We start from the raw sequence: 57,671 nt of genomic DNA, 5'->3' as shown, positions 1-57,671 counted from the left end.
ATATGTAAATTTAAGAAATAAATTAAAAGAAAAATACGATAATATAGATATAATGATAACAATTTCTCATAATAGAAAAGTTGCTATTGCAACTGCTATAGTAATAAGTAAAGAATAAATTTATAAAATATAATTAAAAAAGGGGGAAAAAATGAAAATATCAAAAAGAGTATTAAATGATATAGAATTTTATATAAAAGGCATAAAAGATAAAAGAAAAGGTCTTGAAGATATATTATATATGGCACAAATTGAGTATGGATATTTACCAAATGAAGTACAAAATTTTATATCAGAAAAAACAGAAATACCTTTAATTGAGATAAAAGAATGCATATCAAAAAGTGATTTATTAAAAGATGATACTAAAAATAGTGTATTAATTAGAGTATGTAAAGGAGCTAGATGTAGTGCAAATGGTAGTGAATTTATCTTAGAAGAATTTAAAAAACAATTAAAAATAGATGTAGGAGAAACTACCTCAGACGGAATAACTCTTCAAATACAAAATTGTTTTGCTAAATGTGCAATCGGACCAAATGTATATATAAATAATACCCATATACCAAAAGTAACAGTAGAAGAAGTAAAAAATATAATTAAAAGAGTAAAAATGTTTGATTATAAATAATTAAGCAGAGAGTATAAATAATTGAAAAAACTAAGCTGTTATGGTATAATCAATAGATGATTTTTTGAAAATATATAGAAAAATTCAAAAAATTAAGAGCTAAAAAAAAATTATTTTGATAAATAAAAAAACTCAAAAAAACTAAGGAGTTAATGTATGAAAAAAATTTTTCTTTTTTTTGTTATAGCTACAATTGCATTTGCAGAAAATTTTGGAGCAAATATTTTTCCAGAAAATAGTTATTTTTATTTTTATTCTAAAACAGAAAATATTTTTAATATTTTAGATAAGAATTTTGAAAATGAGATAGATATTTTGAAGAAAAATAAAAATTTTAAAAATATAGATATTGAAAAAGTAATAGAAAATAAAGAATATAGTGTAGTTTTTTTAAATGATGGAGAAAAATTAAAATTTATTATTTTAGTTAATATGATAGGATTAGACAAAAAACTTATAGAATCTAATGAATTTGAAACAGAGACGTTTAATGGGATGACTATAAAATATTCTTTAGGTGATAAACCATATATTTATGGATATGATGATAATTATTTGATTTTTTCTGATGATATGAACTTATTTTTTTGGATGATAGATACAAAAAATGAAAAATTTTTAAAAGATAAAAAGAGTTTTAAGAAACTTATGAATTATGAAGAAAAAGATACAAAATATAAATATTATATAGAAAAAGATGAAATAATAGAGGATAAAGTAAGTGTAGCAAAATCAAAATTTTTATTGGAAAACGGTGAAATAAATAGATATTATATTCCAGGTGAAAAAACAAATATATTAAAAGAATATAATTTAGAAAATATTATACCACCACAATTTGAATCTATTGAAATGGGAAGAAATACAAAATATATGCAAAATGAGATAGAAAAACAGTTATCAGAATTTTATGTTGAAAATGAATTATTTGATTTTGATTTAAATATGGCGGGAAAAATAAAATATTTAAATGGAACATATTTTTTCTTTAAAAAAGATAATTATTTAAATAGTGAACAAATCATAAAAAAAATATATGAAAAAATATTGTTTTTTAATAAAAAAATAGAATTTATAGACTTAAAAAAATATAAAATGTATGAAATCCCTCTTTTATATAAAAAAATATATTTAATAAATATAAATGATTTTGTAGTAGTAACAACTGAGAATAAAGTGCTACAAGATTTTTTAAATGGTTTTATAAAAAATACGAATTTTAATAGTGTAGAAAATTATGACAACATAAAACTTGAAAATGGTAAAATTTTTTTAAATTCATTAAATGATGAAGTATATACAATTGGTGAAACTGATTATTAAAGGAGTGCAGAATGGATATATTAGAGATAAAAAGAGAAATGGAAAATTTTAGCAAAATATTAGAAGAGCACAGGGGGCATCTTTGACTTAGATAATAAAAAAGCAAAAATATCAGAGTTGGAGCAACTTACATATTCTAATGATTTTTGGAATGATAAAAAGAAAAGTGAAGAGACAATAAAAAAGTTAAATAGTTTAAAACTTATAGTAAAAAAATTTGAAGATATAGTTAATTTATATGAAGAAATAGAGGTCCTTATAGAATTTTTTGAATCTGGAGAAGAAGAATTCGAAGAAGAACTAAATATTAAGTTTAAAAAATTATCTAAATACATAGAAGAATTTGGAACTTCACTTCTTCTTGATGGTGAGTACGATAATAGTAATGCTATTGTTACAATTCATTCGGGAGCAGGTGGAACAGAAGCTTGTGATTGGGTAGAAATGCTTTATAGACTGTATAGTAGATGGTGTAATAAAAAAAATTATAAGATAGAAATATTAGATTCTTTAGAAGGTGATGGCGCAGGATATAAATATATTACTTTTTCAGTAGAAGGAGCTCTTGCATACGGATATTTAAAATGTGAGAAAGGAATTCATAGACTTGTAAGAATTTCACCTTTTGATGCTAATAAAAAACGTCATACATCATTTGCATCTATTGAAGTAATTCCAGAAGTAGACGATAATATAGATGTAGAAATAAACCCAAGTGATTTAAAAATAGACACATATAGAGCAAGTGGAGCAGGTGGACAGCATGTAAATATGACGGATTCAGCTGTAAGAATAACCCATATACCAACTGGTGTTATAGTTACTTGTCAAAAAGAACGTTCCCAACTTAAAAATAGAGAAACAGCTATGAAAGTATTAAAATCAAAATTATTAGAGATAGAATTAAAAAAACAAGAAGAAAAAATGCGAAAAATACAAGGAGAACAAGCAGAGATAGGTTGGGGAAATCAAATTAGATCATATGTATTTCAACCATATACTATGGTAAAAGATCATAGAACTAATTTTGAAATAGGAAATATTCAAGCAGTAATGGATGGAGAAATAGACGGGTTTATTAATGCTTATTTAAAATGGATAAAAAAATAAGGAGTATGACTATGAAAAAATATTTAGTAATTTTTATTATTATGATATTTTCAATAAATACCTTTGCACGTACAGTAAACTTTAGTATTATTTCAATGGGAGCTTTGAATGGAGAGTATAAGAAATTAGATTCCTTAAAAATAGCAATAGATACTATTACAAAAGAAAAAGAGATGCAATATGATAATGTAATAAAAATTAATGTTGGAAATAATATGACAGAATATCTTGAAAAAAATGATATAATGCTAAATTTTTATAAAACAACAAATTTTAATTTTAATTTTTTAGGGAAACAAGAATTTTTATGGAGAGATAAAATAGATCCTACACAGATAAAAATGTCTACCTTAAATATAATAGCTAAAGATGTTCTTCCATATCAACTTATGAAAATGGAAGACTATATAGTATGTGTAGTAGGAATAACAAATATATATGAAGAAGATATAAAAGGAACTCTTAGTTATAAAAGAGAACTTCAAAATCTTATGTATATGCTAGAAGATAATGTAGATTTTTTATTTGTAGTTACAGATTTAGAAAGAGAAGAAAATGTAAGTATAATCCAAGATTTCCCTCAAATAACAGGATTATTTGAAAGCAGATTAAACCTTTATGATTTTGGAGTAGAAAAGATAAATAATACTTATTTAATACCAACTTATGGAATAAGTGTATTAGATTTTAAATATGATGAACAAGAAGATAATCAAAGTATAGATAAAATAGGCTTTAAACTAAAAACAGCTACTCTTTTAAAAAGAGAAAATATTTTAAAACCAGAAAAATTTGGTTATGACAGAGATTTTAGAAATTATATTAATTGGACAGATGTAAGGATAAAAAATGAAAATAGCTTAATAATAGGATATACAGATAATACATTTAATCCTTATGAAATATATTTAAGTGATGAAGTACCATTTTTAGATGATTTAGCAGATAAATTAATGAAATCCTACAAAACAGATGCAGTTATATTCCCTAAAAAATCATTATTAAAAGGTATAAAAAAAGGACTTTATACTGTAGCAGAAGTTAATGAAATGTTTACTAAAGAAAAATTTATAATTTTAAATTTAAATTATAAAGAATTAAATTCTTTAATGAATAAGGCAGCTGAAAATAGAGGTAATGAATCGTATTTTTATATATCAGGTTTAGGAAAGTCTCGATTAAAAGAAAATTATAAAATACTTAGTTTTGAAAATCTATTAGAAGATTATAAAATAGATAAAGAGAAATATGAAGTAGAAAACATAGGGATAAGAGAATATATGATAAAAAAATAATGTGAGGGAACTAATTATGAAAAAATTTGGTGTGATACTTTATCTAGCAATTTCATTTTCAACTTTTGCAGATCATAATATAGGGTATTATTTTGATAAAATTTTTAAATCTGAAAAAATAGAAAAAATAGAAGGTATATCAGATATAAAAGAAGGAATCGAAATTACAGGATTAGTATATGATAAAGTTAGATTTAATAAAATAATAATATATGATCATAAAGAAAAACAACAAAATAAATTAGAATTACTCACAAAAGATTTAGAAAAAGCATTTTTAGAAAGAAATAATGATATAAAAGAGATAAAAATACAAACACAAAATAATAATATTCTTATTGAAGGTAAAGCGAATGTACTAAGTGGAATATTTAAGATTACTCTTATAGGTACATTTTATATTCAAAATAATGAAATATATTTTGATATAAAAAAAGGAAAAGTTGGAGTAATAGCAGTACCAAAATTTATTGTTGAATCATTTAAAGAAAGATTAAATCCTTTTTTTAAAGCTGAGGATTTAAATTTAGATATAATAATAAACAAAATAAAATTTAAAAAAGATAAAATAATAATAGAATAGTTTTAATTATAGAGGAGGAAAAATGTCAAAAGAAGTTAGAGTAAGAATAGCACCGTCACCAACAGGAGATCCACATGTTGGAACAGCATATATAGCATTATTTAATTTAGCATTTGCTAGACATAATAATGGAAAATTTTTATTAAGAATAGAGGATACAGATCAAACTAGATCAACTAAAGAGTCGGAACAACAAATATTTGATTCATTAAAATGGCTAGGACTTAACTATGATGAGGGACCAGATGTAGGAGGAGAATTTGGACCATATAGACAATCAGAAAGATTTGAATTATATTCGAGATATGCAAAAGAATTAGTTGATAAAGGAATGGCATATTATTGTTTTTGTACTCCTGAAAGACTAGAGAATTTAAGAGAAAGACAAAAAGCTATGGGGAAAGCTCCAGGGTATGATGGACATTGTAGATCATTATCAAAAGAGGAGATAGAAACAAGATTAGCTAATGGAGAAAAATATGTAATAAGATTAAAGATGCCTTATGAAGGTGATACAATAGTTAAAGACGTACTTAGAGGAGAAGTAAAATTTGAAAATAATAAAATTGATGATCAAGTTTTATTAAAATCAGATGGATTTCCTACTTATCATTTAGCTAATGTAGTAGATGACCATTTAATGGGAATAACTCATGTAATAAGAGCAGAAGAATGGATAGCATCAACACCAAAACATATTCAATTATATAAAGCCTTTGGATGGGAAGAACCTGTATGGGTACATATGCCACTTCTTAGAAATCAAGATAAAACTAAAATATCGAAAAGAAAAAATCCTGTTTCATTGAATTATTATAAAGAAGAAGGATATTTAAAAGAAGCTATATTAAATTTCTTAGGTCTTATGGGATATAGTATAGGAAATAATAAAGAAATTTTTACTTTTGATGAAATGGTAGAAAGTTTTGATTTTGATAAAATATCTCTTGGTGGGCCTGTATTTGATCTAGTTAAGTTAGGTTGGGTAAATAATCAACATATGAAATTAAAAAATTTAGATGAATTAGTAGAACTTGCTAAACCATATTTTGAGGAAATAGGATATATTAATAAAGAATTAACAGATAAAGAATATAAAGCGTTAAGAAGAGTTATTGAAATACTTAGAGATGGAGCTACAACTCTAAAAGAGTTAGCTACAAAATCAAAAATATATTATGAAGATAATTTTGAATTACCAGTTGTAACAGAAGAAATGAACAGAAAAGAGAGAAAATCAGTAGAAAGAGTTCTTAAAGCACTAGAAGATGAGGTAGGAAAAAAAGCAATTAATTTATTTGTAGAAAAAATTAAAATGGAATCTGAAAATATCTCAGAAGATAGAGCAAAAGAAATTCTTAATGAAATAATGGAAGAATTAGGAGAAGGACCAGGTAAAGTTCTTATGCCTCTTAGAGCAATACTTACTGGAGAGGGTAGAGGACCAGAATTATATGGAATAATTGCTGTAATAGGTAAAGAAAGAACTTTAAAAAGAGTAGAAAATACAATAAAAAAAATATAAAATTTTAGCTATCGATTAATGTCGATAGCTTTTTTATTTTATTAAAAAAATATTGACAAATATAAGAAAAATTGATATTATTATTCTGTAATTATTACAAAAATGAAATAAAAACATAAAAGGAGGATGAAATTTATGAAAAAATTTAGATGTAGTGTATGTGGAGAAATATTAGAAGAAGGAGTAGAAGTATGTCCAGTTTGTAAAGCAACAAAAGATAAATTTGTTGAAATTAAAGAAGGCGAAGAATTAATATGGGCTACTGAACATAAATTAGGAGAAGGATTAGCTTGTGGTGATGAAGAGATTATATCTGGCTTAAGAGCTAATTTTGAAGGTGAATGTACAGAAGTAGGAATGTACCTTGCAATGGCAAGAGTAGCAGATAGAGAAGGATATCCAGAAATTGCAGAAGCATATAAAAGGATAGCTTTTGAAGAAGCAGAGCATGCAGCAAAATTTGCTGAATTATTAGGCGAGGTAGTTACTGATTCAAGTGAAGAAAATTTAAGAAGAAGAGTGGAAGCAGAATATGGAGCTACAAGTGGAAAATTTGATATTGCTAAAAGAGCAAAACAATTAGGATTTGACGCTATTCATGATACAGTGCATGAAATGGCTAAAGATGAAGCTAGACATGGAAAAGCATTTAAAGGGTTATTAGAAAGATATTTTGGAAACAAATAAATAAAAAGAGTTATTAGTTTTAACTAATAACTCTTTTTATTTTAAAGTTAAAAAAACTTCTTAAAAGATTAATATATTTCAAATTCTTTATTTTCCTTGATTTTTTTTAGAAAATCTATTAAAATTATATAGAATTCATTAAAAATAGGAGGAGAACAAATGGGTTTTATAAAGAAATACGAAGAATGGCTAAATTCATCATTTATTGACGATATAGATAAAAAAGAGCTAGAGTCAATAAAAGATAATAAAAAAGAGATTGAAGAGAGATTTTATACAGATTTAGCTTTTGGTACAGGTGGTATGAGAGGTATAAGAGGTATAGGAACTAACAGAATGAATAAATATATGATAAGAAAAGCTACTCAAGGATTAGCTAATTATATGCTTTCTGTAAATGAAAAAGAAGCAAAAGAAAAAGGTGTAGTTATAGCTTATGATTGTAGAATAGGTTCTGTAGAATATTCTTTAAATGCTGCTTTAGTCCTTGCAGCTAATGGAATAAAGTCATATTTATTTGAATCACTTAGATCAACACCTGAATTATCATTTGCAGTAAGAGAATTAGGAACACAGGCTGGAATTGTCGTAACAGCTTCTCATAATCCAGTAGAATATAATGGATATAAAGTGTATTGGAATGATGGTGCTCAAATAGTAGAACCTCATGCAAGTGGAGTAGTAGAAGCAGTAAAAAATGTAAAAGATTTTGGAGAAATAAAATTAATATCAGAAAAAGAAGCAAAAGAAAAAGGACTTTTAGTAATTGTAGGAAAAGAACTTGATGATAAGTATATCGAAACAATAAAAAAAGAAGTAATAAATATGGATATACCAGGAAAAGAAGAGTTTAAAATAGTATATTCTCCACTTCATGGAACAGGAAGAAGACCAGTTCAAAGAATATTAGATGAAGTGGGATTTAAAAATGTATATACAGTAAAAGAACAAGAAGAACCAGATGGAACTTTTCCTACAGTAGGATATGCAAATCCTGAAGATCCAGCGGTATTTAAGTTAGGAATAAAATTAGCAGAAGAAAAAGGTGCTGAAATAGTAATGGCAAATGACCCTGATGCAGATAGAATAGGAATTGCTGTAAAAGATGAAAATGGAAAATGGATATATCCTAATGGAAATCAAGTAGGACTTTTGCTAGTAGAATATATTTTAGCAAATAGAAAAAATATACCTACAAACGGAAAAATAATAACTACGGTAGTATCAACACCTATGGTTGATGTAGTAGCAAAAGCTCATAATATAGAAGTAATGAAAACTCTTACTGGATTTAAGTTTATAGGAGAAAAAATAAGACAATTTGAAACAAAAGAACTTGATGGAGAATATATATTTGGATTTGAAGAGAGCTATGGTTATCTTATAGGAACACATGCAAGAGACAAAGATGCAGTTGTAACAACTATGATAATAGCTGAAATGGCAGCATTTTATGCTGCTAAAGGAAGTAGTATAGCAAAAGAGCTTAAAAAACTTTATGAAAAATTTGGTTGGTATAAAGAAGGAATAAAAGCTATAACTATGAGTGGTAAAGAAGGAGCTGAAAAAATAACGTCTATAATGACTAAGTTAAGAGAAAATACTCCAACTGAAATAAATGGTAAAAAAGTAGTTATATTAAGAGATTTTGATAAACAAATTGAAATAAATAAAAAAGAGAAAACAGAAAAAGCTTTAGAACTTCCAAAATCAAATGTATTACAACTAGTATTAGAAGATAATACATATATTACAGCTAGACCATCGGGTACAGAACCTAAAATAAAATATTATTTTGGAGTAAATGCAGCTAGTGAAGAAGAAGTTAATAAAAAAATGGAAAAAGTAATGAATTCTTTTTTAGAATTATTAGATTAATATTTACTATAAATAAAAAAAGAGACTAAAAAACTGAAAATGCACCCCAAAATGAAGATACAAATGTTTTATATTGTGTCTACTTTTGGAGTGCATTACTATTTAGACTCTTTTTTTTGATTAAAAATTTTTTAAAATATTTCTAGCTAAAACAATTCCATTTACAGAAGCTTGCATAAGACCTCGTGTAATACCAGCTCCATCTCCGCCTAAATATAGATTATTTATAGAAATACTTTCAAAATTTTCTTTTACTTTTACAATATTTGAATAAAATTTTACTTCTACACCATAAAGTAATGTTTCATCACTTGCAATACCAGGGGTTACTTTGTCAAGTGCATATATCATTTCAATAAGATCTACTAATATTCTATGAGGCAATACTAAACTAAGATCCCCGGGTATAGCATCTTTTAGTGTAGGAATAATATTATTTCGATATAATCTATGTTCATAAGTTCTTCTACCTCGTATAAGATCTCCAAATCTTTGAACAAGAATTTTATTTTCAGTAAGCATATTAGCTAGTTTTGCAATATGTTTACCATATTCTATAGGCGATTTAAATGGCTCTGTAAAATTCTTTGAGACTAATAAAGCAAAATTAGTATTATTACTTTTAAGCTCTTTATAACTATGACCATTGACTACAGCTAATTTATCATCATAATATTCAGAAGAAACAAATCCCCCAGGATTTGAGCAGAAAGTTCTTACTTTATCATCAAAAGTTTTAGTATAGTGTATCATTTTTGCTTCGTAAAAATTTTCATTTATTTCTTTCATGATTTCATTTCTACATTCAACTCTTACACCAATATCAACAGTTCCAGGTTTTGTATTTATATTATGAGATTTACAAATATCCATTAACCAGTTTGAACCCTCTCTACCGACAGTAGCAACTGTATATTTTCCATAAATATTTTCTTCTTTTGTTTTTATACCAATTACATTATTATTATCAATAATAAGATCTTCAACCATAGTATTAAATTTTACAGTTACATTATTATCGATTAGATGTTCATATAATTTAGCATATAGTTCTTGAGCTTTTTCAGTACCAAGATGCCTTACAGGGCAATGTACAAGTTTTAAATTAGCTTTAATAGACTTTTTTCTTATTTTTTTCATAGCTTTATTTTCAACTTCTCCATGTATATCTTTTGAAGCGTTAAATTTTAAATAAATATTATCTACATATTTTATAAGTTCTTGAGTTTTTTCTACTCCAATATATTCAGGTAACTTTCCACCAACTTCATGAGATAATGAAAGTTTTCCATCAGAATAAGCTCCAGCTCCAGCCCATCCAGTAGTTATAGAACAAGGGCTACAGTATACACATGTTCCACCGTTATAATGTTTTGGACATTTTCTTTTGTAAATATTTTTTCCTTTTTCAATAATTAAAATACTTAAATCTTTTTTTTCTTTTACTAGTTCGTAAGCTGTAAATATTCCTGCAGGTCCCCCACCAATGATAATAACATCGTAATTCATGAAATCTCCTCCTTAAATAAAAAACCTGAGATATAGCTATAGCTATACCTCAGGTTATATTAATCTATATAATTTTGTATATAGTTGTTGTGATATTTTTTTTTGAAAAACATTATTTTTTTTAAAAAAAATAAAAATATTCATAACATCACCTATTATTATTTTTCACACCAAAAAATATTATAACAAAATTATAAATAATATGCAATAAAAAATAAAAAAACTGTTGAAAATTATTTCAACAGTTTTTAAGTTTATTAAAATTATTTTTTAATAAATTATAATGCAGCTTTAGCAGCTTCAACTAAGCTAGTGAATTCAGCAGGGTTGTTTAAAGCTAAGTCAGCTAATACTTTTCTATCTAATTCGATACCAGCTAATTTTAATCCATTCATGAATCTACTATATGATAATCCATTTGCTCTAGCTCCAGCATTTATTCTGATTATCCATAATTTTCTCATTTCTCTTTTCTTAACTTTTCTATCTCTAGTAGCATAAGCAGCTGCTCTCATAGTAGCTTGTTTAGCTTGTTTTACAGCTGTACCACTAGCACCTCTAAAACCTTTAGCTTGTTTTAAGATTTTTTTATGTCTTCTTCTTCTAACGATACCAGTCTTTACTCTCATTGACTAAATCCTCCTTATACAAAAATTTGATTTACAGGAATTATCTTCCTTCTTTAGATGGTAATAATTTTGATAATTTTCTTGCAGCTGCTTCAGGAACTACCATATCTTTTCCTAGATTATTTTTTCTTTTTTTATCTTTTTTAGTTAATATGTGACTTTTTCCTGAATGTTTTACAACGAATTTTCCTGTTCCAGTAACTTTAACTCTTTTTTTTGCTCCTCTGTGAGTTTTCATTTTAGGCATAAATATTTCCTCCTTCCAGAATTCTGCTATATACTAAATTTATTGCTTTTTAGGTGATAGCATTAAAAATTTTTGAGCTTCATTATATTTTTTATCTACAACTGCTTTATCAGCAAATATTTCAGCAACTTGGTCAAGTAAATTAATACCAATTTCAGAATGCATTCTTTCTCTACCGAAAAGCATTAAGCTAACTTTTACTTTGTATTCTTTTTCTAAAAATTTAGATATTTTAGATACTTTAGTATCAAAATCATGTTTGTCAATTCTTGATTTAAATTTAATTTCTTTTACAACAACAACTTTTTGATTTTTTTTAGCTTCTTTAGCTTTTTTTTCTTTGTCATATTTAAATTTTCCGTAATCCATTATTTTACAAACAATTGGATTAGCATTTGGAGCTACTTCAACTAAATCAAGTTTTTTTTCTGATGCTAAATCAAGTGCATCATTTAATTTCATTACTCCTAATTGTTCACCATTATCACCGATAACCATTACTTCTTTTGCTCGAATTTTGTCATTAATTCGCGTCTTTTGAGAAATAAAAAACACCTCCTAAAAAAATAACAGGGTATATAAATACCCTGTCTCTCTTAATAGTTATTTATTATATATATAAATAAACCTATAAATTACATTAACTATTAAATGACCTTATGTAAGCCTTTAGCCCGTAAGGTGAGAAACACAGGTTTCTTCTTTACAAAATATATTTGATTTTAAAATACAATATATTATATCACATAAAAAATATTTGTCAAATATTTTTTTTGGCGCACCCAAGAGGAGTTGAACCCCTAACCCCTTGATCCGTAGTCAAGTGCTCTATCCAATTGAGCTATGGGTGCACATAAAAAAATAAAGTGGATTATCCACTTTTTAATCATCTGGCGGAGAAAGAGGGATTCGAACCCTCGATACCCGGAGGTATACACCCTTAGCAGGGGTGCGCATTCGGCCAGCTCTGCCATTTCTCCATATTAAACTTGAGTGGCGGAGGAACTGGGACTCGAACCCAGATAGCTTGCGCCTTACCGGTTTTCAAGACCGGCCCCTTAGCCAATTCGGACATTCCTCCACGCTTTCGACGAAAATAATTCTATCATAAGATAAAGAGGATGTCAATAAAAAAAATAAAAAAAGTTTTTAAAAAATCAGTAAATATTGATTTTATTATATTTATTAATATAATTTTTTTTCGATAGCTTCTCTAGTTTTTTTTGTGTTACGAATAGCTTTATCTTTATTAATTCTAACAACTTGTGTATATATAAGATCAATAACAAAAAGTTGAGCAATCTTAGTTCCAACTCCTCCAACTTGTAAAGGTCCTTCTTTTGAACCATTTAATAGTGTAATGTCAGCATGTTTTGTAATAGGTGATTTTGCATGATGAGTAATGCATATGGTTTTTGCACCAACACTTCTAGCAATTTCAAGTCCTTTTACAGTTTCCAATGAACTTCCTGAATGAGATATCCCGATAACAACATCATTAGGATTAAGAAGAGAAGCTGCCATGGCCATAAAATGATTATCAGTATAAGCATCACAATTTATAGAAAGTCTCATAAATTTATATTTAGACTCCATTGCAGTAGTTCCGGAGAATCCCACTCCAAAAAAATAAACCCTTTCGGCTCTTGATACAAGTTCAGCAGATTTTTCTAAACTAGTATAGTCTAAAAGTGAGAGTGTTTCTTTTAATGCTTTATCATTAACTGTATAAAATTTTTTAGCTATAATTTCTAATGAATCAGTTTCTTCAATAGGCGTATTTATTGATAAATTTGTTGGTGTTTGTTTATTCATTGATAATTCTTGAGCTAAAGCCATTTTAAATCCTTGAAATCCTTTAAAGCCTAATTTTCTACAAAATCTTATAATAGTAGCTTCACCTACTTCAGCTAGATCTGCAAGGTCTGTAATAGAGCTATAAATTATTTTTTCTGTGTTATTAATTACAAGCTTTGCTACTTTTTTTTCAGATTTTGTAAATTCATAATCAAGACTAGTAATCATAGGTATTAGTCTACCGATATCTATATTATTTTGCATAAAATTTCCTCCTGAAATTTACAATTAAAATTATTTTTCTCTTTATAATTATATTTTTTTTGATAGAAATAGTCAATAAAAAAGAAATTTCTTAGTATAATTATTTATAAAAAATTTTATTAAATATCAAAAAAATATTTAAAATATATATAAATAAAAAATATCTAGATAAAATTAATTATCTAGATATTAAAAAATTAATTATTTTCTTCTATATATTTTTTAATTTTTTTAAAAAGATTATTAAAATCTTGTATTGTCAAAAGTCCAAGACATCCAAATCTTAATATTTTTCCATTATATTTTCCTTGACCACCAGCAATTGTTATATTATATTCATTATCAATATAATCTCTTAATTTAGTTAAATCTAAATTATCTTCTCTATAAACTGTAACAAGAGTATTTCCTCTAGCTTCAGGATTTTTTACAAATAGTTTAAATCCAAGTTTTTGAACTTCATCTTCTACATATTTTCTAAGTTTTGTATGTTTGATTTGTATATTTTCAATACCTTCTTTTAATAATAAATCACAAGCTACTTCAGCAGCACGAATAATAGGTATTGCAGGAGTCCAAGGCGTTTCTTTTTTTTCATTATAATATTTTATAGTAACTTTTAAATCAAAATAAAACTTTGGTAAATCGGATTTATAAAGAGCTTTTTTAGCTTTATCACTGATAGATACAAATGCTATTCCTGGTGGTAATAAAAATCCTTTTTGACTTCCAGCTACTGCACAATCTACATTCCATTCATCAAATCTAAACTCGTTAACTATCATACCACTAATTACATCTACTATTAATAAAATATCGCTATTTTTAGTTAATTCACCGATAGCTTTTATATTATTTAATACACCTGTAGATGTTTCACTATGAGTTACAAAAATTCCTTTTAGATCATTATTTTCAGAGATTACTTTTTTAATATCATTTATATTATAAGTTTCTCCCCAATTATATTCTAATTCAATTACATTTAATCCATAAACTTTGCATATTTGTACAAATCTTTTACCAAAATTACCTACATTTACAATAGCAACTTTTTCACCTTTAGAAAAAAGATTTACAACAGCGGTTTCCATAACACCTGTACCAGAACAAGTCATAGTATATACATCATTTTGTGTAAAAAATATTTTTTTTAGTTTTTCATTTAAATTTTCCATAATTTTATGAAAATCATCAAATCTATGATGAATCATATCTTGACCAAGTATATTTTGTACTTCAGTTGGAATATTAGTAGGACCTGGAGTCATAAGAAGTTTAGACATTTTTTATTCACCTCATTTAAATTTTTAATTATTAATGATACTATATTTTTTCAAAATTTTCAATGTTTTTATAAAAAAATAGTACAAAAATATCATTTTTTTAATACAGAATAATTGTAAATACATTTTTTTAAAATGTTTATAGCATCTAAAATTTTTTCTTTTTCAATTGAAGAATAGCTAACTCTTATATAATTTGAGAAAATATATTTATGATGAAAAATATTTCCTGGAATTATAGCTAAATTATGTTTTAAGCATATTTCATAAAGTTTCTTACTATCCATCCAATTAGGAAGTTTTATCCAAAAATAAAAACCCCCTTCAGAATTGTTTAAAATTTCTATTTGTTCTATTTGTTCTAGATTTTCTTTAAAAAATTTATATTTTTTTTCATAAAATATTTTTAATGAGTTTTTATAACGTTCAAAATCAATTTTTTTAAGAAATTTATAAAAAAATTTTTGGATAAATATAGAAGGAGAAGTTTCTATATTTAATGTGTTAATATTATTTGGAATAGTTACATAAGATAATCTTATGCCAGGTAAAAAAATTTTTGAAAAACTAAATAGATAAAAAACGTTAGTGTTATTAAAATCAAAACTTTTTAAAGTATTTAATTTTTTATTAAATGATATATCAGAAAGTACATCGTCTTCTATAATATAAAATTTATATTTTTTAGCTAAATTAATTAGTTCTTTTTTTTTGGTATCAGTAGTTATTATATTAGTAGGATTGTTAAAATTTGGAATAGTATAAAGAAATTTTATTTTTTCTTGTTTAAGCAATGATTTAAATTTTTCGATATTTATACCATTTTTTTCAAGTGAAATAGATATTATTTGTATGTTATATTTTTTAAATATAGATAATGCATTTGGATTAGTGTATCCTTCAACTACTATTTTATCTCCAGGTTTTAATAATTTTTTACAAATAATATCAAGTGCATGAGTACTACTAGAAAGAATTTTAATTTTATCAATATTATTTATTCTATGTTTTGAATAAAATTTTTCGACTATAAGTTTTTTTAGAGTTTTGTCACCGTCAATTTCACTATAAAAAAACATATCTATACCATATTTATTAAATGAATCATTTATTGAATTTTTTAAAATATGAAGTTTAAAAAATGAGCGATCAGGATAACTATTAGCAAGGTCATAATATCTTTTAATATTTTTATTAAAATTCATATTTACTATATCAATTTCTACATTTTTATCAATATTTTCAAATTCATTACTTACATAACAGCCACTACCAGTAATTTTATAAATATAATTTTTTTCTTCTAATAAATCATATGCTTTCATAACAGTAGCAGGATTTACATTTAACTGTTTTGCTAAAGTTCTAATAGATAAAAGTTTTGAATTAGATTTTAGTTCTCCGTTTTCAATTCTTTTTTTAATTTCATCAAATATTTGAACATATAATTTTTTATTATTTTTTAAATTAATTTTTATATTCAATTTAATTCTCCTTTTCTTTATTTTATAGTTAAGCAATGGTTTCTAAAAATTAAATTGTACTAGTACAATCGTAAAGTTTTTTAATTGACTTTTTATATATTTATAATACAATTATATAAAATTGTATTATAAAATTTCAAGGGGGAATTAATATGAATAATAGATATGAATTAAATAAAAATTTAGCACAAATGCTAAAAGGCGGAGTAATAATGGATGTTACTAATGCAGAACAAGCGAAAATAGCAGAAGAAGCAGGAGCTTGTGCTGTAATGGCATTAGAAAGAGTACCAGCAGATATTAGAGCAGCCGGAGGAGTAGCTAGAATGTCAGATCCTAAAATGATAAAAGAGATACAAGAAGCAGTATCAATACCAGTAATGGCAAAAGTAAGGATAGGTCATTTTGTAGAAGCTCAAATATTAGAGGCGTTAGAAATAGATTATATTGATGAAAGTGAAGTTTTAACTCCAGCTGATGATAAATATCATATAGATAAAACAAAATTTAGTGTGCCATTTGTATGTGGGGCAAAAAATTTATCAGAAGCACTTAGAAGGATAGCAGAAGGTGCTTCAATGATTAGAACAAAAGGAGAACCAGGAACAGGTGATGTAGTAGAAGCAGTAAAACATATGAGAGCAATGAATAGTGAAATGAGTAGAATAAAATCATTAAATGAAGATGAATTATATAATGCAGCAAAAGAACTTCAAGTTCCATTAGAATTATTAAAATATGTACATAAACATGGTAAATTACCAGTAGTAAATTTTGCGGCAGGAGGAGTAGCGACTCCAGCCGATGCGGCTCTTATGATGCAGCTTGGTTGTGATGGAGTTTTTGTTGGTTCTGGAATATTTAAATCAGGAGATCCAAGAAAAAGAGCACAAGCAATAGTAAAAGCAGTTACACATTATAATGATCCAAAAGTTTTAGCAGAAATATCAGAAGATTTAGGAGAAGCAATGGTAGGAATAGGAATTCATACTCTTAGTGAAGATGAAAAAATGGCTAAAAGAGGGTGGTAGTATGAAGATAGGAGTATTAGCACTCCAAGGAGCTTTTATTGAGCATATAAATATTTTAAGAAATTTAAATGTAGAAGCTATAGAAATAAGAAAAAAAGAAAAATTAAATGAAATAGATGGACTTATAATTCCTGGAGGAGAAAGTACAGCTATTGGAAAACTTTTAGTAGATTTAAATATAAAAGATAGTTTGATAGAAAAAATAAAAGAAGGTTTACCAATATTTGGAACATGTGCAGGACTTATATTACTTGCAAAAAAAATTGTGAATGATGATAAAATTCATTTAGGAGTAATGGATATAGTAGTAAGAAGAAATGCATATGGAAGACAATTAGGAAGTTTTTATACAGAAGAATATGTAAAAAATATAGGCGAAAAAATTAAAATGACTTTTATAAGAGCACCATATATTGAAGCTGTTGAAAATAATGTAGAAGTTTTATCACAAGTAAATGGACATATAGTGGCAGCAAAGCAAAATAATATTTTAGTTACTTCATTTCATCCAGAACTTACAGATGATAATAGGGTTCATAAATATTTTATAAAAATAGTAAAAGAAAATAAAAAATAAATTAGTGTAAAAAAAATGACAAAAAAGCTGTTGAAATTTTTTCAACAGCTTTTTTATTTAAATTATTTATTAGCTTCTTGTTTTGAAATGATGTCATTTATTTCTGCAATTATTGCATCAGCGTTTAATCCATGAGAAGAAATTCCTTCTCCTAAACTTTCTCCAGATGCAACCATACATCCGATACAACCAAGACCATATCTTTGGAATACTTGAGCAATTACAGGGTATTTTTGAACAGCTTCTAATATATTACTATCTTTAGTTACCATTATTAAATCCTCCTTATTATTATTATAAAAAATTATAACATATTTTTATTTGCAGGTCAATATTTTGATTATCAAATTATACAGAAACTTTTAATAAATCATGAATACGTACAAGCCCAACAAGTTTTTTATTGTTAAGTACTGGGAGTACAGAAATTTGACTTTCTCTATTTTCCATAAGTTCTAAAGCTTTTATAGCCATATCATTTTCAGTTATATAAGTAAAATTTTTTGTCATGATATCATTTGCGATATAGTTAAAAAAATTCTCTTTATTTTTTAATGCTCTACGTATATCGCCTTCGGTTATAATACCAACCATAATATCATTTTCTACTACACATACAGCTCCAAGATTTTTATTTGTCATCTCAATAATAATTTTATCAATAGGAGCATTAGAGTTAACAATTGCTAAATTATTAGATTTATGCATTACATCATTTACTTTTAATAATAATCTTTTTCCAAGAGCTCCTCCAGGATGATAAATAGCAAAGTGTTCTGGCTTAAAATTACGCAATTTAATAAGAGTAGCAGCTAAAGCATCACCCATAACTAAAGTAGCAGTAGTAGAAGAAGTAGGAGCTAAATTAATAGGACAAGCTTCTGTTTCAACGCCAATATTAAGTATACAATTGGCTTCTTTTGCTAAAATGGACTTCTTATTGCCAGTAAGAGCAATAAGAGTAGCACCTATTTTTTTGATTGAAGGAATAATTGAAATTACTTCATCGCTATTTCCACTATTTGAAATAGCTAGTACAATATCATCTTTACTTATCATTCCAAGGTCACCATGTATTCCTTCGGCAGCATTCATAAATACTGCTAAAGTTCCAGTAGAAGCAAAAGTAGCAGCAATTTTTTTACCGATAATTCCAGATTTTCCTATACCAGTTACAACAACTTTTCCTTTAGAATTAAGAATTAAATTTATTGCTTTTTCAAATGAATTATCTAATTTATTTTTTACTTTGTTTAATTCATTAATTTCAATTTCAAAAATCTCTTTTGCAAATTTGAGTATATCCATGTTTAATCCTCCTAATTTTTAATTGTATATATAGATTATTGATTACTTTTATAAATATAGTATTATTCTACATAAAATAATACTATATTTAATAAAAATAATCTAGTGCAAAGAAAAATAAAATTATGATATAATAAGAAATAAAAATTAAGTGGGAGGTTTTTATGAAGAAATATTTTGAAGGCAATACATACACAACACCAGTTAATAAAAAAAGATTTTTGCTAGATAGATTAGTATTTAATACAAGAGTAGCTTTTTTTTGGAAATATAGTAAAATAGTTTTAAATTGTAGAAAGTTAGCATTAAAAGGAATTTACAATACAGAAAATTGGGCAAAAACTTCTTATGATATATTTCAATTAATAGAAGGGTCTGGAGGAAGGTTTGAGATATCAGGATTAGAAAATTTAGCAAAATTGGATAAACCAGTAGTATTTATAAGTAATCATATGAGTACGTTAGAAACTATGGTTTTTCCATCAATTATAGCACCTTATTTAGAATGTACTTTTGTTGTAAAGGATACTCTTTTAACATATCCTTTTTTTGGACCAGTAATGAAAGCTAGAGATCCTATAGCAGTAAGTAGAGAAAATTCAAGAGAAGATTTAATAAAAGTAATAAATGAAGGTGTAAAAAAATTAAAAAATGGTATATCAGTAATAATATTTCCCCAAAGTACAAGAACAGTAGAATTTGATCCTAAAAAATTTAATTCATTAGGAATAAAATTAGGAAAAAAAGCAAATGTAGATGTAGTACCTATAGCAATAAAAACTGATTTTTGGGGAAATGGGAAATATATTAAAGATTTTGGGAAAATAGATAGAAGTAAAAAAATATATATTAAATTTGGAAAAAAAATTTCTATAGAGGGGAATGGAAAAAAAGAGCATAATCAAATAATAGAATTTATAGAAAAAAATTTAAAAATATGGAGTGAAGAGTAATGATATTAGGGCTTACAGGTGGTATAGCTTGTGGCAAATCTGAAGTAAGTAAAATTTTTATGGAGTTGGGATTAGTTGTAATTGATGCTGATAAAATTTCTCGTGATGTTTCTAAAAAAAAAGAAGTAATCAAAGAGATTGAAAAGGAATTTGGTAGTAAAGTAATAAAAAATGATGAAGTAAATAGAGAAGTTTTAGGAAAACTTATATTTGATAATAAAGAATTAAGAGAAAAATTAAATGGAATAATGCATCCCAAAATTATTAATGAAATAAAAAATCAAATAAAATTAAACAATGATAAAAAAAATCTTATATTAGATATTCCACTTTTATTTGAAGTTAAATTAGAATATTTATGTGATAAAACTTTGCTTATAATATCAAATAAAGAGTTACAAATAGATAGATTAATGAAAAGAGATAATATTTCTAGAGAATATGCAATAAAAAAAATAGAATCACAAATGAGTTTAGAAGAAAAGAAAGAATTAGCTGATTTTATTATAGATAATAGTATTAGTAGAGAGGAATTAAAAGAAAAAATAATATTATTTTATAATAAATATTTAAAAAAAAATCCGTAGATTCAAACTACGGATTTTTTTATTAAACTAAATTAAGAATAAAGTTAAAAATCAAGGTATAATTTCCCAATATTGATATTAGCTATTTTTTTATTTTTATATTTTTCACTTATACTTGTAATAGCAGACTTTAAAGGTTTTGAAGATATTCCATATTCAATTGATTGATAAGCTTCGATAAAAGCTGATAATTCATCACAAATTTTTACAATTTCACCATCAATAGCATTATAATTATCATCATTATATTTTTCTTGTATTTCATCAGTAGAAACAGTTTGCCATTTATTATCAATAAAAACACGACTTTCAAATTCATTTTCAGAGAAAAGTTTAATTTCATCTAAGCCATAATCGATAAATGGATATAATTCTTCTTCGGCTATCTCATTTTCAATATTTTTTATTATATCTGGGAGTTCTAAAGTGGCTCTTTTTACAGGTGAAATTATATCACGAGTAACAGATTCCATTAAATCATGAAAAAGTGCTGTAAAAAAATTATTTCTTATTCTACTTTGTGAAGCATTTAAAGATGTAGAAATAATAAATGTAAGGGATGCTACATACATACTATGACCAAGGACAGATGTTCTAGGAACTCTAGGCGATTGATTCCATCTTTCTTGATACCTTAAATATTGAATTATTTTAATAAGTTCTTCAAAATTTTTGTTTTGAGTGAGAAATTTATATGAAGCCAAATTTTTAAATCTTGTTAAATCATTAAAAATTTTATTTAAAATAGGATCAACTCTATCATCTAAATTTTGTTTTTTTAATATTTCTAATTCTATTTTTGTAGAATATTTATGAGCTAATTTTAAAATTTTTAAAGTAAGATTATTAATAGGTTCATCAAGTATGTAGTTTTGAAATTTTTCAAAAAGATTTTTATCTAAATATACTTCGTATTGTGCTGTTGCCCATTTATTAAGTTCTTTATATGCAGTAGGATTTTTAAGTTTAATTCGTTTAGCAACAGGTGATTTTATATCTGATAAAGAGATTTTTTTTAATAAATCAAAAAAACCTGATTCAATAAGCTGGTTCCAATCAATAATATTTCCTTGTTCTTCTTCATATTTACCTAAAAAATATGCTATCATCATTTTAAGTGCATGTCTATCCATTTCTGTAAATTCAATTGGTCTAATAAAATCATTCCATCTATTCAAAGAAAAACCTTCAAATAATTTTAGTAAAAAACCTTTATTTAACATAGCTCACCTCTTTTATAATTTTTATACTTTTTAATATTTTACTAAAAAAGATGAAAAAATCCTTTAAATAAAATAAAAAGAGGAAGTAACTGGGGATTACATTCCTCTTTTTATTTCATGGTTTTTGTTTAGGGAGTCACACAACCAATAATGTGGACAAATTATATATCGACTTTATTTTTACTAATCTTTAATATTTTTTATAAAAAAATATTAAAATTGTCGAATTTAAATAGGGTCATATATCAATAGAAAAATTTATATAAATAAAAATTAAAAAATTGAATTTGAAAAAAATACTATTAAATGATAAAATATCTTAAAAAATAGGAGGTATTATTTATTATGAAAAGAAGCTTGTCTGGTATACAACCAAGTGGTATTTTACATATAGGAAATTATTTTGGAGCAATAAAGCAATTTGTGGATAATCAACATGATAATGAAGGGTTTTATTTTATAGTAGATTATCATGCATTAACATCACTTCAAAATGCAGAACAACTTAGAAAAAATGCATATGATGCTGTTTTAGATTTTTTAGCATTAGGGCTTGATCCAGAAAAATCGACTATTTATTTGCAATCAGATGTACCTGAGTGTACAGAGCTTGCTTGGATATTATCAAATGTAAGTCCTATGGGACTTTTGGAAAGAGCTCATTCATATAAAGATAAGATAGCAAAAGGAATATCTCCAAATGTAGGACTATTTACTTATCCTATACTTATGGCAGCAGATATTTTACTTTATGATGCAGATATAGTACCAGTGGGAAAAGATCAAAAACAACATCTTGAAATGACTAGAAATATAGCAATAAAATTTAATCAAACTTTTGGAGAAGTATTTAAACTTCCTGAACCTCAAATAATAGAAAGTTTGGCAGTAGTGCCTGGAACTGATGGACAAAAAATGAGTAAATCTTATGGAAATACTATACAAATGTTTGCATCTAAAAAAGAATTAAAAAAACAAGTAATGGGAATAGTAACAGATTCAACACCTTTAGAAGAGCCTAAAAATCCCGATAATAATATAACAAAATTATATGAATTATTTGCTACAAAAGAAGAAGTAGAAGAAATGAAAAATAAATTTTTAACTGGTGGATATGGTTATGGACATGCTAAAAATGAATTATTAGCAAAAATATTAGAATATTTTGGAGAAGCAAGAGCCAAAAGAGAAGAATTAATTAAAAATCCGGAATATGTACAAAAAGTGTTAAAGCAAGGAGCAGAAAAAGCAAGAGATATAGCTAGTAAAAAAATGATAGAAATAAAAAAATCTGTAGGATTATCCGGAAATATATATTAGAAAGAAATTTAATCCATAAAAGCAACTTATGTTTTTATGGGTTTTTATTTTAAAATTATATTTAATATGGTATATTTATAATAGTAGAAAATAATTATTTGATAAAATAAAAATAAGAGGGGGAAACATGGCAAAATTAACAAAAGAAGAAAAAAGCTGGGTAATATATGACGTAGCAAATTCAGCGTTTACACTTATTTTAATAACTACTATTATGCCTATATTTTTTAAAGATTTTGTATCAAAAGGTATCGATAGTGCTATATCTACAGCAAATTGGGGATACGCGAATTCTTTTGCTTCTTTAATCTTAGCTTTAATAGCTCCTATTTTAGGTACTTTTGCTGACTATAAAGGATATAAAAAAAGATTTTTTTCAATATTTTTATTACTAGGATTATTAGCTACTTTACTTCTTATTAGTATTAATCAAGGAGAATGGATAAAGTGTATAATATTTTTTGTAATTGCAAGAGTTGGATGGGCTGGAGCGAATATATTTTATGATGCATTTCTTACTGATGTATCTAGAGAAGAAAATATGGCAAAAGTATCAGCTTATGGATTTAGTTGGGGATATATAGGTAGTGTTGTACCATTTATAATTACTATTATACTTGTAATAATATTAAAAAAAGATGGAGAGATAATTTCGCCAATAGCCTCAAAGCTTAGTTTTTTTATAGTATTTTTATGGTGGGGATTATTTTCTATACCAATGTTAAAAAATACAAAGCAAAATTATTATGTAAAAATAAATAAAAATGAAAATATTTTTACTCAAAGTTTTAAAAGGTTTTTTAAAACATTTAAAGAGATAAAACATTATAAAAATATTATGTTGTTTTTATTTGCATATTTCTTTTATATTGATGGAGTAAATACGATTATTAGTATGGCATCAGCATATGGAAGAGATGTAGGTCTTTCTGTAATATCTCTCATATTAGCTATACTCATGATACAGATAGTGGCATTTCCAGCAACGCTTTTATTTGGAAAATTATCAGACAAAATATCACAAAAAACTCTTATTTTTATTGCGATTTTAATATATATTATAATTACATTTTTAGCATTTAAATTGCCTAATTTTGAAAGTATTAATATAAAAATTAAATTGTTTTGGATATTAGCATTATTAGTTGCTCTTTCGCAAGGAGGAGTACAATCAATAAGTCGTTCAATATATGCGTCACTTATACCAAAGGAAAAATCTACAGAATTTTTTGGATTTTATAATATATTTGGGAAATTTGCTACGATTCTAGGTCCATTTTTAATGGGAATAGTAAGTACATATACAGGTAGTTCTAGATATGGAGTGCTTAGTATAATGTTTTTATTTTTAATAGGAATAGGATTTCTTTCATTTGTAAAAATAAATAAATAAATATAGCGCTTTTGAAATACACATATAAATTTTAGGTTAATTTATATGTGTATTTTTTTATTTTAAATTTTAATTATAAATTTTAAATTTTATCATCTAAAAATTTATAAAGTTAAGATTTTTTTATAAAATATAATATAACCTTAAAAAATAAAGGTTATAGAGTGTTTAAGTGAAACAAAATAACGAAAATTCGAACAAAAAATATTAAAAAATATTGACAAATATAAAAATAAATGGTATATAATTGGTATAGACCACTATATAATTATAAAAAGTTTTGGGAGTGAAAAAAATGTTTAAGAAGTTTTTTAAGAAAAAAGAAAATGTAGTAGAAGTATATTCTCCACTTGATGGAGAAGTAATTCAATTAGAAAAAGTTCCTGATGATGCTTTTTCTTCAAAAATAATTGGTGATGGCATTGCAATTATTCCAAATGGAGATACTATATATGCTCCATTTGATAGTGAAGACATTAGTATATTTGATACGAAACATGCTGTATCATTCCAAAAAGGTGATATAGAATTAATAGTGCATTTTGGAATTGATACTGTAAAATTAAATGGAGAAGGATTTAGTAAACTTGTATTAAAAGATGAAGGAAGTGTAAAAAAAGGAGAAAAACTAATAGCATATGATTTGAATTTTATTAAAAATAAGGCTAAATCAATAATTTCTCCCATAGTAGTTTCATCTATGGATGAAATAGATGAGATATTTGATATTAAATATGGAAAAGTGAATGCATTAGAACCAATATTTAAAATAAGATTAAAAAAGTAGAGCTTTATCAAAATAAAAAAGGAGTGAATTAAATGAAAGTATTTTCAAAATTTCAAGCATTAGGAAAAGCACTTATGATGCCAATAGCAGTTATGCCAATAGCGGCAATATTATTAAGACTTGGAGTACTATGGAATATGCCATTTGTTACATCAGCAGGTGGAGCAATATTTGAAAATTTACCAATTCTATTTGCAATAGGTGTGGCGATAGGATTAGCAAAAGATAATGCAGGAGCAGCAGGGCTTGCAGGAGTTGTAGGAAATTTTGTTATATTAAATGGAGCACAAGCAATCAATAAAAATATTAACATGGGAGTATTCTCTGGAATTATAGCTGGTCTTGTAGCTGCTTATATGTACAACAAATATCATAAAATTGAACTTCCAGAATTTTTAGGATTCTTTGGTGGAAGAAGATTTGTACCAATAATAACTTCATTAGCATGTATAGTTTTAGCAGCTGTTTTTGGATATGTTTGGCCTTCTATTCAAAATGGATTAGATACAGTAGCTAGATGGATGATGGGAACAGGATCAATAGGCTTATTCTCATTTGGAGTTTTAAATAGATTACTTATTCCTACAGGACTTCATCATATTATTAATTCTATGGCATGGTTTACTTTTGGAAGTTTCGATTATTTAAAAGATGGAGTACAAGTGGTAGCAAATGGAGATTTACATAGATTTTTTGCAGGAGATCCAAATGCTGGAATATTTATGACAGGATTTTTCCCAATAATGATGTTTGGTCTTCCAGCAGCAGCATTAGCAATGTATACAACTGCTAAAAAAGAAAATAAAAAAAGAGTAGCAGGAGTATTATTTAGTGTAGCATTTACTGCATTTTTAACAGGGGTTACAGAACCAATTGAATTTATGTTTATGTTTTTAGCGCCAGGTCTTTACTTAATTCATGCAATACTTACAGGAATATCGATGGCACTTACAGCAGCAATGGGAATACGTCATGGATTTGGTTTTTCAGCAGGAGCAATAGATTACTTTTTAAATATGAATCTAGCTACTAAAGGATGGTTATTAATACCTGTTGGTCTAGTATTTGGATTAGTTTATTATTTTATATTTGTATTTACTATAAAGGCATTTGATTTAGCTACTCCAGGTAGAGAAGATGATATGGAAGATATTGAAGAAGAAAGAGGTACTTCAAGTAATTTATCAAGAAAAGTATTAGAAGCTTTAGGTGGAAAAGAAAATTTAACTTCTGTAGATTCATGTATTACTAGACTTAGATTAGAAGTGAAAAATCAAGATATTATTAATGAAAATGAATTAAAAAGATTAGGAGCAAAAGGAGTATTGAAACCAAGTGCCACATCAGTTCAAGTAATATTTGGAGCAAAAGCTGAAATTATAGCTCAAGAGATAAGAAAAATGTAAGTTTAAAATTTTTTAAATAATTTCAGGGGATTAAATTTTAATCTCCTGAAACTTTAAAATTCTCTATAAAGTAAGTTGTTTTTTTATTTATAATTTTATATAAATAAAAATCTCTTTATGAATTTTCAACAGATTAAAACATTTACATTGAACCTTTAATAAAAATCTCTTATAATTTATAAATAAGAATTACTTAGGAGGAAGTAATAATGGGAATATTAACTAAAAATAGTGTAATACCACTTTATTATCAAATAATTGAAAATATAAAAAATGTAATAAGAGATGAAGAGTTGAAACCCGGAGATACTATTCCATCTGAAAGAGATTTGAGTAAAAAATATGGTGTTAGTAGAATGACTGTAAATAAAGCTATTTCTACACTTGTAGATGAAGGGATACTTTATAGAGAAAAAGGAAAAGGTACCTTTGTAGCAGAACCTAAAAAACAACAAGAACTTTTTTATCTTAAAAGTTTTACTGAAGAGATGAAAGAAAAAGGTTTTTCTACAAGTACAGAAATTTTAGAATTTAAAATAGAAAATGTTACATTTGAATTAAGAGAAAAATTAAAAATAGATTCTAAGATAGAAAGAATAATAAAAATAAAAAGAATAAGAAATGTAGAAAATGAACCATTTGCAATAGAAACCGCGTGGATTCCACTAAAATATTGTCCAGATCTCACAAAAGAAAAATTAGAAGGTGAATCACTATACTCAATATTAGAAAGAGAATATAAATTGAAACCGCTTTATGCAAGACAATCAATAAATCCTATTAAAGTAAAGAAAAAAGAAGCTAATTTATTAAAAATAAGATCAGGGGAATTAGCTCTGTTATTTAATAGAAAAACTTATATTGAAAATAATGAAATAATAGAATATACAGAAACTATTAATAGAACTGATAAATATAGTTATGAAGTAATCTTAAAACATAAATAGGAGAAAATATGAGTATAGATAGAAATAAAAAAACAATAAATATTGATAAAGCTAGTAGTCTTGAAATAGTTGAAATGATGAATGAAGAAGATAAAAAAATAGCTTTTGAAGTAGAAAAATCTAAAAATATCATTGCAAAAGCTATTAATGAAGTAACAGATATAATAAAAAATGGCGGAAGAATGGTATATATAGGAAGTGGAACAAGTGGTAAATTAGCTGTAATTGATGCATCAGAATGTCCTCCAACATTTGGTATAAATGATAATACTATAATTGCCTTGATATCTGGAGGAAGAGAAGCAATATCATACTGGAAAGAAGAAACAGAAGATAATAGAGAGTTAGCAATAAATGATTTGAGAGAGATAGGATTTTCAAATAGAGATGTATTAATTGCTGTATCTGCTAGTGGAAATACTCCATATGCTATTGAAGGAATAAAATTTGCTAATCAAATAGGTGCAAAAACATTATCAATATTTTGTAATAAAAATGGAAAAATGAAAGAAATATCTAATATTCCTATTTTAATTGATGTAGGACCTGAAGTAATAGCGGGCTCTACTAGATTAAAGGCGGGAACAGCTCAAAAAATGGTATTAAATATGCTCAGTACAGGTGTAATGATAAAACTTGGTTATGTATATAGTAATCTTATGATAAATGTAAAACCAATAAATAAAAAATTAAAAGAGCGTGTAGTAGATATGGTAAATATTGTTACTAATGAAGATAAAAATAAAATTAAAAAAATATTAGAAAGAAATGGATATAATGCTAAGGATGTCATAAAAGCATTGAAAAAAGGTGAATAAAATATGAAAGCTTTAATTAATGGAAATATCATTTTAAAAGATAAAATATTAGAGCAACACGTAATTATATTTAATAAAAAAATATTAGATATTTTAACTTTTAATGATTATAAACAAAAATATAAAAATATAGAAGAAATAGATGTACATGGTAAATATATATCAGCAGGATTTATAGATATTCATATACATGGTGCTAATAATAGTGATGTAATGGATGGTACAAGAGAATCACTTGAAAATATTGCAAAAACAATTGCTAAAAATGGTGTAACTGGATTTTTAGCTACTACAATGACTATGTCTAGAGAAGATATATTAAAAGCACTTAAAAATATAAAAAATAATATAGATATAGATAGTGGTGCAAAAATACTTGGTACACATCTTGAAGGCCCGTTTATTAACGAAAAATATAAAGGTGCTCAATCTAGTGATTATATATTAAATCCTGAATATAAACTTATTGAAAATTATACAGATATAATAAAAATAATTACATATGCACCTGAAAAAGATAAAAATTTTGAATTCACACATAAAATGTGTAATTGTCATAAAGATATTACTTTATCTATAGGGCATAGTAATGCTACATATAATATAGCAATGGAAGCAATACAAAAAGGTGCTAGACACATAACGCATTTATTTAATGCTATGACAGGACTACATCATAGAAATCCTGGAATTGTAGGAGCTGCATTTAATAGTGATGTTAGTTGCGAAATTATTGCTGATAATATACATATAAACCCTGCAAATTATCATATAGTTTTCAAACAAAAATCAAAAGATAAAATAGTATTAATAACGGATTCTATGAGAGCAGCTTGTCTAAAAAGTGGAAAATATGATCTTGGAGGACAAGATGTATATGTAGATGAAAAAGCTGCAAGACTTGAAGATGGTACTTTAGCTGGAAGCATACTTAGATTAAATAATGCAGTAAAAAATATTCATGATGAAATAGATATATCACTTGTGGATTTAATAAATTTAGTTACTTTAAATCCGGCAAAAATAATAGGAGTAGATAATATAAAAGGAAGTATAAAAAAAGATAAATATAGTGATTTTGCTATATTTGATAAAGAATTCAACGTTGATATGACTATTGTAGAAGGGAAAATAGTATACAATAAAGGTAAAAAATAAAAATTAATAAATTTATTATTGTTTTGAATAACTTATAATTTCATTTTTAATAGTTAAAAAAACTTTAATAAAAATCAGGAGGAAGAAATGAGATTAATAATTTCAGATAGAATGAGTGAATGGGCAGCATTATATGTGGCTAAAAAAATAAAAAAAGCAACCAAAAAAGAACAAAAATTTGTATTAGGTCTACCTACAGGAGGAACACCTCTTAAAATGTATGAAAATTTAATAAAATTATATAAGGAAGGATTAATTTCATTTAAAAATGTATATACATTTAATATGGATGAATATGTAGGTATACCAGAGGAACATCCAGAAAGTTATCATACATTTATGTATAAAAACTTTTTTAATCATATAGATATACCAAAAGAAAATATTCATATTTTAAATGGAAATGCCCCTGATTTAATAAAAGAGTGTGAAGAATATGAAGAAAAAATGAAAAAATTGGGAGGAATAGACCTATTCATAGGTGGAGTTGGTTCTGATGGCCATATAGCATTTAATGAACCTGGTTCATCATTATCTTCAAGAACAAGAATAAAAACTTTAAATAAAGATACTCAAATAGCAAACTCAAGATTTTTTGATAATGATATAGATAAAGTACCAAAAACAGCTCTTACAGTAGGAGTAGGAACTATACTTGATTCAAAAGAAGTACTTATATTAGTAAGTGGATATAATAAAGCATTGGCACTTCAACAAGGAGTAGAAGGAAGTGTAAATCATATGTGGACAATTACAGCACTTCAAACTCATAAAACAGCTATAATTGTATGTGATGAAGATGCAACAGCTGAATTAAAAGTAAAAACAGTAAAATATTTTAAAGAACTTGAAGAAGAAAATCTTGATATAGAAAAATTTAAAAGTGTAGTACAAAATATTTAAAATTTATTAACAACCCTAAAAATAAACAGATACCTACCTAATTAATCCTATTTATAGAAATAGGAAGTAAAATCCGTCGATAAATTTCGGCGGATTTTTTATTATAATTTTTATTTTTTACAAATATTTTACATTAACTTTATAACTGATTTACATCTTTACTATACAATACTATTGTAGCTTGAGAGGGAATTAAAAAATTAAAGAAATTGAAATCTTAAGTTAAAAAATAAATTTATTAAAAAAACTCAGGAGGGAATTTTATGAAAAAAATATTAGCTTTAGTAATGGCAGTAGTAGTACTTTCAACAAGTGCTTATGCAGGATTATTTTTTAGCAAAAAACAAGATAAAAACAGATTATCAGGGGAAATAGTAATAGATGGATCATCAACTGTTTATCCAATAACAGAAGCAATGGCCGAAGAATTTAGAGCAGAAAATAGAGATGTAAGAATATCTGTTGGAGTATCTGGTTCTGGAGGTGGATTTAAAAAATTTACAGTAGGAACTACTGATATTAGTGATGCATCTAGACCAATAAAAAATAAAGAAGTAAAAATAGCAAAAGAAAATGGAATAGAATATGAAGAAATAGCAGTAGCATATGATGGATTATCAGTGTTAGTAAATAAAGATAATAATTTTGTTGATTATTTAACAGTAGAAGAATTAAAAAAAATTTGGAAATCAGGAAGTAATGTAAAGTATTGGTCAGATGTAAGAGAAGGATGGCCAAAAGAAGAAATTAAATTATATGGTCCAGGACCTGATTCAGGAACATTTGATTATTTTACAGAAGAAATAAATGGTGAAAGTGGAAATATTAGAAGTGATTATACACCAAGTGAAGATGATAATGTATTAGTACAAGGAATAGTTGGAGAAAAAAATTCTTTAGGATTTTTCGGATTTGCTTATTACTATGAAAATAAAGATAAAATGAAAGTAGTCCCTATTGATAGTGGAAAAGGTGCAGTAGAACCAAATCATGAGACTATAATGTCAAAAGAATACTCGCCGCTTTCAAGACCTTTATTTATATATATAAATAAAAAAGCATTATCAGAAAAACCACAAGTAAAAGCTTTTGTAAAATTTTATTTAGAAAATGCTATGGATATAGTTCCTGAAACAGGATATGTGACATTGCCACAAGAAAAATATGATGAGCAATTATCTAAATTAGGATTAAAATAAAGCTATAATTTTTCCCTAAAATACATATATATTTTAGGGAAACCCCATTTTTTGTATTTTTTGTAGAAATTCCCTGAGTATAATTTTTATAGATGAAGTTTAAGGAGGAAATTATTTTGAGTAAAGATACAGTAAAAAAAAGAGCATATTTTATGGATAAATTAATTAGATATATGTTAGTTATATTTTCATTAATATCTATAATTACAACAATTTTAATAGTTTTTACTTTATTTGGAGAATCATTTGTATTTTTTAAAGAAGTATCAATAAAAGAATTTTTAACAGGAACATTATGGAGTCCAGTTATAAAACCACAAAAATTTGGAGTGTTACCATTATTAGTAGGTTCATTATTGATAGCAATTATATCTGGAATTATATCAATTCCAATAGGATTGGGAAGTGCTATATATTTAAGTGAATATTCTTCCGATAAGCTAAGAAAAATATTAAAACCTATATTAGAAATTTTAGCAGGAATTCCATCAATAGTTTATGGATTTTTTGCACTTACATTTATTACACCATTATTTAGACGAATTATTCCTAATTTAGAGATTTTTAATGCACTTAGTGCAGGAATAGCGGTAGGAATAATGACTATACCAATGGTAGCATCACTTAGTGAAGATGCAATGAGAGCAGTTCCAAATGCAATGAGAGAAGGTGCATATGGACTTGGTTCTACAACATTTGAAGTATCTACCAAAGTAGTAATACCGGCAGCATTATCTGGGATAGTATCATCATTTATATTAGCTATTTCAAGAGCTATTGGTGAAACGATGATAGTTGCCATTGCAGCAGGAGCAAATCCTAGTTTAAATTTTAATCCATTAAAAACAATTCAAACTATGACAGGATTTATGGTAAATGTAAGTTTAGGAGATATTCCTCATGGTTCTATAGAATATAGAACTTTATTTGCTGTTGGTGCTTTATTATTTATTATGACATTTATAATGAATATAATTGCAAAAGTAGTTATAAATAGATATAGGGAGGAATATTAAAGATGCTAAATAGAGTAAAAAGAAGAAAATTAATTGATAATATATTTAAGAATATAGTTTTTTTATGTACTATGTTTGGAGTAGTAATATTAGTGGTACTTATGTTTGATATACTTAGAAAAGGACTTGGTTGGATAAATTTAAATTTCTTAACACATTTTCCTTCAAGATTTCCTAAAAAAGCAGGTCTTGCTTCAGCAATTGTAGGAACTAGTTGGATAATAACTTTAACAGCACTTATAGCCTTTCCACTTGGAGTAGGAACAGCACTTTATTTAGAAGAATATGCAAATAAAACAACAAAGTTTTTTAAAATATTAGAGCTTAATATAGCAAACCTAGCGGGTGTTCCATCGATAGTATATGGAATGTTAGGATTATCAGTATTTGTTCAAATGTTAGGATTTGGAAGAAGTATATTATCGGGAGCTTTTACATTGGCATTACTTATTTTACCAGTAGTTATAGTATCAGCTCAAGAAGCGATAAAAGCTGTACCAAATTCAGCAAAAGAGGGAGCTTATGCACTTGGCATGACAAAATGGCAAATGATAAAATGTGTGGTATTACCTTATGCAATGCCAGGAATGCTTACAGGAAGTATATTAGCACTTTCAAGAGCAGCAGGAGAAGCTGCACCATTAATAGTTGTAGGAGCAGCTGCTTATGTACCATTTTTTCCAAAAAATATATTTGATATATTCACAGTAATGCCTATTCAAATATATAACTGGACTTCGAGACCTCAAGAAGATTTTCAGTACATCGCAGCAGCAGGAATTATAGTACTTATGATATTACTTCTTAGTGCAAATGGATTAGCAATATATTTAAGAAATAAATATCAACAAGATATATAAAAATCAAAAAATAGTTTATCTAAAATTAGTATGAAAGGATTGAAGAATGAAAAATAATTTAAGGTTAGAGGTTAAAAATTTTAGTTTTTATTATGGAAGTTTTCAAGCATTAAAAAATATAAATATGAATATAGAAAAAAATAAAGTGACAGCTCTTATAGGACCTTCTGGTTGTGGGAAATCTACTTTTCTTCGTTCTATAAATAGAATGAATGATTTGATAGAAGGAGTAAAATATGAAGGAGAAATTTTATTAGATGGAGAAAACATATTTAATAAAGATTATGATATTGTAGACCTTAGAAAAAAAGTAGGAATGGTATTTCAAAGACCAAACCCATTTCCAAAATCAATATATGAAAATATAGTATATGGACCGAGATTACATGGAGAAAAAAATAAAAATAAATTAATGGAAATAGTAGAATCAAGTTTAAAAGCAGTAGCACTATGGGACGAAGTAAAAGATAAATTACATAAATCAGCACTCGGTTTATCAGGAGGACAACAACAAAGACTTTGTATAGCTAGAGCGATTGCTGTAAAACCAGAAATTTTACTTATGGATGAACCAACTAGTGCACTTGATCCTATCTCAACATCAAAAATAGAAGAACTTGTGAGAGAGTTAGAAAAAGATTATACTATTATTATAGTAACACATAATATGCAACAAGCAGCAAGAATATCAGAGTATACTGGATTTTTCTACCAAGGTGAAGTAGAAGAATTTGATAAAACAGAAATAATATTCACTAATCCTAAAAATAAAAAAACAGAAGATTATATTACTGGAAAATTTGGATAAAAAAATATAAAATTATATATATAATTTTATAGAGTAAGGTTATAAAACTATATAAAAATTTAGTGTATAAAATAAAAATAATTTTAATTGATATTTTATTAAGTAAGAGATAAAATATAAGAGGATAAGGAGAATAAAAACTATGAGAAATTTAGAGCAAACACTTAATATAATAAATGAAAAAACAGTCGAAATGATAAAAAAATCAATTAGAGGACTAGAGATAATAGATATTATATTAAAAAAAGGTGAATTTGATAAATCTTTATATGGGGAATCAAAACTTTTAGAAGAAGATTGTGATGATTTAGAGCTTGTATTAGATGAATTAATTGTAGAAACAATAGCTAGATTTCAACCAGCAGCAGGGAATCTTAGATATTTAGTTGGAGTACTTCAAATTGTTACAGATCTTGAAAGAATAAGTGATCTTAATACTGGAATATTAAAGCTTATAAAAAGAAGTGTAAGAGATGAAAATATGTTAAATAAAACAGTTTTAGAAATTTTAGAAAATATGTCTGCAAAAGTTTTAAAAATTTTTAAGACTTTTGAATTAGCATTTATAGAAAAGAAAATAGAAAATACATATTTTGTATTTGGATTAGATGATGAAATAGATGATCTTAGAGATGATTGTATAAAAACAGTAGAAGAATTAGTAAAAAAAGATATAAATTTTGTATCTAAAGCTAGTAAAGTTATTGTAGTAGCACAAAAATTTGAAAGAATAGCAGATATTATACAAAATTTATCAGAAAATTATGTATATATAAGAAAAGGTGATGTATTAAAACATCAAACTATGGGAGAATAAACTATGAAAATTTTAGTAATAGAAGATGATGGTGAGATTAGAACACTAATAACATATTTTTTAAGAAAAGAAAATTATGAAATAGAAGAAGCTGATAATGGATTAGATGGACTAAAACTCGTAAAAACTTTTAATCCTGATTTGATAGTATTAGATTTAATGCTTCCAAATTTAGATGGAATAAATTTAACTGAGATGATTAGGAAAATGCCTGAAAAATATGGTAATCCTTATATAATAATGCTTACAGCAAAAACAGAGATAGAAGATGTTTTAAAAGGATTAGACATTGGTGCAGATGATTACATGAAAAAACCATTTGATCCAAGAGAACTTTTACTTAGAATAAAAAAATTATTAAATAGAGGAAAGAAAATATCCGATTCTATAATAAAATATGGTGATATAGTAATAGATAAAAATAAATATCAAGTAACAGAACATGGAAAAGAAATAATATTATCTAAAAAAGAATATGACTTGCTTTTATTTTTAATAAAAAATAAAGGAATTGTATTAACTAGAGAAAAAATACTTAATAAAGTATGGAGCTCAAATTATTACTCTGGAGATAGATCAGTAGATGTATATGTGGGTAAAATTAGAGATAAATTAAAATCTATATCTCATAATATAAAAACTATAAAAGGAGTAGGATACCGATTAGACGAAGAGAATTAATAATATTTATTTTACTATTTATTTTTCAAGGACTTTTTTTATACAAAGATTACAGTAGTTTTAAAAAAGAGACTATTAATATTGTAAAAAAAGATTTAGAGAATACAGCATGGAGTATATCAAAATATTTTGATATAAATGGAGTAAAAGATTTAGAAAATATAAGGATTTTTACTAAAAATAGAGTAACAATAATAAAAACAAATGGAGAAGTATTATTTGATACAGATTCAAATACCAAAGAATCTCATAAATATAGACAAGAAGTACAAGAAGCGATAAACAATGAACAAGGATTTAGTATAAGAAAAAGTAAAACACTTAATAAAACATTAATTTACTATTCGATATTATATTCTAATGAAATAATAATACGAGCAGCAGTACCATATAATATTATTTTTGTTCCATTACAAAAACAAATTTTTCAAAAAGTATTTTTATATTTATTATTAAATATATTTTTAATATTTGTATATAATTATATATTAAAAAAATATTATATTAATAAAATAAAAGAGATAAGAGAAGTAATTGAAAGTGGCGATATTCCTAAATCAATGTATTTAAAAGAAGATATAGAGCTTAATGAATTTTGGAAAGTAATAAAAGAATGGCAGAAAAAAAATTTAAAAAATATTGAAGAACTAAAAAAAGAAAAAGTGAAATTAGATAAGCTTATATCTCTTATTGATATAGGAGTTATAATGTTTGATGAAGAGAAAAATATATTGGCCTATAATAGAGAGTTTAAATACAGTTTTTTTAATAATTTAAATACATTAAAGTATTATGAAAAAATAGAAAATTTAGATATAATTGAAGTATTAAATCAACTCTATAAGAATAAAAAAAGATTAAGCAAAGAAATATTTTTGACAGATTATAAAAAATATTATTTTATAAAAGGAAGATATTTAAAAAATGAAAAACTTTACATTTTATCTGCAAGAGATATAACTCAAAGCAAAGAAATAAAAGAAATAGAAAAAAGGTTTATTTCTAATATAAGTCATGAGCTTAAAACACCACTTACAAATATAAAAGGTTATCTTATAGCACTTCGAGATGAAAATGATGAAATCATAAAAAATAATTTTTTAAATATTGCAGAAAATAACATAGAAAAGTTAGAAAATATTATACAAGATTTTTTAAATATTCAAAAAATAGAAGCAAGTAATGTATTAAATAAATATCCTACTAATATAGATAATTTATTTAAAGATATATTAGAAATTTTAGGAAATATAATAGAAAAGAAAAATGTAGATTTTAAATACGAGCTTAAACTTCGTGGAAAAGAACCAATATTAAATATAGATAGAGAGAAAATAAAAGTTTTATTAAAAAATCTTATTGAAAATGCAATTATATATAATGATAAAGAGAATCCAATAATAAGGGCTAGAGTAGAAGAAGAACAAAATTATATAAATATATATGTAAGTGATAATGGGATTGGTATACCAAAAGGTGAGATTAAAAATATATTTGATAGATTTTATAGAATAGATAAAGCAAGAACAACAAACAAAGCAGGAACAGGATTAGGATTATCAATTGTTAAAGAGATAACAGAACTTTATTCTGGAATTATAGATATAAGAAGTCAAGAAGGAGAAGGAACTACCTTTAAAATAAAATTATTAAAATAAGCTAAATTATAAAGATTTAGCTTATTTTTTTTATTAGTATCATTAAGATATAAGGTATAATTAATATTATGTAATAAAGTTTAATATACTTAAATCTTTTATAAAATATATGGATACTAAAAATTTTAGTAATAAAAAATATTTGAATAAAAATTAGTAAATATTATAATAAATAATTGGAAAGATATATTACAATTCTGGAGAAAGATATAAATAGATAAAACTATATAAATGTGATATAATTTCATAAAACGTCTTATCAAAATAAAGACTATTAATTAAAATAAAACAATGAAAAAGTAAAAATTAAATAATGTATACTATTAATATTTAAGTTAAAAATTAGGAGGAGAATTGAAGAAAGTAGTAGTAGGAATGAGTGGTGGTATAGATAGTTCTGTAGCAGCATTACTATTAAAACAACAAGGGTATGAAGTAATAGGAGTTACATTAAAACATTTAGATTCAAATGAAGAAGGAACATGTTGTTCTTTAGATGATATATATGATGCAAAGACAGTTTGTTATAATTTAGGGATACCTCATTTTGTATATGATGTAAAAGATGAATTTAAAAAAGAGGTAATAGAATATTTTATTGATGGCTATAATAGAGGTATAACTCCTTCGCCATGTGTAATATGTGATGAGAAAATAAAAATACAAAAACTTTATGAAATAGCTAAAAAACTAGGAGCAGAACATATAGCTACTGGTCATTATTCAAATGTAGAATATGTAAAAGAATATAATAGATATTTATTAAAAAAAAGTAAAAATGATAAAAAAGATCAAACATATATGTTATATAGAATAAATGAAGATATTTTAAAAATTATGTTATTTCCACTTAGTGATTATACAAAAGATAGAGTAAGAGAAATAGCAAAAAAAAATCAAATTAAAATATATCAAAAGCCAGATAGTCAAGGAATATGTTTTGCAAAAGATGGATATATAAAATTTTTAAAAGAAAATTTAACAGATGTAAATGAAGGAAATTTTGTTGATAAGGAAGGAAATGTTTTAGGAAAACACAAGGGATATCAATTTTATACTATAGGACAAAGACGAGGATTAAATTTAAAATTACCACATGCATATTTTATAATAGATATTATTTCTGAAAAAAATGAAATATTGTTAGGAGAATTTAAAGATTTATTATTAAAAGAAATTGAAATAATAAATTATAAATTTTGTGTGAATATAGATGAATTATTAGGTAAAAAACTTGTTTTTAAACCAAGATTTTCAAGTGATGGAGTAAAAGGAGAATTATATAAAAAAGGAAGTAGAGTTTTTATAAAATATGATGAAAAAAATGCACAAAATTCAAAAGGACAGCATATAGTTATTTATGATAATAATTATGTTATAGGTGGAGGAGAAATAAAATTTATATAAAGAGGTGTAATATGAACAAAGAATTTTTATTAGAAATATTAAAAACCGAATCACCATCAGGTTATGAAGTTGAATTACAAAAAAAATGGTTAAATTATGTAAAAAAATTTGTAAAAGTAAGATATGATAATATAGGAAATGCATATGGAATAGTAAATGAAAAAGCAAAATTTAAAATATTATTAGCAGGGCATGCAGATGAGATAGCTTTTATGGTAAGAAAAATAGATGAGAATGGATATATATATTTTACGAAACTTGGTGGAATTAATGTAAAAGCTGCAATAGGAATGAGAATAATAATAAATGGTTATATGGGAGAAAAAATAGTTGGAGTAGTAGGTGTAAATGCAGAACATCATGGCGGAGTGAAAGAAAAATTAGAAATAGAAGATATTTATCTTGATTGTGGGTTTGAAGATAAACAAGAAGCAAACAAATATGTTCAAATAGGTGATTTAGCAGTTTATGATACACAACCACTTTTACTTAGAAATAATAGAATAACAAGTAAAGCACTTGATAATAAAACAGGTTCTTTTATTGTAGCAGAAGTATTAAAAAGATTATCAAAAGAAAAAATAAATGTAGCAGTGTATGGAGTAAGTACAGTAAATGAGGAGACAAATATGGGAGGAGCATATTTTGCTGCTAGTCAAATAAATCCAGATATGGCAATAGCTTGTGATGTAACATTTGCTACAGATTATCCGGATTCTGATCCAAATAAATATGGTGATATAAAAATAGATAAGGGACCTGTACTTGCGAAAGGTGCACCAATCAATTTTAAAATAAATAATTTTTTAGAAGAAACAGCAAATAAATTTAATATAAATTTACAATATGAATTAACTCCAAGAGCAACAGGAACAGATGCAGATAGAATAAGATTAACAGGAAAAGGAGTACCTATAGCACTTGTGTCATTACCTATTAGATATATGCATTCGCCAGTAGAATTAGCATCATTAAAAGATATACAAGAAGAAATTAATTTATTAGTAGAAATGATAAAATCATTACCAGAAACTCCTAATATAAATCCATTAGATTAAGATTTTATGTTTATTTATAAAAAAATAACGTTAAAAATAATAGAGAGAAAATAAGAATAAAAAAAGGAGAGAATATGTTAAATAAAATATTAAATGAAAAAAACATAGATGCAATTTTAATATCTGATAAATATAGTTTAAGATATTTTACAGGATTTACAGGAACAACAGGGATAGCACTTGCTGTAAAAGAAAAAAAATTCTTTTTTACAGATTTTAGATATGTAGAACAAGCTAAAATAGAAGTAGAAAAAAATGGATATGAAATAGTAGTAATCGAAAGAAAAGCAAGTGATAAAGTAGTAGAATATATAAAAAATGCCAAAGTAAAAAAACTAGGAATAGAAGATAATTCAATGAGCTTAGCAATTTTTAATGAATATAAAAATAAATTAGAAGAAGTGGATTTTGAAATGCTGGGTAATAGTCTACAATTAGCTAGAATGATAAAAAGAGATGATGAAATAGAAACAATAAAAAAAGCAGTAGAAATAGCAGATAAAGCTTTTGCAAAAGTATTACCTTTAATAAAAGAAGGAGTAACAGAAAAATATTTAGCTACAGAGCTAGAATATGAAATGAAAAAGCTAGGAGCAGAATCAATATCATTTGAAACAATAGTAGCTAGTAACTATAGATCAGCAATGCCACATGGTGTGGCAAGTGATAAAAAAATAAAAAAAGAAGGATTTATAAAATTTGATTTTGGAGCATATTATAATGGCTATGTATCTGATATGACAAGAACAATTTATTTTGGAGAAAATATTAGTGATAAACATAAAGAGATATATAATATCGTATTAGAGGCGCAATTAAAAGCAATAAAAGCTGTAAAGGCAGGAATAAAAGTTAGTGAGCTTGATAAAATAGCTAGAGATTACATTACAGAAAAAGGATACGGAAATAAATTTGGACATGGTCTTGGACATGGAATAGGTGTAGAGATACATGAATACCCTTATGTAAATTCAAAATCTGATATTATATTAAAAGAAGGAATGGTTATTACTATAGAACCAGGAATTTATATAGAAGGTTTTGGCGGAGTAAGAATAGAAGATGATGTAGTTGTAAAAAAAGACCATGGAGAAGTTCTTAATAAGACTTCGAAAGAATTATTAATAATAAAAAAATAACGCTAATATTAGCGTTATTTTTTTATTTTAAAAACTTTATTTTGTTAAATTTTCATAAGCTTCATTTATTTCTTTAAATTTAGTTTCAGCAACTTTTTTTTCTTCTTCACTAGCATTAGCATATTTATCTGGATGATATTGTCTAGCTAAATTTCTATATGCTTTTTTAATTTCATCTTGAGAAGCAGTTTTGTCTATTCCTAAAATATCATAAAATTTATCTTTATTATAATTATTTTGATAAAAGCCATTATAGTTATTGTTATGTGATTTATAGTTATAATATCTATTAAAATCTTCATCGGAAAATTTGTAATAATATGTGTTTGACTTTGATTTTGGAATAAAAAGTTTCCAAAGAAAAATAATAACAATAACTGGTAAGAAAAAACTAAAAAGTGCTCCGAATAACATAAAAAATAGATAAACAAAAATTAATGAAAATGTTATATAAAAAGTTTTTTGCATACCAAACAGTAGGATTAATCCAATAAAAATTAATAGACCTAACAACATATAATCCTCTCCTATAATTTATAAGAGATAAATTAAACAATATTTAATTCCTCTTTTAAATTTTTTATTTTATTTTTTAATTTAACATCTCTAGAATCAATATCATAAGCTGCTAAATATTCTTTTAATGCATTATGTTTTCTTCCCATATCTTCATATTTTTTAGCAAAATCCATATGAGCAGTATAAATATCAAGATCTAAAAATATAGCAAAATCATAAGCATCAACAGCTTGTTTTATCATTCCAGCTCTAGAATAAGTATTTCCTAAAATGAAAAATACAAATGGAGCAGATGAATCAATATCAAGAGACTCATTTAAATAATCTATAGCTAAATCAAGTTCATTAAGTTCATAACATAAATAACCTAAAAAAGCTAAATATTCAGCATTTTCTGGGTCTAGAGTAACAAGTTTTTTATATATTTCAACAGCCTTAAAGTCTTCTTGTTGATAATAATAGACAGCAGCTAATTTTTCTAATAATTCAAGATTATTAGGATCATTTTTTAATTTTTCTTTTAAATTAGCTTTTTTTTCTTCTAAATCAACATTTTGACAAATTTCTTTAAATATTCTAGTTCTAAGCATAGTTTGTGCTAATTATATTAAAATATAATTAACTTCCTCCCCTCTAAATCCTTAAGAAATTTAACTTTCCTTATCTTAATTTTCATTATAGCACAAACATATTAAATTTTAAATATTTTTTTGAACTAAAATTAATGCTTTTTATTGATATATAAATATTATTATTTTTTTATTAAAGAAGTATTAAAATTCATAGAAATAAAAAAATTATAATGATATAATTAATAAAAAACAAAATTTAAAGGAGAAAAAAATGTATGAAAATTTTAGTAAAATATATGATGAAATGATGGAATACTTAGAATATGATGAATGGTTATTACTTATACTAAATAATTTTTCTGATAATGTAAAAAAAATATTAGATATAGGATGCGGTACAGGAGAATTATCAATAAGGTTAAAAAGGTTGGGATTTTCAGTAGTGGGAATAGACCTTTCTAAAGGAATGTTAGATAAAGCTAAAGAAAAAGATGATAATATAAAATTTATTCAAGAAGATATGAAAAATTTTAAATTAGAAGAAGAATTCGATGCAGCAATAATGATATTTGATACAATTAATCATCTGCTTAACGAAGAAGAGTTAAGAGGGACAATAAAAAATGTATATAATCATTTAAGTAAAGATGGAATTTTTATTTTTGATACAGCTACAAGAAAACTTATGAATGAAATGTTTCCAGAAGATTATTTTGTTGATGATAGAGAAGAGATGACTATTATTTGGCAACACGAATATAATAATGAAGAAGATTTAGACTATATTTTTACAAGTTTTTTTGTACATAAAAAAGATAATATTTATGAAAGAATAGATGAAGAATATGCAAAAAAAATATTTTCAGAAAAAGTAATAGATAATATATGTAAAAATGAAGGTTTTGAAATAATAAAAAAAATAAATAATAATAATACTGCAGGTGATAGAATTTTTTATTTTTTAAAAAAATAAAAGACAAAAAAAAAGAAATTTTAAAAATTTAAGTATATATAATATGGTGATGTTTATGAATAGTAAAAATTGGCAAAACATAGCATATTATTTTAGTTTATTAACTCAACTTGGGCTTACAATAGCTATTACAATAATAGGATTTTTCTTTTTATATAAACTTTTGACAAAATTTATTGGAGAAAATATTTTTTTAATGTTTTTTTTGATAATTTTAGGAGTAATAGCAGCATTCTATAATGCATATAAAATGATATTAAAAAAATAAAAATGTACGTTATCGGAATAACTTTTGAACTAATTACAGGCATAATTATTTAGAAATTTAACTTTTTAGGTTAAGTGTCACAATTAATTACATTAATTAAAGTTGACAAGAAAAATATTATGGTGCTATACTAAGTTAGAAATAATAAAAATACTAGGAGAATTATGGATAAAGATATAAAAATAATAATAAAAAATTCTTTTATAACAGCGTTAATTATTTTAATTTATGGTATTATTATTCAAAGTAAAATAGTATATATAGGATTTTTCTTAGGTTCCGTATTTTCGATTTTTACATTTTATTTAATTTATAGAGATGTGAAATATATCATGATAACAAAAAATGGTAGCTATAAAAATGCGATATTAGGTTATTTCAAAAGATATGTTTTATATCTTATTTTTTTGATTTTAATGTTAAAAATAGATTTCTCATATTTTATAGCGGCAAGTTTAGGATTATTAAATGTAAAATTCAATATACTTTTAAAAAATTTACTTATAGATTTTTTAAAAAAGTTTAAATCTAAATTTGATGATGGAAAGGAGGGTGAAAAATATTGAAACTATTTGGACTAGTAAAACCACCATTAGTTGAAGGACCAGGTATTGTATTTGGAATTCCAGTACCACATAATTTTCCATTAGCTTACAAACTTGCTGATGGTAGTGCAATACTTCCTGTTACAACTACAGTTATTACTACATGGATAATAATGGCGTTTTTAGTGTTACTTTTTAGGTGGGGAACAAAAGATTTATCTTTAGAAAATCCTAGTAAAAAGCAGGCATTTTTTGAAACGCTATATCATTTTTATGATAGTGTAGTTGGACAAATACTTGGAAAATGGAAAGATAAATATTTGGTATATATTTCTTCGTTATTAACATTTTTATTTATATCAAATACAATTACATTTTTTCCAGTTCCTTGGCTAAGTAGAACAGACGTAGGTTGGTCATTGCATTACTTATTTAGAGCACCAACAGCAGATCTTAATACAACAGTAGGACTTGCATTAATTACGACAATGGCATTTTTAAGTGCGGCATTTGCAACAAGTGGGCCAGTAGGATATTTTAAAGGACTATTAGAACCTTTTCCATTAATGTTACCATTAAATATAGTAGGAGAAGGAGCAAAACCAGTAAATATATCAATGAGACTTTTCGGAAATATGTTTGCAGGATCAGTTATATTAGGCTTACTTTATAAAGCGGCGCCAGCAGTAGTGCCAGCACCACTTCATTTATATTTTGATTTATTTAGTGGAGCTATACAAAGTTATGTGTTTACAATGCTTACAATGGTTTATATTCAAGGTGCATTAGGAGATGCACAACCAGAATAAAATTTTAAAAATAAAAATTCAGGAGGTATGTAGTTATGGATATGTTAACAGCAAAAACTATAATATTAGCAGCATCAGCATTAGGAGCAGGATTAGCTATGATAGCAGGACTTGGGCCTGGAATAGGGGAAGGTTATGCAGCTGGTAAAGCAGTAGAATCAGTAGCAAGACAACCAGAAGCAAGAGGAGATATAATTTCTACAATGGTAATGGGACAAGCAATATCAGAATCAACAGGGATCTATTCATTAGTTATTGCCTTAATTTTATTATATGCAAACCCTTTCTTATCAAAATTAGGATAATAAGAAATTTAGACATATATTAAAAGGAGGGGAGGTAATTACATGGTAGAAAATATGCCTGTAGTTTCTATAGATAGTACCCTTTTTTGGCAAATGATTAACTTCTTAATAATAATATATATTTTTAAAAGATATTTTTTCAAACCAATGGGAAAATTCTTAGATAAAAGACAAGAGTTAATAAAAAAAGAATTAGAAGAAGCTAAAAATAATTTAGCTAAATCTGAAAAAGCCAAAAAAGATGCAGAAGAAACATTAAAAAGTGCTAGAAAAGAAGCAAATGATTTACTTTTATCTGTTGAAAGAAAAGCAGAAGATAGAAAAGATAGTATATTAAAAGAAACATATGCTCAAAGAGATAAAATGATAAAATCAGGTGAAGCTGAAGTAATAAAAATGAGAGAACAAGCTAGAAAAGAAATAGAAAAATATGTTAGGGATATAGCCACTGATCTAGCAGAAAAATTAATTGCTGATAAAACTCAAGCTGATTTAATTGATGAAGCAATTAATAAGGTAGGCGAAGAATAATGGTAGATGCTGTAGTAGGAAGAAGATATGCAACTGCTATTTATGAGCTTGCACAAGAAAATAATAGAGTAGAAGATACTCATAAAGAACTTAGTTTAGTAATGGAGTTATTTGAAAAAGATACAGAATTTAAAACATTTATAACACATCCATTAGTTAATAGAGAAGACAAAAAAAATTTTATGGGGAAAATTTTAAAAGATTTTAATGAAAATACTTTGATAATTTTAAACTATTTAATAGACAAAGATAGAATAGCTGATATAAGAGCAATAGTAAGTGAATATTTAAAAATTTACTATGAAAAAAATTCTATATTAGAAGCAGAGGCTATCTTTGCTGTAAAACCTTTAGAAAATCAATTAGAAGATTTAAGAAAAAAACTAGAAGCTAAAACAAATAAAACAGTTAGATTAACATCTAAAATTGATCCAACTATTTTAGGTGGAATGATAGTAAAACTTGGAGACGACATTATAGATGCATCTATTAAGAGTCAACTAGAAGCATTTAGAAATGGTATCTAAATGCAAAAAATTATAGGTAGGAGGTGCAAAATTTGAAAATTAGGCCAGAAGAAATAAGTAGTATAATAAAAACAGAAATACAAAATTATAAAAAATCTCTTGATGTAAAAACTTCAGGTTCAGTTCTTGAAGTTGGGGATAATATCGCTAGAATTTACGGCCTAAGTAAAGCAAAAGCTGGAGAGCTTTTGGAATTTGCAAGTGGAGTAAAAGGAATGGTTTTAAACCTAGAAGAAAATAATGTAGGGGCAGTTATCCTTGGAGAAACAAGACTTGTAAAAGAGGGCGATGAAGTAAAAACTACAGGAGAGATAGCATCAGTACCAGTAGGAGAAGAGTTATTAGGAAGAGTAGTAAATTCATTAGGAGAACCAATAGATGGAAAAGGTACAATTGAAGCATCATCTACATTTCCAATAGAAAGAAAAGCATCGGGAATAATTTCAAGAAAACCTGTACATGAACCATTACAAACAGGTATTAAATCAATAGATGGAATGGTCCCAATTGGTAGAGGACAAAGGGAATTAATAATAGGAGATAGACAAACAGGAAAAACAGCAGTTGCTATTGATACTATTATTAACCAAAAGAATACAGGCGTTAAATGTATATATGTAGCTATAGGACAAAAAAGATCAACTGTAGCACAAGTAGTAAATAGATTAGAAGCAGCTGGAGCTATGGATTATACTATAGTTGTAGCAGCAACAGCATCAGAACCAGCAGCTCTTCAATATATAGCACCATATTCAGGAGTAGCTATGGGAGAGTATTTTATGGAAAAAGGTGAACATGTACTTATAATATATGATGATCTTACAAAACATGCAGTTGCATACAGAGAGATGTCTTTATTATTAAAACGTCCACCTGGAAGGGAAGCATATCCTGGAGATGTATTCTATTTACATTCAAGATTATTAGAAAGAGCAGCAAAATTATCTGATAAATTAGGAGCAGGTTCAATTACTGCATTACCAATAATTGAAACTCAAGCTGGAGATGTATCAGCGTATATTCCTACAAATGTAATATCAATTACTGATGGACAAATATTCTTAGAATCAGAACTTTTTAACTCTGGATTTAGACCAGCAATAAATGCAGGTATCTCAGTATCAAGGGTTGGAGGATCAGCTCAAATAAAAGCTATGAAACAAGTTGCAGCTAAAGTAAAATTAGAATTAGCTCAATATACCGAATTACTTGCATTTGCTCAATTTGGTTCTGATCTTGATAAAGCTACAAAAGCTCAACTTGAAAGAGGACATAGAATAATGGAAATATTAAAACAACCTCAATATTCTCCGTATCCAGTAGAGGAACAAGTTGTTTCTTTTTATATGGTAACTAATGGACTTCTTGATGATATAGCTATAGAAGACGTAAGAAGATTTGAAAAAGAAGTACTTGATCATTTAAGAAAAAATACTGAAATATTAGCAGAGATATTAGAAAAGAAAAAACTTGATGATGAATTAGAAGAAAAAATAACAGGTGCGGTAAAAGAATTTAAGGTAAATTTTAGTTAAGGGGTGAGTGAATATGGCTAAAACGAAAGAAATAAAAACTCGTATTAAAAGTGTACAAAGCACTCACCAAATAACAAATGCGATGAATATAGTGTCATCGACAAAATTTAGAAGATTTTCTATAATGGTAGAAAATTCTAGACCTTATTCTGAAGGAGTAACTAGAATTTTATCAAATGTAGTATCTTCTACAAAACATCTTAAACATCCGTTATTTGATGGAAAAGAAAATATTAAAAAAATTGCTGTAATTGTAATGACTTCTGATAGAGGGCTTTGTGGAAGTTTTAATTCTACGGCAATAAAAGCACTTGAAAAAATAAGACAAGATAATCCAGATAAATCTATTTCAGTAATAGCAGTAGGTAAAAAAATAAGAGATTATGCTAGAAAAAGAGAATTAGATTTAAAGGCTGAATATATTCAACTTATACCAGAATTAATGTTTGATAAAGCTAAAGAAATAGCCGAAAACATTATAGAATTTTATAATGAAGATATATTTGATGAAGTATATATGGTATATAGTAAATTTTACTCTGCTGTAAGATGGGAAGTAACAACAAAAAAAATGTTGCCTATTGAAAGAAAAGAGAGTGAATCAAAAGTACCTTATATCTTTGAGCCTTCAGAAGAAGGAATATTAGATACACTTATTCCTAAAACATTGAATATAGAAATATATCAAGCTATACTAGAAAATACTGCAAGTGAACATGCAGCAAGAAGACAAGCAATGCAAAATGCTACAGATAACGCAGAAGAGATGATAGCAGATCTTACTTTACAATATAATAGAGAAAGACAGGCTGCAATTACTCAAGAAATATCTGAAATCGTTAGTGGAGCAAGCGCTATATAGCATTGTAAAAAAATGAAAAAGGAGGCAGACAACTTTGAATAAAGGACTTGTTACTCAGATCATAGGTCCTGTGGTTGATGCTAAGTTTGAAGATAAATTACCTGAAATATATAACGCACTAGAAATCATAAAAGAAGATGGTACAAAGCTAGTGATGGAAGTGCAACAACATTTAGGTAATAATACTGTAAGAGCTGTAGCAATGGATTCAACTGACGGACTTCAAAGAGGAATAGAAATTATAGATACAGGTGCACCGATAACAGTGCCTGTTGGAAAAGCTGTACTTGGAAGAATATTAAATGTATTAGGTGAGCCAGTAGATGAGGCTGGAGAAGTAAATGCAGAAGAAAAAGCATCTATTCATAGAGATGCACCTAGTTTTGAAGAACAAGGAACAGAAATAGAAGTATTTGAAACAGGAATAAAAGTAATAGACTTATTAGCTCCATATGTAAAAGGTGGAAAAATTGGACTATTTGGAGGAGCTGGAGTTGGTAAAACAGTTCTTATAATGGAGCTTATTAATAATATAGCAAAAGGACATGGAGGACTTTCTGTATTCTCAGGTGTTGGAGAAAGAACAAGAGAAGGAAGAGATCTTTTTGATGAAATGACTGAATCAGGAGTTATAAACAAAACTGCACTTGTTTATGGACAAATGAATGAGCCACCTGGAGCAAGATTAAGAGTTGCTCTTACTGGACTTACAGTTGCTGAGCATTTTAGAGATAAAGAAGGACAAGATGTACTTCTATTTATAGATAATATATTTAGATTTACTCAAGCAGGATCGGAAGTTTCGGCTCTTCTTGGAAGAATGCCATCTGCTGTTGGATATCAACCAAACTTAGCGACAGAAATGGGTAATTTACAAGAAAGAATCACTTCTACAAAATCAGGTTCAATAACATCAGTACAAGCTGTATATGTACCAGCAGATGATCTTACTGATCCAGCACCAGCTACTACATTTTCGCATTTAGATGCAACAACAGTTTTATCAAGAAAAATTGCTTCATTAGGAATTTATCCAGCTGTTGATCCGTTAGATTCATCATCTAGAGCATTGGATGCTGATATAGTTGGTCATGAGCATTATAATGTAGCTAGAGAAGTACAAAGAGTACTTCAAAGATATAAAGAACTTCAAGATATTATAGCTATCTTAGGTATGGATGAACTATCAGATGAAGATAAAATTACTGTAAATAGAGCAAGAAAAATAGAAAGATTTTTCTCACAACCATTTTCAGTTGCAGAACAATTTACAGGAATGCAAGGTAAATATGTTTCTATAAAAGAAACTATTAGAGGGTTTAAAGAAATATTAGAAGGTAAATATGATGATTTACCTGAACAAGCTTTTCTATATGTAGGAACTATAGATGAAGCTGTTGCAAAAGCGAGGGAATTGATGGAAGGAGCTGAATAAAAATGGCTACTTTCAATTTTAAAATAATAACACCTTTAAAAATAGTATTAGAAAAAGAAGTAGAAAGAGTTATATTAAGAACAATAGAAGGAGATATGGGGATTTTACCTAATCACGCTCCTTTTGTAGCAGAATTAGCTATTGGAGAGATGAAAATAAAATCTACCAGTGAGGAATTAAAATTTTTTGTTGCGGGTGGATTTTTAGAAATTAAAGATAATAATGTAGTTATATTAGCAGATGATGCTATGGATGCAAAAGATATCGATATTGAACAAGCTAAAAAAGAAGTTGAAATTGCAAAAGCAAAATTAGTTAAACTAAAAGAAGATAGAGATATTGCAGTAACACAAAGAGCACTTGAAGCATCTCTTACAAAAGTAAAAATAGCTGAAAATTTAAAATAAAAAAGCGGGCATTAGCCTGCTTTTTTATTTTAAATTTTTATTAATAATATTTATATTTTTTTATCAGATTTTAAAGCATTTAATATAGAGCTTCTAATATCCGGATTATCTATTGATAATTCTTTTATTAGATTTTTTATTTTAAGCCTTCTAGAATTATCACTTGTTTCATATGGACAAGAGGATTTTAATATAGGAAGATTTATTTTTTTACTATATTTTATAGTTGTAGATTCTTCTACAAATGCTAAAGGTCTAATTACTTGAATTTCATATTCTTTTGCAAAATAGCTTGGTCTCATAGAATGAGTATTTCCTTGATAAAAAATATTCATAAGATATGTTTCGATAATATCATCTTTATGATGACCAAGAGCTAATTTATTTATATTATTTTCTTTTAAGTATGTATATAGAATACCTCTTCGTATTCTTCCGCATAGAAAGCAAGGATTTTTTATATTACCCTCTTCAAATAAAAATTTTTCTAAATCAGTTTCGATTATTTTTAATTTTAATCTTAAGCTTTCGATATATTTTTTTATATGTAGGGTATTTGAAGTATCAGTATTTGGGTGAATATGAATAGGGATTATATCAAAATTAATATTAGATATCTGTTTTACTCTATATAAAATATTTATTAATGTAAGGCTATCTTTACCACCGGATACTCCAATAGCTATTCTGTCACCATCTTCTATCATATTATATTTATGCATAGCTTTTCCAGACATATTAAGCAATGTTTTATTAAAGCCATTACTTTCTATGTATTCTAAAGCTTCTCGTGAAGTTAATTTATTAAACCAAATATTTATATTGCAAGTTTTTCTTATATTTTGTAATATTTTTATTCTAGAATTTTTTGTTAAATCAAATGTTAACTTAAATAAATTTTTATTTTTGATTATAAGCGTATTATTATCTATTTTAAAATTATATTCATTAACTGTTTTATCATTTAGTTCATAGAAATCATTAATATATATAATATTCATTAAATTCACCTATATGTTAAGATATTTTTTACCTTTTTTTTCATATCCAAGAATATAATCAAGGTTAATATTTCTAGTGGAATTAAATATTCTTTGTTTAATATCTGGATCTTTTTCAGCTAGATCTTTAAGTAATAATTTAATTTTTTTTCTTTTAGAAGGTGTTTTTTCAGCTTCAATAGGACATCCGCAACTCATTGGATTTATACTATTAAATTTTGTATAATTTATAATATCTTGCTCTTTTACATAAAATAAAGGTCTTATTAAAGTTAGTTTATCACTAGTAGATTTTACTTTTGGAAGCATAGTTTTAACAGTACCAGCATAAAACATATTTATAAGAGTAGTTTCTATAACATCATCAAAATGATGTCCTAATGCCATTTTATTACATCCTAGTTCTTCTACTTTTTTATATAATACTCCTCGTCTCATTTTAGCACAAAGAAAACAAGGATTATCAGGATCTTTATTAAAAGCAGCTTCCCATACATTTGCTTCAAATATCTCGCAAGGAATATTTAAATAGTTTAGATTTTTTCTAAGTTGTTCTAAATCCATAGCTTCAAACCCAGGATTCATTGTTATAAACTTTACTTCAAAATTTTTACTTTTATCTTTTTTTAGTTCTTGAAAAAGTTTAGCTAACAAAAGACTATCTTTACCACCAGAAATTCCAATAGCTATTTTATCACCGTCTTCAACTAAATTAAATTCTTTAACAGCTTTTATAAATTTTGACCATATTTTTTTACGATATGTGGTCTTTATACTTTGTTCAATTTCTTCTAAAGATTTTATTTCTTTATTGTCTGTAAAATCTACAATAGAACATGTTTTTTTCAATGAAGAAAAATTATTTTTCATTTTTTATCCTCCATATAAATAATAGAATTCAAGGTATTTTATCATAAAATCAATATTTTAAAAAGTATTTTTACTAATTTTATAAAGAAAAAGTCTAAATTACTTAGAATCTATTTTATTAATCAAAAAAAAATAAATAAAACAAAGTATTAATATATAAAATCAATACTTTATATTTATTATTTATATTAATCAAAAAATATGTTATACTTTAATAAGACATTATTTCTATATTTTTGAGAAAGGAGTGATATAGTGAAATATACATTATTAAAATTAATATTAAGTCAAGAAGTGTTTACTATGGATGGTTTAATGGCAGAATTAAAAATATCTGAAGATAGATTAGAATATTTATTAGATGAATTAGAAAAAGAAGGTTTTTTAGAATTGAATAATCATTATTTTGATACAACTTGTGATAATTGTCAAAAAAATGGAAATTGCAATACGGAAACATACAAGCCAAATGAGAAAGTGAAAAAAATAAGAGTTGTTACTCCAAAAGCATTAAAATTTTATGAAAATTATATACAAAGTCAATAAAAGAGGTAGACTAATATAGTCTACCTTTAATTAATTTCCAAGTATTATATATTTTTTTATTTTATTTTCTATTTCTTTTAAGTTAAGAGCAGAAACAGTTTCAACATTATCATTTACTAATACATTTATTTTTTCTTTTCCTTTATTTTTAGAATATCTAGAGAATATTTGTTTTGCAAATTCAATTTCTTCTATTGTAAAATTTCCAATTCCAAGAATTGCAGGACCAGGAATACCAGCACTAACAATATGAAGAGAACCTTTATCTTTATATTCAGATATTTTTAAATTATCATCATTTTCTCTACCTACAAACAAATATTTTTTTTCGTCAAGCCTAAAGAACCGACCATATCTAAGTAAATAAAATAGATAAGAATATTCTTCATATAAACATCCATCATTTTCTAATATTTTTAATCTTTTAGAATAATTTGGCTCAGTAAGCATACATCCACCACCAGGGCTAGGATATTCTGTAATACCAAATTTTTCAGCTAATTCCATTTGAATTTGTCTACTTCTCCCGTTAATGTCAAGAAGTTTTTCTCTATCAATCCAACCTTCTCTTTCAGGTAAACTTGGTTCAAGAAGTTTTGCACAAAGAGGTCTAACGATAAGATCTTTATAACCAGATAATTTTTTTACTTGATTTAAAGCGCTTTTATTTTGAGACATAGGTCTTTGCCCAAGAACTTCACCACTTATAATAAAACTAGCATCAAATTTTTCAAGTAATACTTCAGCAGCATATTTGAACATTAAAGAATGACAGTCGATACATGGATTCATATTTTTTCCTCTTCCATGTGGAGCCTCTCTAACAATATCAGTATGTAAAGCTTTAAAATCAATATATTCTAGTTTAACTCCAAGTTGTTTTGCCATCCTTTCGGCTCTCTCATTTTTTCCACCAAAAAAATGAGAAACAAAATTTAATGCAATTACTTCAATACCTTGTTCGCTAATAAGTTTTATAGCAAGTGAACTATCTAATCCACCTGAAAATAAAGCTAATGCTTTCATAGATATATTCTCCTTTCAATTTATGGTAAGGCACATCTATCTTAATTGATAGCTATCCCTTGCAAGAAGAAATTATATCATAGTTTCTTTATTTCTACAATAAAAAATCAAAGAAGATTGGTTTTGAAATAATTTATTAAAAATTCAATGATAAATTTCTTAGGAGTTGAATTGTATGCTTTAAATATTTCTGGATATAAATCTTGAGATTGAAAAAATAAAAAATCAGCTTCTCTATATACATCAAATATTGCTTCATAAAAGATTAAACATTTTTCTTTAGAAGCAATGTTATAAAGCTTCATTAATACAGAATCAAAATGTTTATTAACAATTCTATTAGCTAAATTAATGAGTTCAGCTAAAGGAGAATTAAAGTTTTGAATATAATAAGAATGATGTTGTAAGCAAGCCATTGCAATCATATTGATGTCTGTGTCTTTTATTTTGTATTCTTTTTTTATAAGCGCTGCATTATCCAAAATAAATTTATATGCATAATTTGGATGTTCTTTATTTCCTTTATATTTAAAAGCATCATGAGTTATAGATGCAATAATAATATTAGATTTATTAAGACCTAAATTAATTAATTTATTAATGTCAAGTGCCATATTCATAACTTCAATAGCATGTATATATTGATGATTATCATCATTATTAAAATATTCTAATATTATTTTTTCTTCATATTGTTTTAATTCCATTGATCCTCCCCACCTATGTAGCTGACAAAAATATATTAAGTCTATTTCTAATATATTATACTATAAATTTTAGAAAAAACCTTTAACATTATTTAAACTTTATTAACATTATACATTAAAAAATTAATATATCAATTATATTAAAAAAAACTTGATTTTTTTTGAAATAATAGATATAATAATTAAATGAGTATAAGGGAGTGGTATCTATGGTCGTAGCAAAGAATAAAAAAGCTTATTATGACTATTTTATAGAAGAAAAATATGAAGCTGGAATTGAATTAAAAGGTAGTGAAGTAAAATCTATAAAATTAGGTAAGGCAAGTATAAAAGAAGCATTTATACGTATAATAAAAGATGAAGTATTTATAATGGGAATGAATGTTACTCCATATGAACAAAGTAGTATATATACTCCAGATCAATTAAGAGTAAGAAAACTTCTTTTACATAGAAAAGAGATAAGAAAATTATATGAAAAAGTATCTCAAAAAGGTTATACAATAGTGCCACTTACAGTATATATAAAAAAAGGCTTAGTAAAAATAGAAATAGCTTTAGCACGTGGTAAGAAAAATTATGATAAACGTGAAACAGAAGCTAAAAGAACTCAAAAAAGAGAAATGGATAAAGCAATGAAATCTATAAATAGATATTAAAATAAAATTATATATTATATCCTTAGATATAATAATACCTATGGGAGTGTCAAGGTTTCGACAGGAATACGGGAACTATAAGTAGCAAGTCAGGGTGATTCCTGTGAAAAATCAACACATGTTTTTACATGGAAACGAAAATTACGCTTTAGCTGCCTAATTTACGCAGCTTGCTCTATTTTCTCTATGCCGATACGAGATTATAGAGTATCAAATGATTTCGGCTTACTAAATATAATTCGCTTAGTTATATTTAGGACAATTTTATAAGCTCGTATGTTAATATCCTTGTCTACAGGAAGTTAACATATTAAATTTAAATGTAGACTAAGCTTGTAGAAGCTTATAGCGTCTCTATTCTTGGACACGGGTTCGATTCCCGTCACTTCCACCAAAAATAATAAATAGTTTACTATATAGATAAAAGAGATTGATTACTAATCAATCTCTTTTTTATTATAAAAAATAATTATAAATTTTAATTTTTAATAAAAATATAAACATTTTCTTTTGAATTTTCATAAGAAAAACTGTATCCATTTATATTAAATTCTTTCAATAAAACATGATTCTTTATTTTATTTTTTATCATGAAATCTAGCATAGTACCACGCATTTTTTTAGAATTTGTAGCTATTGATTTTAATTTACCATTTGATAATTCTTTAAATTCAATATCAATAACCTTATATTTTTTTCTATTAATTAGTTTTGAAAACTCTTTTGAAGCAAGATTAATGATAATATCATCAGTAGAATTTATTTCGATATATTTATTTATATCATCTTTCCAAAATTTATAAAGGCTCATATTTTCAAATATTTTCATAGTCATGTCTAGCCTGTAATATGATATTAAATCATAAGGTTTATTTATTCCATATAGGGCTGATAATATAAGTAAATGCTGATTTAGATAATAGATCATAGTATCATCATATGACTTTATATCAAGATTTTTATAGGCTATTCCATTATATGCAAGTATTGCGGGGAAATAATTATTTGTAGTATTTTTATGAAGACTATTGTATACATTTTCAAGTATTTGATTTTTAATTTTCATAATATTTGCAATATCTACTTTTTTATATTCTTTTAGCTTGTTATATATTTCTTCGTATTTTTTTTGAAAAATATATTTGTTTTTTTCATCATATATAGTTTTATTATTAAAATTCATTCCTTTACTAGGAGAGAATATTATAAACATTTTTTATCACCTCAGAATAAGTTTAATTATTTACTCAATAATTTTTATATTTTTTTACTACTATAAGAATAACTATTTTCATAATGATCTCAAATATTATATCATAGAGAAGAATATATTTATATGATATAATAAAAATAAAATTATAATAATATAAATTAAGCTTTAAATTTTATAATAAGTTATAATAAAATTAGGAGGAAATAAATTGAATAAAGTAATAGGGATATTTGCTCATGTAGATGCGGGTAAAACTACTTTAGCAGAGACAATACTTTATCACACAAATATAATAAAAAGTAGAGGAAGAATAGAAAGTAAAAACACTTATTTAGATACTCATAAAATAGAAAAAGAAAGAGGAATTACTATTTTTTCAGAACAAGCATATTTCGAGTATAATAATAATAAATATTTTTTGATTGATACTCCGGGACATATAGATTTTTCACAGGAAATGGAGAGAAATATTGAAATTTTAGATTATGCAATTATAGTAATAAGTGCTTTAGAAGGAATACAAGGACATACAGAAACAGTATGGAAATTACTTTATGAGCATAATATACCAATATTTTTTTTTATTAATAAAATTGACAGAAATGGAATAAATATATCAAATATTTTAAATGAAATAAAAGAAAATTTAACAAAAGATATTGTATTAATAAAAAAGAGTATAAATAAAGAATTAGATTTAGAAACAGCAGAAAATATTGCAGATATAGATTATGAATTATTAGATTATTATTTAGAAAATGGTTATAATAAAAATTTATGGATAAAACACATACAAATTTTAATGAAAGATATGTTATTATTTCCAGTTTTTATGGGATCAGCTTTATTAAATAAAGGAATAAAAGAATTTTTAGAGAGTATAGATATTTTAACTACAACAAAATATATTGAAAATGAAGATTTAAAAGCAAGAGTATTTAAAATAAGGTATGATAAAAATGGAAATAGAGTAAGTTTTATTAAGATTTATTCAGGAAAAATAAAGTTAAAACAGGAAATAGAAATTTTTGATAAAAATAATTTCAATAAAAAAATTAT

At 25.6% G+C, this 57,671-nt stretch carries 62 protein-coding genes, 3 tRNA genes and 1 other RNA gene (2 of these 66 running past the window's edge); 46 read left to right on the top strand and 20 right to left on the bottom strand.

Annotation, left to right across the window (positions count from 1 at the left end; all coding sequences use genetic code 11):
* The 9 genes from acpS to EV215_RS05565 form a co-directional block, all read left to right on the top strand.
* Positions 1-118, top strand: partial view of a holo-ACP synthase gene (gene acpS / locus EV215_RS05605; RefSeq protein WP_134113020.1) — the end only. Its footprint begins 251 nt before the window's first position; only the last 118 of its 369 coding nucleotides appear in the window; its start codon lies beyond the left edge, outside the window; the stop codon is at positions 116-118.
* 33 nt (positions 119-151) lie between these two features.
* Entirely contained in the window at positions 152-631 is a 480-nt protein-coding gene (locus EV215_RS05600) for an NADH-quinone oxidoreductase subunit NuoE family protein (protein WP_134113019.1), read from the top strand.
* A gap of 156 nt (positions 632-787) precedes the next feature.
* On the top strand, positions 788-1,954 hold the full coding sequence (locus EV215_RS05595; protein WP_134113018.1) for a hypothetical protein: 1,167 nt from the start codon (positions 788-790) through the stop codon (positions 1,952-1,954).
* Between the two features lie 11 nt (positions 1,955-1,965).
* Positions 1,966-3,064, top strand: a protein-coding gene (prfB, locus tag EV215_RS05590) for a peptide chain release factor 2 (RefSeq protein ID WP_166667360.1) whose coding sequence is annotated in 2 segments (ribosomal slippage) — positions 1,966-2,037 and positions 2,039-3,064 — 1,098 coding nt in all. Because the reading frame shifts where the segments join, the coding sequence is not laid out codon by codon here.
* Between the two features lie 11 nt (positions 3,065-3,075).
* A complete protein-coding gene (locus EV215_RS05585; RefSeq protein WP_134113016.1) occupies positions 3,076-4,359 on the top strand; it encodes a hypothetical protein in 1,284 nt (427 codons plus the stop codon).
* A 16-nt stretch (positions 4,360-4,375) separates the two neighbouring features.
* Positions 4,376-4,942: a hypothetical protein gene (locus tag EV215_RS05580; protein WP_134113015.1), complete on the top strand. Its 567-nt coding sequence runs from the start codon at positions 4,376-4,378 to the stop codon at positions 4,940-4,942.
* 22 nt (positions 4,943-4,964) lie between these two features.
* Positions 4,965-6,467, top strand: coding sequence for a glutamate--tRNA ligase (gene gltX / locus EV215_RS05575; RefSeq protein ID WP_134113014.1), 1,503 nt, complete (start codon positions 4,965-4,967; stop codon positions 6,465-6,467).
* A gap of 135 nt (positions 6,468-6,602) precedes the next feature.
* The gene (locus EV215_RS05570) at positions 6,603-7,154 is read left to right on the top strand and encodes a ferritin family protein (RefSeq protein WP_134113013.1); all 552 of its coding nucleotides are present in this window, start codon (positions 6,603-6,605) and stop codon (positions 7,152-7,154) included.
* A 159-nt stretch (positions 7,155-7,313) separates the two neighbouring features.
* A complete protein-coding gene (locus EV215_RS05565; RefSeq protein WP_134113012.1) occupies positions 7,314-9,032 on the top strand; it encodes a phospho-sugar mutase in 1,719 nt (572 codons plus the stop codon).
* A gap of 120 nt (positions 9,033-9,152) precedes the next feature.
* On the opposite strand, the gene EV215_RS05560 is transcribed toward EV215_RS05565, so the two are convergent.
* From EV215_RS05560 to EV215_RS05515, 10 genes are all read right to left on the bottom strand, one after another.
* Positions 9,153-10,541: an NAD(P)/FAD-dependent oxidoreductase gene (locus EV215_RS05560; RefSeq protein ID WP_134113011.1), complete on the bottom strand. Its 1,389-nt coding sequence runs from the start codon at positions 10,539-10,541 to the stop codon at positions 9,153-9,155.
* A gap of 278 nt (positions 10,542-10,819) precedes the next feature.
* The gene (rplT, locus tag EV215_RS05555) at positions 10,820-11,170 is read right to left on the bottom strand and encodes a 50S ribosomal protein L20 (RefSeq protein ID WP_134113010.1); all 351 of its coding nucleotides are present in this window, start codon (positions 11,168-11,170) and stop codon (positions 10,820-10,822) included.
* Between the two features lie 40 nt (positions 11,171-11,210).
* Complete coding sequence (rpmI, locus tag EV215_RS05550) at positions 11,211-11,417, bottom strand: 50S ribosomal protein L35 (RefSeq protein WP_134113009.1); 207 nt, start codon at positions 11,415-11,417, stop codon at positions 11,211-11,213.
* 39 nt (positions 11,418-11,456) lie between these two features.
* A complete protein-coding gene (infC, locus tag EV215_RS05545; RefSeq protein ID WP_134113008.1) occupies positions 11,457-11,972 on the bottom strand; it encodes a translation initiation factor IF-3 in 516 nt (171 codons plus the stop codon).
* Positions 11,973-12,191: 219 nt separating this feature from the next.
* Positions 12,192-12,268: transfer RNA gene (locus EV215_RS05540), tRNA-Arg, on the bottom strand.
* Between the two features lie 40 nt (positions 12,269-12,308).
* Positions 12,309-12,397: transfer RNA gene (locus EV215_RS05535), tRNA-Ser, on the bottom strand.
* Between the two features lie 14 nt (positions 12,398-12,411).
* A tRNA-Ser gene (locus EV215_RS05530) sits at positions 12,412-12,498 on the bottom strand.
* A 104-nt stretch (positions 12,499-12,602) separates the two neighbouring features.
* A complete protein-coding gene (locus EV215_RS05525) occupies positions 12,603-13,478 on the bottom strand; it encodes a MurR/RpiR family transcriptional regulator (protein WP_134113007.1) in 876 nt (291 codons plus the stop codon).
* Positions 13,479-13,675: 197 nt separating this feature from the next.
* A complete protein-coding gene (locus tag EV215_RS05520) occupies positions 13,676-14,764 on the bottom strand; it encodes a pyridoxal-phosphate-dependent aminotransferase family protein (RefSeq protein ID WP_134113006.1) in 1,089 nt (362 codons plus the stop codon).
* Between the two features lie 92 nt (positions 14,765-14,856).
* Positions 14,857-16,248, bottom strand: a complete 1,392-nt coding sequence (locus EV215_RS05515; protein ID WP_166667359.1) for an aminotransferase-like domain-containing protein — start codon at positions 16,246-16,248, stop codon at positions 14,857-14,859.
* A gap of 152 nt (positions 16,249-16,400) precedes the next feature.
* Here EV215_RS05515 and pdxS point away from each other — a divergent pair, with 152 nt between their 5' ends.
* Together pdxS and pdxT are read left to right on the top strand one after the other, a co-directional pair.
* Entirely contained in the window at positions 16,401-17,279 is an 879-nt protein-coding gene (gene pdxS / locus EV215_RS05510) for a pyridoxal 5'-phosphate synthase lyase subunit PdxS (RefSeq protein WP_134113004.1), read from the top strand.
* Between the two features lies 1 nt (position 17,280).
* Complete coding sequence (gene pdxT / locus EV215_RS05505) at positions 17,281-17,856, top strand: pyridoxal 5'-phosphate synthase glutaminase subunit PdxT (protein ID WP_134113003.1); 576 nt, start codon at positions 17,281-17,283, stop codon at positions 17,854-17,856.
* 62 nt (positions 17,857-17,918) lie between these two features.
* Here the strand turns inward: pdxT and EV215_RS05500 are convergent, their stop codons facing one another.
* Positions 17,919-18,128, bottom strand: a complete 210-nt coding sequence (locus tag EV215_RS05500) for a DUF1858 domain-containing protein (protein WP_134113002.1) — start codon at positions 18,126-18,128, stop codon at positions 17,919-17,921.
* A gap of 76 nt (positions 18,129-18,204) precedes the next feature.
* Positions 18,205-19,164 (bottom strand): KpsF/GutQ family sugar-phosphate isomerase, encoded by a 960-nt coding sequence (locus EV215_RS05495; RefSeq protein ID WP_134113001.1) that lies wholly within the window; start codon positions 19,162-19,164, stop codon positions 18,205-18,207.
* 164 nt (positions 19,165-19,328) lie between these two features.
* On the opposite strand from EV215_RS05495, the gene EV215_RS05490 reads away from it, so the two are divergent.
* Positions 19,329-20,117: a lysophospholipid acyltransferase family protein gene (locus tag EV215_RS05490; protein WP_134113000.1), complete on the top strand. Its 789-nt coding sequence runs from the start codon at positions 19,329-19,331 to the stop codon at positions 20,115-20,117.
* Positions 20,117-20,704, top strand: a complete 588-nt coding sequence (gene coaE / locus EV215_RS05485) for a dephospho-CoA kinase (RefSeq protein ID WP_134112999.1) — start codon at positions 20,117-20,119, stop codon at positions 20,702-20,704. The genes EV215_RS05490 and coaE overlap by 1 nt, the downstream gene beginning before the upstream one ends.
* A 44-nt stretch (positions 20,705-20,748) precedes the next feature.
* Here coaE and EV215_RS05480 read toward each other — a convergent pair whose 3' ends face one another.
* Positions 20,749-21,927, bottom strand: a complete 1,179-nt coding sequence (locus EV215_RS05480) for a YfbR-like 5'-deoxynucleotidase (RefSeq protein ID WP_134112998.1) — start codon at positions 21,925-21,927, stop codon at positions 20,749-20,751.
* A gap of 345 nt (positions 21,928-22,272) precedes the next feature.
* Here EV215_RS05480 and trpS point away from each other — a divergent pair, with 345 nt between their 5' ends.
* The 18 genes from trpS to EV215_RS05390 all read left to right on the top strand — a co-directional run bounded on the left by trpS (position 22,273) and on the right by EV215_RS05390 (position 41,302).
* A complete protein-coding gene (trpS, locus tag EV215_RS05475) occupies positions 22,273-23,247 on the top strand; it encodes a tryptophan--tRNA ligase (protein ID WP_134112997.1) in 975 nt (324 codons plus the stop codon).
* A 127-nt stretch (positions 23,248-23,374) separates the two neighbouring features.
* Positions 23,375-24,640, top strand: a complete 1,266-nt coding sequence (locus EV215_RS05470) for an MFS transporter (protein ID WP_134112996.1) — start codon at positions 23,375-23,377, stop codon at positions 24,638-24,640.
* Positions 24,641-24,935: 295 nt separating this feature from the next.
* A complete protein-coding gene (locus EV215_RS05465) occupies positions 24,936-25,427 on the top strand; it encodes a PTS sugar transporter subunit IIA (RefSeq protein WP_134112995.1) in 492 nt (163 codons plus the stop codon).
* A gap of 32 nt (positions 25,428-25,459) precedes the next feature.
* The gene (gene nagE / locus EV215_RS05460) at positions 25,460-26,833 is read left to right on the top strand and encodes an N-acetylglucosamine-specific PTS transporter subunit IIBC (RefSeq protein WP_134112994.1); all 1,374 of its coding nucleotides are present in this window, start codon (positions 25,460-25,462) and stop codon (positions 26,831-26,833) included.
* A 209-nt stretch (positions 26,834-27,042) separates the two neighbouring features.
* Positions 27,043-27,780: a GntR family transcriptional regulator gene (locus EV215_RS05455; RefSeq protein ID WP_134112993.1), complete on the top strand. Its 738-nt coding sequence runs from the start codon at positions 27,043-27,045 to the stop codon at positions 27,778-27,780.
* Positions 27,781-27,788: 8 nt separating this feature from the next.
* The gene (gene murQ / locus EV215_RS05450; protein ID WP_134112992.1) at positions 27,789-28,598 is read left to right on the top strand and encodes an N-acetylmuramic acid 6-phosphate etherase; all 810 of its coding nucleotides are present in this window, start codon (positions 27,789-27,791) and stop codon (positions 28,596-28,598) included.
* A gap of 3 nt (positions 28,599-28,601) precedes the next feature.
* Positions 28,602-29,756, top strand: a complete 1,155-nt coding sequence (gene nagA, locus EV215_RS05445) for an N-acetylglucosamine-6-phosphate deacetylase (protein ID WP_134112991.1) — start codon at positions 28,602-28,604, stop codon at positions 29,754-29,756.
* A gap of 87 nt (positions 29,757-29,843) precedes the next feature.
* On the top strand, positions 29,844-30,659 hold the full coding sequence (nagB, locus tag EV215_RS05440; protein WP_134112990.1) for a glucosamine-6-phosphate deaminase: 816 nt from the start codon (positions 29,844-29,846) through the stop codon (positions 30,657-30,659).
* A gap of 263 nt (positions 30,660-30,922) precedes the next feature.
* Positions 30,923-31,858: a PstS family phosphate ABC transporter substrate-binding protein gene (locus tag EV215_RS05435; RefSeq protein WP_134112989.1), complete on the top strand. Its 936-nt coding sequence runs from the start codon at positions 30,923-30,925 to the stop codon at positions 31,856-31,858.
* A gap of 116 nt (positions 31,859-31,974) precedes the next feature.
* The gene (pstC, locus tag EV215_RS05430) at positions 31,975-32,874 is read left to right on the top strand and encodes a phosphate ABC transporter permease subunit PstC (RefSeq protein ID WP_208320347.1); all 900 of its coding nucleotides are present in this window, start codon (positions 31,975-31,977) and stop codon (positions 32,872-32,874) included.
* Positions 32,875-32,876: 2 nt separating this feature from the next.
* Positions 32,877-33,734: a phosphate ABC transporter permease PstA gene (gene pstA, locus EV215_RS05425; protein WP_134112987.1), complete on the top strand. Its 858-nt coding sequence runs from the start codon at positions 32,877-32,879 to the stop codon at positions 33,732-33,734.
* 46 nt (positions 33,735-33,780) lie between these two features.
* Positions 33,781-34,542, top strand: coding sequence for a phosphate ABC transporter ATP-binding protein PstB (pstB, locus tag EV215_RS05420; protein WP_134112986.1), 762 nt, complete (start codon positions 33,781-33,783; stop codon positions 34,540-34,542).
* 142 nt (positions 34,543-34,684) lie between these two features.
* On the top strand, positions 34,685-35,359 hold the full coding sequence (locus tag EV215_RS05415; RefSeq protein ID WP_134112985.1) for a phosphate signaling complex PhoU family protein: 675 nt from the start codon (positions 34,685-34,687) through the stop codon (positions 35,357-35,359).
* Positions 35,360-35,362: 3 nt separating this feature from the next.
* Positions 35,363-36,040, top strand: coding sequence for a response regulator transcription factor (locus tag EV215_RS05410; RefSeq protein ID WP_134112984.1), 678 nt, complete (start codon positions 35,363-35,365; stop codon positions 36,038-36,040).
* 560 nt (positions 36,041-36,600) lie between these two features.
* Complete coding sequence (locus EV215_RS05405; RefSeq protein ID WP_134112983.1) at positions 36,601-37,698, top strand: sensor histidine kinase; 1,098 nt, start codon at positions 36,601-36,603, stop codon at positions 37,696-37,698.
* 354 nt (positions 37,699-38,052) lie between these two features.
* Positions 38,053-39,105 (top strand): tRNA 2-thiouridine(34) synthase MnmA, encoded by a 1,053-nt coding sequence (mnmA, locus tag EV215_RS05400; RefSeq protein WP_134112982.1) that lies wholly within the window; start codon positions 38,053-38,055, stop codon positions 39,103-39,105.
* Positions 39,106-39,116: 11 nt separating this feature from the next.
* Positions 39,117-40,163 (top strand): M20/M25/M40 family metallo-hydrolase, encoded by a 1,047-nt coding sequence (locus tag EV215_RS05395; protein ID WP_134112981.1) that lies wholly within the window; start codon positions 39,117-39,119, stop codon positions 40,161-40,163.
* Positions 40,164-40,237: 74 nt separating this feature from the next.
* Positions 40,238-41,302 (top strand): M24 family metallopeptidase, encoded by a 1,065-nt coding sequence (locus EV215_RS05390; RefSeq protein ID WP_134112980.1) that lies wholly within the window; start codon positions 40,238-40,240, stop codon positions 41,300-41,302.
* Between the two features lie 36 nt (positions 41,303-41,338).
* Here EV215_RS05390 and EV215_RS10675 read toward each other — a convergent pair whose 3' ends face one another.
* Together EV215_RS10675 and EV215_RS05380 are read right to left on the bottom strand one after the other, a co-directional pair.
* Positions 41,339-41,818, bottom strand: coding sequence for a DnaJ domain-containing protein (locus EV215_RS10675; RefSeq protein WP_134112979.1), 480 nt, complete (start codon positions 41,816-41,818; stop codon positions 41,339-41,341).
* Positions 41,819-41,850: 32 nt separating this feature from the next.
* Positions 41,851-42,411: a tetratricopeptide repeat protein gene (locus EV215_RS05380; RefSeq protein WP_134112978.1), complete on the bottom strand. Its 561-nt coding sequence runs from the start codon at positions 42,409-42,411 to the stop codon at positions 41,851-41,853.
* A 253-nt stretch (positions 42,412-42,664) separates the two neighbouring features.
* Here EV215_RS05380 and EV215_RS05375 point away from each other — a divergent pair, with 253 nt between their 5' ends.
* From EV215_RS05375 to atpC, 11 genes are all read left to right on the top strand, one after another.
* Positions 42,665-43,366 (top strand): class I SAM-dependent DNA methyltransferase, encoded by a 702-nt coding sequence (locus EV215_RS05375; protein ID WP_134112977.1) that lies wholly within the window; start codon positions 42,665-42,667, stop codon positions 43,364-43,366.
* Between the two features lie 55 nt (positions 43,367-43,421).
* Complete coding sequence (locus EV215_RS05370) at positions 43,422-43,634, top strand: AtpZ/AtpI family protein (RefSeq protein WP_166667358.1); 213 nt, start codon at positions 43,422-43,424, stop codon at positions 43,632-43,634.
* Between the two features lie 164 nt (positions 43,635-43,798).
* Positions 43,799-44,200 (top strand): ATP synthase subunit I, encoded by a 402-nt coding sequence (locus tag EV215_RS05365; RefSeq protein WP_134112975.1) that lies wholly within the window; start codon positions 43,799-43,801, stop codon positions 44,198-44,200.
* Positions 44,197-44,988, top strand: a complete 792-nt coding sequence (atpB, locus tag EV215_RS05360) for a F0F1 ATP synthase subunit A (protein WP_243832399.1) — start codon at positions 44,197-44,199, stop codon at positions 44,986-44,988. Before EV215_RS05365 ends, atpB begins: the two co-directional genes overlap by 4 nt.
* A 35-nt stretch (positions 44,989-45,023) precedes the next feature.
* Positions 45,024-45,293 carry an ATP synthase F0 subunit C gene (atpE, locus tag EV215_RS05355; protein WP_134112973.1) on the top strand — a complete coding sequence of 90 codons (270 nt, stop codon included), beginning with the start codon at positions 45,024-45,026 and terminating at the stop codon, positions 45,291-45,293.
* Positions 45,294-45,335: 42 nt separating this feature from the next.
* Positions 45,336-45,824, top strand: a complete 489-nt coding sequence (gene atpF, locus EV215_RS05350; protein WP_134112972.1) for a F0F1 ATP synthase subunit B — start codon at positions 45,336-45,338, stop codon at positions 45,822-45,824.
* Positions 45,824-46,351 carry an ATP synthase F1 subunit delta gene (atpH, locus tag EV215_RS05345; protein ID WP_134112971.1) on the top strand — a complete coding sequence of 176 codons (528 nt, stop codon included), beginning with the start codon at positions 45,824-45,826 and terminating at the stop codon, positions 46,349-46,351. The genes atpF and atpH overlap by 1 nt, the downstream gene beginning before the upstream one ends.
* A gap of 32 nt (positions 46,352-46,383) precedes the next feature.
* Complete coding sequence (atpA, locus tag EV215_RS05340) at positions 46,384-47,886, top strand: F0F1 ATP synthase subunit alpha (RefSeq protein WP_134112970.1); 1,503 nt, start codon at positions 46,384-46,386, stop codon at positions 47,884-47,886.
* 13 nt (positions 47,887-47,899) lie between these two features.
* A complete protein-coding gene (atpG, locus tag EV215_RS05335; protein WP_134112969.1) occupies positions 47,900-48,748 on the top strand; it encodes an ATP synthase F1 subunit gamma in 849 nt (282 codons plus the stop codon).
* Between the two features lie 34 nt (positions 48,749-48,782).
* Positions 48,783-50,183 (top strand): F0F1 ATP synthase subunit beta, encoded by a 1,401-nt coding sequence (atpD, locus tag EV215_RS05330; RefSeq protein ID WP_134112968.1) that lies wholly within the window; start codon positions 48,783-48,785, stop codon positions 50,181-50,183.
* A gap of 2 nt (positions 50,184-50,185) precedes the next feature.
* Positions 50,186-50,590 carry an ATP synthase F1 subunit epsilon gene (atpC, locus tag EV215_RS05325; protein WP_134112967.1) on the top strand — a complete coding sequence of 135 codons (405 nt, stop codon included), beginning with the start codon at positions 50,186-50,188 and terminating at the stop codon, positions 50,588-50,590.
* 50 nt (positions 50,591-50,640) lie between these two features.
* Here the strand turns inward: atpC and EV215_RS05320 are convergent, their stop codons facing one another.
* Together EV215_RS05320 and EV215_RS05315 are read right to left on the bottom strand one after the other, a co-directional pair.
* Positions 50,641-51,591 (bottom strand): PP-loop family protein, encoded by a 951-nt coding sequence (locus tag EV215_RS05320; RefSeq protein ID WP_243832398.1) that lies wholly within the window; start codon positions 51,589-51,591, stop codon positions 50,641-50,643.
* Between the two features lie 9 nt (positions 51,592-51,600).
* Positions 51,601-52,422 carry a tRNA 2-thiocytidine biosynthesis TtcA family protein gene (locus EV215_RS05315; protein WP_371682585.1) on the bottom strand — a complete coding sequence of 274 codons (822 nt, stop codon included), beginning with the start codon at positions 52,420-52,422 and terminating at the stop codon, positions 51,601-51,603.
* 294 nt (positions 52,423-52,716) lie between these two features.
* Between EV215_RS05315 and EV215_RS05310 the strand changes: the two genes are divergently transcribed.
* The gene (locus tag EV215_RS05310; protein ID WP_134112965.1) at positions 52,717-53,007 is read left to right on the top strand and encodes a hypothetical protein; all 291 of its coding nucleotides are present in this window, start codon (positions 52,717-52,719) and stop codon (positions 53,005-53,007) included.
* A gap of 30 nt (positions 53,008-53,037) precedes the next feature.
* On the opposite strand, the gene EV215_RS05305 is transcribed toward EV215_RS05310, so the two are convergent.
* Entirely contained in the window at positions 53,038-54,033 is a 996-nt protein-coding gene (locus EV215_RS05305) for a 7-cyano-7-deazaguanine synthase (RefSeq protein ID WP_134112964.1), read from the bottom strand.
* Positions 54,034-54,140: 107 nt separating this feature from the next.
* Positions 54,141-54,740, bottom strand: coding sequence for a hypothetical protein (locus EV215_RS05300; RefSeq protein WP_134112963.1), 600 nt, complete (start codon positions 54,738-54,740; stop codon positions 54,141-54,143).
* Positions 54,741-54,949: 209 nt separating this feature from the next.
* On the opposite strand from EV215_RS05300, the gene smpB reads away from it, so the two are divergent.
* Positions 54,950-55,399 (top strand): SsrA-binding protein SmpB, encoded by a 450-nt coding sequence (gene smpB, locus EV215_RS05295; RefSeq protein ID WP_134112962.1) that lies wholly within the window; start codon positions 54,950-54,952, stop codon positions 55,397-55,399.
* A gap of 42 nt (positions 55,400-55,441) precedes the next feature.
* Positions 55,442-55,793, top strand: a transfer-messenger RNA (tmRNA) gene (gene ssrA, locus EV215_RS05290).
* A gap of 84 nt (positions 55,794-55,877) precedes the next feature.
* Here the strand turns inward: ssrA and EV215_RS05285 are convergent.
* Entirely contained in the window at positions 55,878-56,612 is a 735-nt protein-coding gene (locus EV215_RS05285; protein WP_134112961.1) for a YaaA family protein, read from the bottom strand.
* 208 nt (positions 56,613-56,820) lie between these two features.
* On the opposite strand from EV215_RS05285, the gene EV215_RS05280 reads away from it, so the two are divergent.
* A protein-coding gene (locus EV215_RS05280) for a GTP-binding protein (protein ID WP_134112960.1) crosses the window boundary here: on the top strand, positions 56,821-57,671 show its 5' portion. It continues 1,102 nt past the right edge of the window; only the first 851 of its 1,953 coding nucleotides appear in the window; it begins with the start codon at positions 56,821-56,823; its stop codon lies beyond the right edge, outside the window.

The sequence above is a fragment of the Hypnocyclicus thermotrophus genome (genome assembly GCF_004365575.1).
Taxonomy (GTDB): domain Bacteria; phylum Fusobacteriota; class Fusobacteriia; order Fusobacteriales; family Fusobacteriaceae; genus Hypnocyclicus; species Hypnocyclicus thermotrophus.
Note: the sequence above shows the minus strand (reverse complement) of the source record. Positions and strands in the feature narration are given on the sequence as shown.

Excerpts from the sequence above, each read along its gene's own strand:
- EV215_RS05600 (WP_134113019.1), top strand. The coding sequence starts at position 152 with ATGAAAATATCAAAAAGAGTATTAAATGATATAGAATTTTATATAAAA.
- EV215_RS05595 (WP_134113018.1), top strand. The coding sequence starts at position 788 with ATGAAAAAAATTTTTCTTTTTTTTGTTATAGCTACAATTGCATTTGCA.
- EV215_RS05585 (WP_134113016.1), top strand. The coding sequence starts at position 3,076 with ATGAAAAAATATTTAGTAATTTTTATTATTATGATATTTTCAATAAAT.
- EV215_RS05580 (WP_134113015.1), top strand. The coding sequence starts at position 4,376 with ATGAAAAAATTTGGTGTGATACTTTATCTAGCAATTTCATTTTCAACT.
- gltX (WP_134113014.1), top strand. The coding sequence starts at position 4,965 with ATGTCAAAAGAAGTTAGAGTAAGAATAGCACCGTCACCAACAGGAGAT.
- EV215_RS05570 (WP_134113013.1), top strand. The coding sequence starts at position 6,603 with ATGAAAAAATTTAGATGTAGTGTATGTGGAGAAATATTAGAAGAAGGA.
- EV215_RS05565 (WP_134113012.1), top strand. The coding sequence starts at position 7,314 with ATGGGTTTTATAAAGAAATACGAAGAATGGCTAAATTCATCATTTATT.
- EV215_RS05560 (WP_134113011.1), bottom strand. The coding sequence starts at position 10,541 with ATGAATTACGATGTTATTATCATTGGTGGGGGACCTGCAGGAATATTT.
- rplT (WP_134113010.1), bottom strand. The coding sequence starts at position 11,170 with ATGAGAGTAAAGACTGGTATCGTTAGAAGAAGAAGACATAAAAAAATC.
- rpmI (WP_134113009.1), bottom strand. The coding sequence starts at position 11,417 with ATGCCTAAAATGAAAACTCACAGAGGAGCAAAAAAAAGAGTTAAAGTT.
- EV215_RS05525 (WP_134113007.1), bottom strand. The coding sequence starts at position 13,478 with ATGCAAAATAATATAGATATCGGTAGACTAATACCTATGATTACTAGT.
- EV215_RS05520 (WP_134113006.1), bottom strand. The coding sequence starts at position 14,764 with ATGTCTAAACTTCTTATGACTCCAGGTCCTACTAATATTCCAACTGAA.
- pdxS (WP_134113004.1), top strand. The coding sequence starts at position 16,401 with ATGAATAATAGATATGAATTAAATAAAAATTTAGCACAAATGCTAAAA.
- pdxT (WP_134113003.1), top strand. The coding sequence starts at position 17,281 with ATGAAGATAGGAGTATTAGCACTCCAAGGAGCTTTTATTGAGCATATA.
- EV215_RS05500 (WP_134113002.1), bottom strand. The coding sequence starts at position 18,128 with ATGGTAACTAAAGATAGTAATATATTAGAAGCTGTTCAAAAATACCCT.
- EV215_RS05495 (WP_134113001.1), bottom strand. The coding sequence starts at position 19,164 with ATGGATATACTCAAATTTGCAAAAGAGATTTTTGAAATTGAAATTAAT.
- EV215_RS05490 (WP_134113000.1), top strand. The coding sequence starts at position 19,329 with ATGAAGAAATATTTTGAAGGCAATACATACACAACACCAGTTAATAAA.
- coaE (WP_134112999.1), top strand. The coding sequence starts at position 20,117 with ATGATATTAGGGCTTACAGGTGGTATAGCTTGTGGCAAATCTGAAGTA.
- EV215_RS05480 (WP_134112998.1), bottom strand. The coding sequence starts at position 21,927 with ATGTTAAATAAAGGTTTTTTACTAAAATTATTTGAAGGTTTTTCTTTG.
- trpS (WP_134112997.1), top strand. The coding sequence starts at position 22,273 with ATGAAAAGAAGCTTGTCTGGTATACAACCAAGTGGTATTTTACATATA.
- EV215_RS05470 (WP_134112996.1), top strand. The coding sequence starts at position 23,375 with ATGGCAAAATTAACAAAAGAAGAAAAAAGCTGGGTAATATATGACGTA.
- EV215_RS05465 (WP_134112995.1), top strand. The coding sequence starts at position 24,936 with ATGTTTAAGAAGTTTTTTAAGAAAAAAGAAAATGTAGTAGAAGTATAT.
- nagE (WP_134112994.1), top strand. The coding sequence starts at position 25,460 with ATGAAAGTATTTTCAAAATTTCAAGCATTAGGAAAAGCACTTATGATG.
- EV215_RS05455 (WP_134112993.1), top strand. The coding sequence starts at position 27,043 with ATGGGAATATTAACTAAAAATAGTGTAATACCACTTTATTATCAAATA.
- murQ (WP_134112992.1), top strand. The coding sequence starts at position 27,789 with ATGAGTATAGATAGAAATAAAAAAACAATAAATATTGATAAAGCTAGT.
- nagA (WP_134112991.1), top strand. The coding sequence starts at position 28,602 with ATGAAAGCTTTAATTAATGGAAATATCATTTTAAAAGATAAAATATTA.
- nagB (WP_134112990.1), top strand. The coding sequence starts at position 29,844 with ATGAGATTAATAATTTCAGATAGAATGAGTGAATGGGCAGCATTATAT.
- EV215_RS05435 (WP_134112989.1), top strand. The coding sequence starts at position 30,923 with ATGAAAAAAATATTAGCTTTAGTAATGGCAGTAGTAGTACTTTCAACA.
- pstA (WP_134112987.1), top strand. The coding sequence starts at position 32,877 with ATGCTAAATAGAGTAAAAAGAAGAAAATTAATTGATAATATATTTAAG.
- pstB (WP_134112986.1), top strand. The coding sequence starts at position 33,781 with ATGAAAAATAATTTAAGGTTAGAGGTTAAAAATTTTAGTTTTTATTAT.
- EV215_RS05415 (WP_134112985.1), top strand. The coding sequence starts at position 34,685 with ATGAGAAATTTAGAGCAAACACTTAATATAATAAATGAAAAAACAGTC.
- EV215_RS05410 (WP_134112984.1), top strand. The coding sequence starts at position 35,363 with ATGAAAATTTTAGTAATAGAAGATGATGGTGAGATTAGAACACTAATA.
- EV215_RS05405 (WP_134112983.1), top strand. The coding sequence starts at position 36,601 with ATGTATTTAAAAGAAGATATAGAGCTTAATGAATTTTGGAAAGTAATA.
- EV215_RS05395 (WP_134112981.1), top strand. The coding sequence starts at position 39,117 with ATGAACAAAGAATTTTTATTAGAAATATTAAAAACCGAATCACCATCA.
- EV215_RS05390 (WP_134112980.1), top strand. The coding sequence starts at position 40,238 with ATGTTAAATAAAATATTAAATGAAAAAAACATAGATGCAATTTTAATA.
- EV215_RS10675 (WP_134112979.1), bottom strand. The coding sequence starts at position 41,818 with ATGTTGTTAGGTCTATTAATTTTTATTGGATTAATCCTACTGTTTGGT.
- EV215_RS05380 (WP_134112978.1), bottom strand. The coding sequence starts at position 42,411 with ATGCTTAGAACTAGAATATTTAAAGAAATTTGTCAAAATGTTGATTTA.
- EV215_RS05375 (WP_134112977.1), top strand. The coding sequence starts at position 42,665 with ATGTATGAAAATTTTAGTAAAATATATGATGAAATGATGGAATACTTA.
- EV215_RS05370 (WP_166667358.1), top strand. The coding sequence starts at position 43,422 with ATGAATAGTAAAAATTGGCAAAACATAGCATATTATTTTAGTTTATTA.
- EV215_RS05365 (WP_134112975.1), top strand. The coding sequence starts at position 43,799 with ATGGATAAAGATATAAAAATAATAATAAAAAATTCTTTTATAACAGCG.
- atpE (WP_134112973.1), top strand. The coding sequence starts at position 45,024 with ATGGATATGTTAACAGCAAAAACTATAATATTAGCAGCATCAGCATTA.
- atpF (WP_134112972.1), top strand. The coding sequence starts at position 45,336 with ATGGTAGAAAATATGCCTGTAGTTTCTATAGATAGTACCCTTTTTTGG.
- atpH (WP_134112971.1), top strand. The coding sequence starts at position 45,824 with ATGGTAGATGCTGTAGTAGGAAGAAGATATGCAACTGCTATTTATGAG.
- atpG (WP_134112969.1), top strand. The coding sequence starts at position 47,900 with ATGGCTAAAACGAAAGAAATAAAAACTCGTATTAAAAGTGTACAAAGC.
- atpC (WP_134112967.1), top strand. The coding sequence starts at position 50,186 with ATGGCTACTTTCAATTTTAAAATAATAACACCTTTAAAAATAGTATTA.
- EV215_RS05320 (WP_243832398.1), bottom strand. The coding sequence starts at position 51,591 with ATGAATATTATATATATTAATGATTTCTATGAACTAAATGATAAAACA.
- EV215_RS05305 (WP_134112964.1), bottom strand. The coding sequence starts at position 54,033 with ATGAAAGCATTAGCTTTATTTTCAGGTGGATTAGATAGTTCACTTGCT.
- EV215_RS05300 (WP_134112963.1), bottom strand. The coding sequence starts at position 54,740 with ATGGAATTAAAACAATATGAAGAAAAAATAATATTAGAATATTTTAAT.
- smpB (WP_134112962.1), top strand. The coding sequence starts at position 54,950 with ATGGTCGTAGCAAAGAATAAAAAAGCTTATTATGACTATTTTATAGAA.
- EV215_RS05285 (WP_134112961.1), bottom strand. The coding sequence starts at position 56,612 with ATGTTTATAATATTCTCTCCTAGTAAAGGAATGAATTTTAATAATAAA.